This is a genomic window from Ruegeria profundi (assembly GCF_020171505.1).
GTDB classification, from domain to species: Bacteria; Pseudomonadota; Alphaproteobacteria; order Rhodobacterales; family Rhodobacteraceae; genus Ruegeria; species Ruegeria profundi.
Genome location: NZ_JAIUZS010000004.1, coordinates 57672 through 113075 on the forward strand (window position 1 = coordinate 57672; position 55404 = coordinate 113075).

General features: G+C 57.7%; 63 protein-coding genes and 1 tRNA gene (2 of these 64 running past the window's edge). 18 read left to right on the forward strand and 46 right to left on the reverse strand.

Features of this window, described 5'->3' with window-relative positions; genetic code table 11:
- Together LCM21_RS10570 and LCM21_RS10575 are read left to right on the forward strand one after the other, a co-directional pair.
- Nucleotides 1–2397, forward strand: the 3' portion of a protein-coding gene (locus LCM21_RS10570) for a CoA transferase (RefSeq protein ID WP_224890587.1). Its footprint begins 84 nt before the window's first position; the window shows 2397 of its 2481 coding nt (coding positions 85–2481); the start codon falls outside the window, past its left edge; its stop codon occupies nt 2395–2397.
- A gap of 4 nt (nt 2398–2401) precedes the next feature.
- Nucleotides 2402–4045 carry a N,N-dimethylformamidase beta subunit family domain-containing protein gene (locus LCM21_RS10575; RefSeq protein WP_224890588.1) on the forward strand — a complete coding sequence of 548 codons (1644 nt, stop codon included), beginning with the start codon at nt 2402–2404 and terminating at the stop codon, nt 4043–4045.
- 644 nt (nt 4046–4689) lie between these two features.
- Here LCM21_RS10575 and LCM21_RS10580 read toward each other — a convergent pair.
- Nucleotides 4690–5304, reverse strand: coding sequence for a class I SAM-dependent methyltransferase (locus LCM21_RS10580; protein WP_224890589.1), 615 nt, complete (start codon nt 5302–5304; stop codon nt 4690–4692).
- Between the two features lie 140 nt (nt 5305–5444).
- Nucleotides 5445–5861: a MerR family transcriptional regulator gene (locus LCM21_RS10585; RefSeq protein WP_224890590.1), complete on the reverse strand. Its 417-nt coding sequence runs from the start codon at nt 5859–5861 to the stop codon at nt 5445–5447.
- 73 nt (nt 5862–5934) lie between these two features.
- Here LCM21_RS10585 and LCM21_RS10590 point away from each other — a divergent pair, with 73 nt between their 5' ends.
- From LCM21_RS10590 to LCM21_RS10600, 3 genes are all read left to right on the forward strand, one after another.
- The gene (locus tag LCM21_RS10590) at nt 5935–6564 is read left to right on the forward strand and encodes a cation efflux transmembrane domain-containing protein (protein WP_224890591.1); all 630 of its coding nucleotides are present in this window, start codon (nt 5935–5937) and stop codon (nt 6562–6564) included.
- Nucleotides 6565–6642: 78 nt separating this feature from the next.
- Entirely contained in the window at nt 6643–7110 is a 468-nt protein-coding gene (locus LCM21_RS10595; protein ID WP_224890592.1) for a DUF411 domain-containing protein, read from the forward strand.
- 37 nt (nt 7111–7147) lie between these two features.
- Nucleotides 7148–7693 carry a c-type cytochrome gene (locus LCM21_RS10600; protein ID WP_224890593.1) on the forward strand — a complete coding sequence of 182 codons (546 nt, stop codon included), beginning with the start codon at nt 7148–7150 and terminating at the stop codon, nt 7691–7693.
- 169 nt (nt 7694–7862) lie between these two features.
- Here LCM21_RS10600 and LCM21_RS10605 read toward each other — a convergent pair whose 3' ends face one another.
- From LCM21_RS10605 to LCM21_RS10620, 4 genes are all read right to left on the reverse strand, one after another.
- Nucleotides 7863–8081 carry a GDCCVxC domain-containing (seleno)protein gene (locus LCM21_RS10605; RefSeq protein ID WP_224890594.1) on the reverse strand — a complete coding sequence of 73 codons (219 nt, stop codon included), beginning with the start codon at nt 8079–8081 and terminating at the stop codon, nt 7863–7865.
- A gap of 3 nt (nt 8082–8084) precedes the next feature.
- The gene (locus tag LCM21_RS10610) at nt 8085–8333 is read right to left on the reverse strand and encodes a hypothetical protein (RefSeq protein WP_224890595.1); all 249 of its coding nucleotides are present in this window, start codon (nt 8331–8333) and stop codon (nt 8085–8087) included.
- 64 nt (nt 8334–8397) lie between these two features.
- A complete protein-coding gene (locus LCM21_RS10615; protein ID WP_224890596.1) occupies nt 8398–9105 on the reverse strand; it encodes an IS6 family transposase in 708 nt (235 codons plus the stop codon).
- 9 nt (nt 9106–9114) lie between these two features.
- On the reverse strand, nt 9115–9288 hold the full coding sequence (locus LCM21_RS10620) for a hypothetical protein (protein ID WP_224890597.1): 174 nt from the start codon (nt 9286–9288) through the stop codon (nt 9115–9117).
- Nucleotides 9289–9297: 9 nt separating this feature from the next.
- Between LCM21_RS10620 and LCM21_RS10625 the strand changes: the two genes are divergently transcribed.
- Nucleotides 9298–9543, forward strand: coding sequence for a hypothetical protein (locus LCM21_RS10625; protein WP_224890598.1), 246 nt, complete (start codon nt 9298–9300; stop codon nt 9541–9543).
- 375 nt (nt 9544–9918) lie between these two features.
- On the opposite strand, the gene LCM21_RS10630 is transcribed toward LCM21_RS10625, so the two are convergent.
- Nucleotides 9919–10008: transfer RNA gene (locus LCM21_RS10630), tRNA-Ser, on the reverse strand.
- 202 nt (nt 10009–10210) lie between these two features.
- Here LCM21_RS10630 and LCM21_RS20780 point away from each other — a divergent pair.
- From LCM21_RS20780 to LCM21_RS10675, 8 genes are all read left to right on the forward strand, one after another.
- Nucleotides 10211–11413 carry an SPOR domain-containing protein gene (locus LCM21_RS20780; protein WP_319003913.1) on the forward strand — a complete coding sequence of 401 codons (1203 nt, stop codon included), beginning with the start codon at nt 10211–10213 and terminating at the stop codon, nt 11411–11413.
- Between the two features lie 16 nt (nt 11414–11429).
- Entirely contained in the window at nt 11430–12596 is a 1167-nt protein-coding gene (locus LCM21_RS10645) for a D-alanyl-D-alanine carboxypeptidase family protein (protein WP_224890599.1), read from the forward strand.
- Nucleotides 12593–13216 (forward strand): dTMP kinase, encoded by a 624-nt coding sequence (tmk, locus tag LCM21_RS10650; RefSeq protein WP_224890600.1) that lies wholly within the window; start codon nt 12593–12595, stop codon nt 13214–13216. The genes LCM21_RS10645 and tmk overlap by 4 nt, the downstream gene beginning before the upstream one ends.
- An 11-nt stretch (nt 13217–13227) precedes the next feature.
- A complete protein-coding gene (locus tag LCM21_RS10655; protein ID WP_224890601.1) occupies nt 13228–14349 on the forward strand; it encodes a DNA polymerase III subunit delta' in 1122 nt (373 codons plus the stop codon).
- Nucleotides 14346–15152 carry a TatD family hydrolase gene (locus LCM21_RS10660; RefSeq protein WP_224890602.1) on the forward strand — a complete coding sequence of 269 codons (807 nt, stop codon included), beginning with the start codon at nt 14346–14348 and terminating at the stop codon, nt 15150–15152. The genes LCM21_RS10655 and LCM21_RS10660 overlap by 4 nt, the downstream gene beginning before the upstream one ends.
- Complete coding sequence (locus tag LCM21_RS10665; protein WP_224890603.1) at nt 15149–15946, forward strand: MBL fold metallo-hydrolase; 798 nt, start codon at nt 15149–15151, stop codon at nt 15944–15946. Before LCM21_RS10660 ends, LCM21_RS10665 begins: the two co-directional genes overlap by 4 nt.
- A 42-nt stretch (nt 15947–15988) precedes the next feature.
- Nucleotides 15989–16921, forward strand: a complete 933-nt coding sequence (locus tag LCM21_RS10670; protein ID WP_224890604.1) for an AEC family transporter — start codon at nt 15989–15991, stop codon at nt 16919–16921.
- Between the two features lie 71 nt (nt 16922–16992).
- A complete protein-coding gene (locus tag LCM21_RS10675; RefSeq protein ID WP_224890605.1) occupies nt 16993–17700 on the forward strand; it encodes a CbiX/SirB N-terminal domain-containing protein in 708 nt (235 codons plus the stop codon).
- Between the two features lie 12 nt (nt 17701–17712).
- Here the strand turns inward: LCM21_RS10675 and LCM21_RS10680 are convergent, their stop codons facing one another.
- The 5 genes from LCM21_RS10680 to LCM21_RS10700 form a co-directional block, all read right to left on the reverse strand.
- The gene (locus tag LCM21_RS10680) at nt 17713–18738 is read right to left on the reverse strand and encodes a GGDEF domain-containing protein (protein ID WP_224890606.1); all 1026 of its coding nucleotides are present in this window, start codon (nt 18736–18738) and stop codon (nt 17713–17715) included.
- Entirely contained in the window at nt 18735–19322 is a 588-nt protein-coding gene (locus LCM21_RS10685) for a heme NO-binding domain-containing protein (RefSeq protein ID WP_068335488.1), read from the reverse strand. Before LCM21_RS10685 ends, LCM21_RS10680 begins: the two co-directional genes overlap by 4 nt.
- A 121-nt stretch (nt 19323–19443) precedes the next feature.
- Nucleotides 19444–21003, reverse strand: a complete 1560-nt coding sequence (locus LCM21_RS10690; RefSeq protein WP_068335491.1) for a trimethylamine methyltransferase family protein — start codon at nt 21001–21003, stop codon at nt 19444–19446.
- A gap of 119 nt (nt 21004–21122) precedes the next feature.
- Nucleotides 21123–21815, reverse strand: coding sequence for an HAD family hydrolase (locus LCM21_RS10695; RefSeq protein ID WP_224890607.1), 693 nt, complete (start codon nt 21813–21815; stop codon nt 21123–21125).
- 22 nt (nt 21816–21837) lie between these two features.
- The gene (locus LCM21_RS10700) at nt 21838–22122 is read right to left on the reverse strand and encodes a DUF3572 domain-containing protein (protein WP_224890608.1); all 285 of its coding nucleotides are present in this window, start codon (nt 22120–22122) and stop codon (nt 21838–21840) included.
- Nucleotides 22123–22209: 87 nt separating this feature from the next.
- Between LCM21_RS10700 and LCM21_RS10705 the strand changes: the two genes are divergently transcribed.
- A complete protein-coding gene (locus tag LCM21_RS10705; protein ID WP_224890609.1) occupies nt 22210–23610 on the forward strand; it encodes a diguanylate cyclase in 1401 nt (466 codons plus the stop codon).
- A gap of 5 nt (nt 23611–23615) precedes the next feature.
- Here LCM21_RS10705 and LCM21_RS10710 read toward each other — a convergent pair whose 3' ends face one another.
- Genes LCM21_RS10710 through LCM21_RS10725 form a run of 4 tightly spaced genes read right to left on the reverse strand, consistent with a single transcriptional unit; the run spans nt 23616 to nt 25517 of the window.
- On the reverse strand, nt 23616–24089 hold the full coding sequence (locus LCM21_RS10710) for a periplasmic heavy metal sensor (protein ID WP_224890610.1): 474 nt from the start codon (nt 24087–24089) through the stop codon (nt 23616–23618).
- On the reverse strand, nt 24086–24439 hold the full coding sequence (locus LCM21_RS10715; protein WP_224890611.1) for a hypothetical protein: 354 nt from the start codon (nt 24437–24439) through the stop codon (nt 24086–24088). Before LCM21_RS10715 ends, LCM21_RS10710 begins: the two co-directional genes overlap by 4 nt.
- On the reverse strand, nt 24432–25043 hold the full coding sequence (locus LCM21_RS10720) for an RNA polymerase sigma factor (protein WP_224890612.1): 612 nt from the start codon (nt 25041–25043) through the stop codon (nt 24432–24434). Before LCM21_RS10720 ends, LCM21_RS10715 begins: the two co-directional genes overlap by 8 nt.
- A gap of 6 nt (nt 25044–25049) precedes the next feature.
- On the reverse strand, nt 25050–25517 hold the full coding sequence (locus LCM21_RS10725; protein ID WP_224890613.1) for an EF-hand domain-containing protein: 468 nt from the start codon (nt 25515–25517) through the stop codon (nt 25050–25052).
- A gap of 199 nt (nt 25518–25716) precedes the next feature.
- On the opposite strand from LCM21_RS10725, the gene LCM21_RS10730 reads away from it, so the two are divergent.
- Nucleotides 25717–26115: a DUF983 domain-containing protein gene (locus tag LCM21_RS10730; RefSeq protein ID WP_224890614.1), complete on the forward strand. Its 399-nt coding sequence runs from the start codon at nt 25717–25719 to the stop codon at nt 26113–26115.
- Nucleotides 26116–26140: 25 nt separating this feature from the next.
- Entirely contained in the window at nt 26141–26842 is a 702-nt protein-coding gene (locus LCM21_RS10735) for an NUDIX hydrolase (protein ID WP_224890615.1), read from the forward strand.
- A 3-nt stretch (nt 26843–26845) separates the two neighbouring features.
- On the opposite strand, the gene LCM21_RS10740 is transcribed toward LCM21_RS10735, so the two are convergent.
- The 30 genes from LCM21_RS10740 to LCM21_RS10880 all read right to left on the reverse strand — a co-directional run bounded on the left by LCM21_RS10740 (nt 26846) and on the right by LCM21_RS10880 (nt 54798).
- Nucleotides 26846–28513: a ribonuclease J gene (locus tag LCM21_RS10740; RefSeq protein WP_224890616.1), complete on the reverse strand. Its 1668-nt coding sequence runs from the start codon at nt 28511–28513 to the stop codon at nt 26846–26848.
- Nucleotides 28510–29289, reverse strand: a complete 780-nt coding sequence (locus tag LCM21_RS10745; protein WP_224890617.1) for a type III pantothenate kinase — start codon at nt 29287–29289, stop codon at nt 28510–28512. Before LCM21_RS10745 ends, LCM21_RS10740 begins: the two co-directional genes overlap by 4 nt.
- 11 nt (nt 29290–29300) lie before the next feature.
- The gene (locus LCM21_RS10750; RefSeq protein WP_224890618.1) at nt 29301–30050 is read right to left on the reverse strand and encodes a biotin--[acetyl-CoA-carboxylase] ligase; all 750 of its coding nucleotides are present in this window, start codon (nt 30048–30050) and stop codon (nt 29301–29303) included.
- 54 nt (nt 30051–30104) lie between these two features.
- Nucleotides 30105–31547 carry an NADH-quinone oxidoreductase subunit NuoN gene (gene nuoN, locus LCM21_RS10755; protein WP_224890619.1) on the reverse strand — a complete coding sequence of 481 codons (1443 nt, stop codon included), beginning with the start codon at nt 31545–31547 and terminating at the stop codon, nt 30105–30107.
- A 14-nt stretch (nt 31548–31561) separates the two neighbouring features.
- A complete protein-coding gene (locus tag LCM21_RS10760; RefSeq protein WP_224890620.1) occupies nt 31562–33106 on the reverse strand; it encodes an NADH-quinone oxidoreductase subunit M in 1545 nt (514 codons plus the stop codon).
- Nucleotides 33106–35247 carry an NADH-quinone oxidoreductase subunit L gene (gene nuoL, locus LCM21_RS10765; RefSeq protein ID WP_224890621.1) on the reverse strand — a complete coding sequence of 714 codons (2142 nt, stop codon included), beginning with the start codon at nt 35245–35247 and terminating at the stop codon, nt 33106–33108. The genes LCM21_RS10760 and nuoL overlap by 1 nt, the downstream gene beginning before the upstream one ends.
- Nucleotides 35248–35253: 6 nt before the next feature.
- A complete protein-coding gene (nuoK, locus tag LCM21_RS10770) occupies nt 35254–35559 on the reverse strand; it encodes an NADH-quinone oxidoreductase subunit NuoK (protein ID WP_068335527.1) in 306 nt (101 codons plus the stop codon).
- 4 nt (nt 35560–35563) lie between these two features.
- On the reverse strand, nt 35564–36166 hold the full coding sequence (locus LCM21_RS10775; RefSeq protein WP_224890622.1) for an NADH-quinone oxidoreductase subunit J: 603 nt from the start codon (nt 36164–36166) through the stop codon (nt 35564–35566).
- A complete protein-coding gene (locus LCM21_RS10780) occupies nt 36163–36573 on the reverse strand; it encodes a carboxymuconolactone decarboxylase family protein (protein ID WP_068335534.1) in 411 nt (136 codons plus the stop codon). Before LCM21_RS10780 ends, LCM21_RS10775 begins: the two co-directional genes overlap by 4 nt.
- On the reverse strand, nt 36570–37064 hold the full coding sequence (gene nuoI / locus LCM21_RS10785) for an NADH-quinone oxidoreductase subunit NuoI (protein ID WP_039524264.1): 495 nt from the start codon (nt 37062–37064) through the stop codon (nt 36570–36572). The genes LCM21_RS10780 and nuoI overlap by 4 nt, the downstream gene beginning before the upstream one ends.
- 2 nt (nt 37065–37066) lie before the next feature.
- The gene (gene nuoH, locus LCM21_RS10790; protein WP_068335537.1) at nt 37067–38104 is read right to left on the reverse strand and encodes an NADH-quinone oxidoreductase subunit NuoH; all 1038 of its coding nucleotides are present in this window, start codon (nt 38102–38104) and stop codon (nt 37067–37069) included.
- A gap of 195 nt (nt 38105–38299) precedes the next feature.
- Nucleotides 38300–40321 carry an NADH-quinone oxidoreductase subunit NuoG gene (gene nuoG, locus LCM21_RS10795; protein ID WP_224890623.1) on the reverse strand — a complete coding sequence of 674 codons (2022 nt, stop codon included), beginning with the start codon at nt 40319–40321 and terminating at the stop codon, nt 38300–38302.
- A 3-nt stretch (nt 40322–40324) separates the two neighbouring features.
- Complete coding sequence (locus LCM21_RS10800) at nt 40325–40792, reverse strand: DUF5333 domain-containing protein (RefSeq protein WP_319003914.1); 468 nt, start codon at nt 40790–40792, stop codon at nt 40325–40327.
- A 35-nt stretch (nt 40793–40827) separates the two neighbouring features.
- Nucleotides 40828–41205 (reverse strand): hypothetical protein, encoded by a 378-nt coding sequence (locus LCM21_RS10805; protein ID WP_224890624.1) that lies wholly within the window; start codon nt 41203–41205, stop codon nt 40828–40830.
- 23 nt (nt 41206–41228) lie between these two features.
- Nucleotides 41229–41645, reverse strand: a complete 417-nt coding sequence (locus LCM21_RS10810; RefSeq protein ID WP_224890625.1) for an MAPEG family protein — start codon at nt 41643–41645, stop codon at nt 41229–41231.
- 4 nt (nt 41646–41649) lie between these two features.
- Nucleotides 41650–42948 (reverse strand): NADH-quinone oxidoreductase subunit NuoF, encoded by a 1299-nt coding sequence (gene nuoF / locus LCM21_RS10815; protein WP_068335546.1) that lies wholly within the window; start codon nt 42946–42948, stop codon nt 41650–41652.
- Nucleotides 42949–42954: 6 nt separating this feature from the next.
- Nucleotides 42955–43182 (reverse strand): DUF5337 domain-containing protein, encoded by a 228-nt coding sequence (locus LCM21_RS10820; RefSeq protein ID WP_068335548.1) that lies wholly within the window; start codon nt 43180–43182, stop codon nt 42955–42957.
- 29 nt (nt 43183–43211) lie between these two features.
- Nucleotides 43212–44372 carry an NADH-quinone oxidoreductase subunit E gene (locus LCM21_RS10825; RefSeq protein WP_224890626.1) on the reverse strand — a complete coding sequence of 387 codons (1161 nt, stop codon included), beginning with the start codon at nt 44370–44372 and terminating at the stop codon, nt 43212–43214.
- Entirely contained in the window at nt 44372–45595 is a 1224-nt protein-coding gene (locus tag LCM21_RS10830; RefSeq protein ID WP_170375130.1) for an NADH-quinone oxidoreductase subunit D, read from the reverse strand. Before LCM21_RS10830 ends, LCM21_RS10825 begins: the two co-directional genes overlap by 1 nt.
- Nucleotides 45595–45720, reverse strand: a complete 126-nt coding sequence (locus LCM21_RS20720; RefSeq protein WP_263618976.1) for a hypothetical protein — start codon at nt 45718–45720, stop codon at nt 45595–45597. Before LCM21_RS20720 ends, LCM21_RS10830 begins: the two co-directional genes overlap by 1 nt.
- A 1-nt stretch (nt 45721) precedes the next feature.
- Complete coding sequence (locus LCM21_RS10835) at nt 45722–45898, reverse strand: hypothetical protein (RefSeq protein WP_224890627.1); 177 nt, start codon at nt 45896–45898, stop codon at nt 45722–45724.
- 2 nt (nt 45899–45900) lie between these two features.
- Entirely contained in the window at nt 45901–46503 is a 603-nt protein-coding gene (locus LCM21_RS10840; RefSeq protein ID WP_224890628.1) for an NADH-quinone oxidoreductase subunit C, read from the reverse strand.
- 11 nt (nt 46504–46514) lie between these two features.
- Nucleotides 46515–47048, reverse strand: a complete 534-nt coding sequence (locus LCM21_RS10845) for a NuoB/complex I 20 kDa subunit family protein (RefSeq protein WP_068335556.1) — start codon at nt 47046–47048, stop codon at nt 46515–46517.
- A complete protein-coding gene (locus LCM21_RS10850; protein ID WP_068335558.1) occupies nt 47039–47404 on the reverse strand; it encodes an NADH-quinone oxidoreductase subunit A in 366 nt (121 codons plus the stop codon). The genes LCM21_RS10845 and LCM21_RS10850 overlap by 10 nt, the downstream gene beginning before the upstream one ends.
- A 187-nt stretch (nt 47405–47591) precedes the next feature.
- A complete protein-coding gene (locus LCM21_RS10855; protein WP_224890629.1) occupies nt 47592–48380 on the reverse strand; it encodes a crotonase/enoyl-CoA hydratase family protein in 789 nt (262 codons plus the stop codon).
- A 9-nt stretch (nt 48381–48389) separates the two neighbouring features.
- Nucleotides 48390–49244 carry a hydroxymethylglutaryl-CoA lyase gene (locus tag LCM21_RS10860; RefSeq protein ID WP_224890630.1) on the reverse strand — a complete coding sequence of 285 codons (855 nt, stop codon included), beginning with the start codon at nt 49242–49244 and terminating at the stop codon, nt 48390–48392.
- A 63-nt stretch (nt 49245–49307) separates the two neighbouring features.
- Nucleotides 49308–51236, reverse strand: coding sequence for an acetyl/propionyl/methylcrotonyl-CoA carboxylase subunit alpha (locus LCM21_RS10865; RefSeq protein ID WP_224890631.1), 1929 nt, complete (start codon nt 51234–51236; stop codon nt 49308–49310).
- A 3-nt stretch (nt 51237–51239) separates the two neighbouring features.
- On the reverse strand, nt 51240–51659 hold the full coding sequence (locus tag LCM21_RS10870) for an ASCH domain-containing protein (RefSeq protein WP_068335565.1): 420 nt from the start codon (nt 51657–51659) through the stop codon (nt 51240–51242).
- A 5-nt stretch (nt 51660–51664) separates the two neighbouring features.
- Nucleotides 51665–53269, reverse strand: a complete 1605-nt coding sequence (locus LCM21_RS10875; RefSeq protein WP_224890632.1) for a carboxyl transferase domain-containing protein — start codon at nt 53267–53269, stop codon at nt 51665–51667.
- Nucleotides 53270–53271: 2 nt separating this feature from the next.
- Nucleotides 53272–54798, reverse strand: a complete 1527-nt coding sequence (locus tag LCM21_RS10880; protein ID WP_224890633.1) for an AMP-binding protein — start codon at nt 54796–54798, stop codon at nt 53272–53274.
- Nucleotides 54799–54931: 133 nt separating this feature from the next.
- Between LCM21_RS10880 and LCM21_RS10885 the strand changes: the two genes are divergently transcribed.
- A protein-coding gene (locus tag LCM21_RS10885) for an OmpW/AlkL family protein (protein ID WP_224890634.1) crosses the window boundary here: on the forward strand, nt 54932–55404 show its 5' portion. The gene runs 133 nt beyond the window's last position; only the first 473 of its 606 coding nucleotides appear in the window; the start codon lies at nt 54932–54934; its stop codon lies beyond the right edge, outside the window.

Here is a 55404-nt window from a genome sequence, read left to right on the forward strand (position 1 = left end):
GATCTCGGGGCCGAGGTGATCCGCATCGATCCGCCAGGTGGCCCTAAGTGGAAGGACCCCGCTTTCGACATGTTATCGCGCGGCAAGCGTGCGCTGACTCTTGATCTCAAGACAGCCGACGGGTGCGATACGGCGCTAGATCTGGTTCGCCGCGCTGACGTGGTGATCGAGAACTTTCGCCCCGGCGTTATGGAGCGGCTGGGGCTTGGGCCGGGGGCTCTCAGGCAGGTGAACGCCGACATCGTCTCGCTTTCGCTGCCCGGCTTTGCGTCAACCGATCCCGAGCTCGCCGGGTTGGCAGCCTGGGAAGCGGTGATCGCGGCGCGCACTGGGCAATTTACCGACATGGGGTTGAACCGTCGGTTGATGGGGATCAATCCTTCCTTTACCCCGCTGGGGTTGGCCTCGGCCTATGGTGCCGCATTCGGCGCGATGTCGGTCCTGTTCGCGTTGGCCGCGCGGCCCCGGATGGGAGGTGACCACATCGAAGTGCCGCTTGCGTCTGCCCTACTGGAGGGGCTGGTTTACAATTGCGAGCAGATCGAGGATTACCCTGACCGCTACAAATCTCCGCGTGAGTTGGAGTTGGAGCGGCGCGCAAGCCAAGGTCTGCCCAACAACCTGAGCTTTGCCGAGCTGTCCGAATTTCTTGATCCGTTCTACCGCACCTATAGCTGTGCCGATGGACGCGGGTTTTACATCGTATCCTGCTCAATTGTGAACCATCCCCAAAGGGTGTTGGAGGTTCTCGGTCTTGGCGATCTGTTGAAAGAACTGCCGGATTTCGATGTCTATGTTGATCAGGCGGATTGGCCCGCGGAATGGGCTTTGCGCAGCTATCCGGTGGGGGCGGGCGATCGCAGGCGACTAGCTGATGCGATGAAAGCAGCCTTCCTGACCCGTCCCGCGCATGAATGGGAAGAGCTGTTTGGCGCGGCTAAGGCTCCGGCTACAGCACAACGCAGCACAGCGGAATGGCTGTCCGACCCCCATGCGTTGGCCTCGGGGCTGGTGGTCGAACTTGACGATCCCCGCCACGGGCGGATGCGGCAGATGGGCAACGTCGCTTGGCTGGCCGACGATCCAGGCGCAATGGATAAAACCGCTGGGCCACAGCGGGACGATTTTCGGGATGTGCTGAGCGGCGTTCTTGCAGAGCCGCCGCGAATGCCCATGGGCGGCGAAAGCAAAGGCCGCTGGCTTGACGGGCTAAAGGTGCTGGATCTGACCAATGTCATTGCCGGACCGACCATCGGGTCTACACTGGTGCGGTTCGGGGCGCGGGTTACTCTGGTACAGCCGGTACGGCCTTCGGTCGATCCATGGAATGCAGTGGTGTTTGGGCTGCATGCGCAGCGAGGCAAGGAAAGCGTGCTTTTCAATCTGCGCTCGGAACAGGGTCAAGAGGTACTGTGGCGAATGGTGGCCGAGGCCGATGTGATCACCATGAACGGCACCGACCAACAACGCGATGCACTGGGCCTGAACGAAGCGCGACTGAAGGAAATCAACCCGCGTCTCATTCTGGTGCAGCTTGATGCGTGGGGCGGACCGCGTCGGGGACCGAAATCGGATCACCTTGGCTATGACGACCTCGCGCAAGCCGCGACAGGTGTGATGACCCGCTTTGGTGGCGGCCCTGAGACACCCGAGGAACACGCTCATTTCGGTACGATCGACGCGCTGACCGGGCATTGTGCTTGTGTGGCTCTGGGAGCGGCGCTGGAACGGTTAAGGGTGACCGGCAAAGGTGGTGTTGCCCGCGCCTCACTGGCCGCTGCAGGTGAAATGATTCAGGCACAATTCATGTATGATTTCGAGGGGCGCCCAGCGTTCGACGAGCCTTCAGGACGCGAGGTGCGAGGTTGGGGGCCGTTCTATCGCTGTTATGCCGCCGCCGATGGCTGGATGTTCTTTGCTGCCCCGACGGAGCGGAAAGCGGCCCTGAGCCAGGTGCCGGATGTGGCCGACCTCGTCGGAAAGGATGACACCGAATTGGAAGCCGCCCTTGCCGAGCGGTTTGCGCAAAAACCGGTGGCCGACTGGATGCATGCCTTTGACGGCGGCTCGGTAGGTATCACGCCTCTTGGTTCCCTCCATGACACGCGCGACGCAGGCCTGCAGTTCGAAAGCGACGGCAGGATCGACATATCCAAGGCGACTTTCCGCGCGGTGCGCCATGATCAGCACCCGATGGGAAGGTGGGTCGACCTTGTCGCGCCCAATGCGGTGCGGCCCGAGAAAGCCGGGATCACGATCCCCGGACCTGCTCCGAAATACGGGCAGGACACGCGCGAAATCCTCGCACGGCTAGGCTATACTAACGAGGAAATCGGGCACATGATCGAAAGCAGCGCAGCTGCCGAAAGCTGGTCGGACAAGTATTTGCCGGAGTAGACATATGACACAGGACCACCCCGGACCAGCGACCACGCCGCGCACCCGTGCAAAGGCGCGGCATATCCTTGATAACTACTATATCGGCCCGGCGCGCGACGAGGCAGTTCTGGAAATTTGGGGCTACACCCCCGAATTGAGCTATTCCCCCGGGGACCGCGTTGCACTCCACGTGTCCACCACTGCATCGGACTGGGAGCTTGAGATCGGCCGCGACGGGCAGTTCTATGAGCCACTACTGACCAAGAGCGGCCTGCCGGGGTTGCATCATCCAACGCCCAAAGATTGCTCGGTCAGGGGCTGTGACTGGCCCGAGGCCTGTGCCTTCACCATCCCCGATGATTGGGCACCCGGCGGTTATCTGGTCACTTTTCGCGCCCGGAAGGGCGATGATGTGGTTGAAGAACACCATGTCATTCTAATCAGAACCGCACCCGATGCCGCACCGCCGCCCTTTGTGTTGGTTTGTGCAACGGGCACCTGGCTGGCCTACAACTGCTGGGGCGGGTCCAATCACTACGAAGGCATCACCGGACCGAATGGAGATGCCTTTTCTCCCATCGTTTCGACACAACGGCCATGGACGCGGGGATTTTGCAAACTGCCCGAAGGTGCCCCCCGCGCCCTTCGGGAGACGCCAGCCAGACCTGGCAAGATGGTGCGCTACCCTTACATGGAGTGGGCCTACGCCTATGGCTATTCCAAGAAATACGCCTCGGCGGGCTGGGCAAGCTATGAACGCCATTTCGCCCGTTGGGCCGAGGCCGAGGGCTATGCATTCGACGTGATCACACAGCACGATCTGCACCGCGACCCTGATCTTCTGAACCGCTATGCCTGTGCCGTTTTCGTTGGCCATGATGAATACTGGAGCGCCGAGATGCGCGATGCCGTCGATGCCTATGTCGAAACGGGTGGCCATGTCGCGCGGTTTGCCGGGAATTTCCTGTGGCAGACCCGGATCGAGGACGAAGGTCGCACACAGGTTTGCTACAAATACATCGCAGATCAGGACCCTTTTATGGGGACTGATCAAGAGCACCTTGTCTCGGGGGCCTTCGAGGTGAACCCAGTGAACCGTCCCGGCGCCTTCACCTTCGGTGTCAACGCCCTGCGCGGCGTCTATGCCGGACTTGGCAACTGTGTTGGCGGCGGTTCGGGCGGCTTTACGATTTACCGGTCCGATCATTGGGCCTTTGACGGCGCCGGGCTTGGCTATGGCGACGTGCTGGGCGCGCGATCGCGGATTTTCGGTTACGAGGTTGACGGGCTGGACTATCGCTTCGAAGATGGGTTGCCCTTTCCGACCTGCACGGATGGTGCAGTGCCCGAGATCGACATTCTCGCCATGGGGCTCGCCACCAATATCGAGGCAGATCACGGTATCTGGGGTGAAATGCTTTATATCGGGTCAGCGGACGCGGTGTTCAAAGCACAGGTGCTCTTCGGAGAGGTCACGGATGAAACTCTGGATGCTTGCAAGCGAGGCAACGGAATGATCATCTCCTGGCAGCGTGGCAAAGGCGAGATATTCACCGCTGCGACCTGCGAATGGGTCGCGGGCCTGATCCGGCAGGACGACCAAGTCGAACAGATCACACGCAACGTCTTGAACAGGTTTGGCAAATCGAGGGGGCGCTCACGGTAGCTTCTGCGTCTTACTTGAAGCGGACTTCTGTTCATACCGCAGCATCGGTCGCTTCGGGTTCGACCCAATCATCAGAGTCTTTTGATCAGATGACTGGTAAGATGCGGTTAGCAGACGCTACGGGCGAAATTTTGAATGTTCCGACCATGAACGGCTGCTTCGCGCAGGAGCGGACGGTGACGAAAAATGCGGCTATGTCCGAGTCGCGGACAATGCCGCCATTTGACCAACGTCCGCTTCAAGGAATGGGATTCCGTAGGGGGCTCCAAGAAACCGTGAAAACCCCAATAAAATATGGGGTAGGGTGTACCACGATAGGTCGAATGCGGTTTAATGGGATCAATGGGTTAGCAAGATGGTGTACCACCGGGGGCGGTGTCCGTTATGGTGGCGCTTGCCGTTTCTCGCTTCAGAAAGCGTCTACTGACACGATGCGGGACCTTGCAAACACTGTGCCAATGGTAGCTATCGGGCCGCCTAGTGATATCAAGATAAGGATGCAATCTATGTTCCAAAGGCTTGTGCAAGCCCAGATTTCTTTTCATCGGTTGCCCCCAGACCGCCGACTGACGCGTCCGTAAACAGTTGATATTTGGCGCATCCGCCTATGCGGTGGTGCTCCTGAATGCGCCAGTGCTGGCCACCTATTCTTGCTTTCGAAATAGACTGTATTGAAACGATTGTGGTCGGCCCCAGGGTGTATGGTGGATATGAAAACGATGGGTCACAAGGTCGAAGCTTGAGCCTAGTTCGTCGGACAAGCTTTCTGGACTATACCGCCTAACATCAAGGCCACTGCATTTCTCAGGGCCGTCCAACGCGAACGTTGCAATTACTGCGTGCCCTTCAGTGCCCAAACTTCTCGACAGCCGTTTTAAGTAAGATTCCCGGTCAACCGGATCGACAAGAAAGTGGAAAACTGCTCGGTCGTGCCAAAAGTCGAAAGTTCTAGAGGTTTCCCATCTGGTAACATCGGCCGCGATCCACCTAACTATCTCGCCGCGCTCGCCCAGCCGACCCTGCGCCTTCACGAGGGCGCTCCGTGACAAGTCCAGGGCCGTTATATCGCGAAGCCCAAAGGCCAGTAGGCGATCTACGACGCGCGAGGTTCCGGCCCCTATGTCGATCACCGATGATTGCGGCGTCAGACCTGCTCCCTTCATCAATTCCAGTGAAATTGAAGGATCATCCTGATGCCAGCTAAGGTCATCCTCCGACTTTTGGCTGTAGATCGTGTTCCAGTGCAGTTGCTTGTCCATGCCAGCTCTCGGTATCCCGCTTCAAATCCTAACCAGGACTAGAGCGGCTGTGCGCTCACTTGAAATATCCTCTCCGACAAGACCTTCCGGTCAAAAGCGGTCGTTTTCGCCAGTGACGGAAACGTATGATGTTGGGCCGATCAGTGCTCGCGGTGGCAGAGTTTGTGATCAGCAAGGGAAGCGAGCACGTAGCAGTTTTCTGATACGGCTTTACCGTCACAGCCTTTCGAAATCCGAACCAGCTCTTGCTCAAGTGCCCGTAGCCGTTTGATCTTGGCCCTCACATTAGAAAGCTGCGAGACCGCAATATCTGTCGCGGCCTGACACGACCGATCCGGGTGATCCTGAAGTTCGATCAGCTCCGAAATCGCTTCAATCGAGAAGCCAAGATCACGTGCGTGCTTGATGAAACCCAGGCGCTCCAAACCCGCCGCGTCGTAGCGGCGCTGATTGCCCGGAGTGCGTTCGGGTGCGGCAAGCAAACCCATCTCTTCATAATACCGGATGGTCGGAACCTTGACCTTGGTACGCTTTGAAAGCTCCCCGATCGAAAACATGAAAAAGACCTCTTGAACCTCTAGTCGCTAGAGACATTACATTGCCTGTAACAAAACACAAAGTGGAGCCATTATGGCGAGTTGTTGCGGGCAAGATGCCAAGTTTGACGGCATGTCGGATGCCTATAAACGGCGGCTCTGGATCGTCATCGCGCTGAACGCGACAATGTTCGTGGTCGAAATGGCCGCCGGTCATCTGGCGAAGTCGCAGGCGCTTCAAGCCGACGCCCTCGACTTTCTTGGCGACGCGCTGACTTATGGAATTTCGCTTGCTGTGATTGGGGCATCCGTTCGCGCCCGCACGAACGCCGCCCTCGCCAAAGGAATCTCTCTCTTACTCGTGGGGCTTTGGGTCTTTGGATCGACTCTCTACCGCGTGTTCTATGTCGGGGTGCCGGAAGCCGAGATCATGGGCATTATCGGCTTTCTTGCATTGATGACCAACGTCACGAGCGTTCTTTTGCTCGTCAGCTACAAGGACGGAGACGCCAACGTGCGTTCAGTGTGGCTGTGTTCCCGCAACGATGCGATCGGCAACGTTGCGGTCATGATCGCGGCCTTGGGGGTCTGGGGTACGGCAAGCGGTTGGCCAGACCTGATCGTTGCTGCAATCATGGCCACATTGTTCCTTTCCTCAGCCTTCCAGATCGTGCGTCAAGCGCTCGCGGAACGCCGTGAGGTCGTTGAACATCAACATGCTTGATTTGGATCGTGGCATCCGGGATCGAAAGATGAAAACAAAGGTTAAACCGAGCCTAGCACGGAACAAAGGAAGCTCCTCATGCACCTGACGCGCCGCCAGATTATCACTTCAGCCGCGGGCTTTGCCGCGACCATGCCGATCGCCTCTTATGCGCTAAGCACGCCCACCATCCATGTTCTCAAAGACCCGAATTGCGGCTGTTGCGGCGTATGGGTCGATATCCTTCGGCGGGAAGGCTTTCACGTTACTGAAGAGCGGAGCCTTGGGACGGTTCTTATCGGCCACAAATTGGACAACGGCATCCCTGAAGCAATGATTTCCTGCCACACCGGCGAAATCTACGGTTACATGATTGAGGGGCATGTGCCGGTGGCTGACATCCGCCGCCTGTTGGAAGAACGCCCGGACGCCGTCGGTCTTGCAGTTCCCGGGATGCCCTACGGCTCGCCTGGGATGGGACCGGAAGATGAGCGTGAGGCTTATGACGTATTCTTGATCCATCGGGATGGCAGCACCGAGGTGTTCACGAGTTATGAGGCCGCCTGACCTAACGTTGACCAACCGCAATATCTAGGAGGTGAAGATGACTTTGGGTAGATTACGCATTCTTGCACTGGGTGTCCTATTCGGCATCGTCGCTGCGTCGGCTGGCGCACAGCAGCAACGCGGAGATTGGTGGGGTCATGGTCCGATGGGTCCTGGTCACATGTGGTCCGAACGCATGCCAGGCTGGGGATGGGGCAACATGGGTCCGGGCCAGCAACAACGGATGCAGAGACACTGGACATACATGAACGAAGGCGTGCCCGCTTCCTATCGGGGGGCGCGGAGCGCCGTTCGTGCAACACCTGAGATTATCGCGGACGGCCAGTCGCTCTATTCGGAGAATTGCGCAAGCTGTCATGGAGCTGAGGGCCTGGGAGATGGCGAAGCCGGGCGTTCACTAGTCCCATCGCCAGCCCTCTTACGGTGGTTCGTCCAAATGCCAATGTCGGGAGACGAGTACCTCCTTTGGTCAATTTCCGAGGGAGGCGAACGTTTCGGAACGGACATGCCAGACTTCAAGGAAGCACTAAGCGAAGAAGACATCTGGAAGATCATCGCTTATATGCGCGCAGGGTTCCCCTGATCCGGTACGTGGTGGGCCCCCAACTGAGCTTTGACAAGTAATTCTTCGTAAGAGTCGCCGTGTCACAAACGATCGTTTCTAACAACCGTTGGATGAGCGGGCCGTCGCGTTGTTTCGGCTACCAACCGCAACGCAAAAGTTTGCTCGGCGGACTTAGCGGTCATTGGGCCTAGGAGCAGCAACCATCACCGAGTTGTATAGGAGGGCATGGAACGGTCGCATAAGAGCAGTAAACGCAACAGTCATCTTCAAGTGGCTTCAGCACTGTCTTGCAGGACTTACACTCATAGAACCACTGACAAGCGTCGGTCGGCATGGTTTCCGTTTCCGCGTGTCCACAATTCGGGCAAGTGATGGTGCTTGCCAGCACTGCTGTCTGATCATCCATTGGTCACATCTGCATTATTAGGAAGTCGTTGATGCGCGCTTCGTTTGCCACAACAACCCAAGCCAAAAGTGTCAAAGCGGTTGTTCCTCCAAGCCACCACTTGAGCCGCATCATCGAACCGCGCCGATACGAGACTACCCAAGCCGCCAAGACCACAAACGACGAAAGAGCGATAACATAGTAGCTAGCGGCAGCGATCTTGCCGAACACAGCTATCCAGCTTCCTCCCAATCCCAGCAGCATCATTGTCATGGGCAACACGCGGTGCTGTCAGACGAATTCGAACCAGTCTCAGTTTGCCGCGGAAACCGCGAACCTATCCGGAACAAAGTTGACGCCACTCGCTAAGAGCGGCGGCGCGGGTCAGCTTGAAGGTGTCTCGGCTGGCTAGCGATCTTTCCTGGTTGAAGTGGTTGAAGACGGAGGAGTGAACGGCTACGAATTTCTGTAAACTTCGCATTCTACGAAAGCGCTGCATTGCCCTTTCTCGTCGTCGGAATGGCAGGTGCGAGTTCTCGACTCTGTTGTTGAGCCAACGTCCACATGATTGGAGATGATCGCAACCCAAGTCGCGCAAAGCCGCTTTGTATGAAACGAACCGATCGGTGACCAGCACCTCAGGCTGACCATGCCTCTTCATCAATTTTCTCAGCATTTTCAATGCAGCGCGTTTGTTTCGTCGCTTCGTGACAACGCTCTCAAGCACCTCGCCTTCGTGATCGACGGCCCGCCAAAGATAGTACCGCTCACCGTTGATCTTCACGAAAACCTCGTCGACATGCCATTGCCATGGCGAGAATGCACGCAGCTGCTGCACACGCCGCCGACGGATCTCAGATGCAAACATCGGGCCAAACCGGTTCCACCAGAACCGGATGGTCTCGTGGCTGACGTCGATGCCTCGCTCGTGCAGAAGGTCCTCGACATTGCGGAGTGACAACGGGAAACGCACATAGAGCATCACTGCCAGGCGGATGATCTCGGGGCTGGTTTTGAAGTACTTGAATGGAGAGCGTTTGGTCATGGCCAGAGGCTACGCAAGCCCCCTGCCCGCCTCAAGCCAAGTTCCTCTGACAAAACCCTCGGGATCGTTGCTGACCACCTGCACCCGGATCTCACACACATCTCCGCATCCTTCAATCTGCGCCGCCGCGGCGTCGAGGCCAAGGTCATCGCCGGAGACATGGCGCCCCAACCCGATCCTCATCTCCGGTCCATGCTGATCCGCGCCCATGGCTGGGCCCGGGATCTGAAAGCTGGGGTTCAACTGATGGAGATTGCGCGTCAGGAAGGCGTCCCCGGCGCCTTCATCCGCACCCGCGCCCAACTCGCCTTTCTCTCACCGAAGATCCAGGCCGCGATTCTCGACGGCACCCAGCCGCCCGAACTCACACTCAAGCGTCTGGTCAGCGTAACCCACCCACTTGATTGGGCTGAACAGGAACGCCACTTCGGCTTCTGACACCTTCACGTCAAGCCTCCCTGATACACGGTTCGCCCTCCCTGATCCGGCGGAACAATTCCCTGTTCGCGCGAGAGAATTCCCTGTTCCAATATTTAGGGAATTTGCAACATAAGCCACTGAAAAACATCCAGTTTTGACATATGAAATACGGAATACCAGACCCGTTCTACGAAAATTCCCTGTTTATTGCCGGCTATCAGGGAAATTCAGCCCAAAGCGACCCCGCAAAAATGCGCCACTGAGACCAGGGCCTGAATTGTGCTCAGAGTGTACGGTCTGCTCCGTCTCTGATTGACAGCGCACGCGCCAACGCGCGGGAATTGCGGCACAATTCCGGACCAGAAAACACAACTGAAGTGAGACGGGTATGGGTGGCGGGGAGACAGGGATTCGAACCCTGGGGACGCTCTCACGCCCAACGGTTTTCAAGACCGCCGCATTCGACCACTCTGCCACCTCCCCGCGTGCTGCTGGGTCTTAAGGCCAACTGAAAACGGTGGCAAGAGCAAATAGGGAATTCTTGCCGAAGCATGTATCGCGGTCTTTCCATGACACCCCGCTCGCGTTATGGTTTCCGTGAGGACCGTAACAGACCGGCATAACAGAACCGGCAAATAGCGGCGGGGCTCCGGATACGAGACCCCTTCAGGCAAGGGATGACAAAATGAAGCGAGCGACTGAGATACGCGCAAATCCGCGATCGTTGGCGGTATTTGCCGTTGCGTTGGCAGTTCTGACCGCATGCGATGAGCTGCCATCGATTGAAGAGGCTTCGGCAGACGCAACGGATGAAGATACGCAGACCGATGGAACCATCGAACTTTTCCCCGAGTTTTCTGACAGGTCTGGGGATACGATCGAGGCGCCGGACGTTTTCAACGTGGCAGAAGCCGGATTGTGGGATGGTCGTCCTTCCCTTGGTGGCATCTGGGTTGCGCATCCGGACGTGACCCAACCTGAACGCGTCGTGATAAAGAACACCACCAACAATAAATCCGTAAACGGGGCTTTGTTCCGGAGGGAAAGAAATCTGCCTGGCCCCGCCTTACAACTTTCTTCTGCCGCGGCGGAAGAGTTGGGTATTCTGGCTGGTGCCCCAACCAAGATTGAGGTTGTCGCACTAAGGCGTAAACCTGTCGAAGAAGTACCCGAGCCGGAAGAAACCGAAGTCGCCGAGCAGCAGCCGATTGCCGACGAGGCCGAAGCGCAAAATGAAGATGTTGAAACGGCCGAGGCGAAAGAAGAGAAACCGGCCAAACGGAAATGGTGGCAAAGGAAACAAACCGTAGCTGCTGGCGCGGCGGCAGGGGCTGTTGCTGCCGGGGCGACGGCCGAGGTTACCGAAGAAACTACCGAGGCGGCGGCAGAGGCTACAGCGTCGACAATTGAGGCCGCAGAAGAGGTGGTTGAAGCCACAGCCCAAGAAACTTCGTCCGCGAACTTGTCGGACCCCGAAGTCACGCCACCACAGGAAAAACCGGCCAAACAGAAATGGTGGCAAAGGAAAAAACCAGACGAGATCACCGAAACTCCGCTGGACCCGATTGCAGGCGCAGCAGCTGCGATTGATACGGCAGAGCCGACCTCTGCCAGTGCAACGTCGGCAGCAACTCAGAACACGTCGCCACGGTCACTGACAAAGCCATTCGTGCAAGTTGGGACCTTTAATGTCGAAGCCAACGCCCAAAGCGCGGCCCAGAAAATTGAACGGAACGGAATTTCTGCCGATGTTCGGCAGTTAAAGTCCGGCGACAAGACGGTCTGGCGCGTGCTGGTCGGTCCGGCGTCGTCCCGTGCTGAACGAAATGCGCTGCAGAGTGATGTCAGGGACCTTGGCTTTACCGATGCATACTCCGTCAAAAACTGAAACAAAGGAGGCTCCAGTGTTGTCCTCACTGCGATCATCTGTTTTGACCCTCGGGCTGGCCCTGTGTGCCCTGCCCGCCTATGCCTTTGATACAACAGCTCGTGCAGCCTACGTAATGGACCAGACTACCGGTACGGTTTTGTTGTCGAAAGAAGCTGACCAGCCGCTGCCTCCTGCGTCGATGTCCAAGTTGATGACGCTTTACGTAGCGTTTGAGGCGCTGCGCGATGGTCGGCTGACGCTTAACGAAACGCTGCCGGTATCCGAACACGCGATGAGCTATGGTGGCTCGACGATGTTCCTGAATACGCAGGATCGCGTCACAGTCGAAGATCTTTTGCGTGGTATCATTGTCTTGTCGGGCAACGATGCCTGCGTCGTGATCGCCGAAGCGCTCAGCCCTGACGGAACCGAAGCCGGGTTTGCCCGCTACATGACTCAGCGCGCCCAGCAAATGGGTATGGACAATTCGAACTTTGCCAATTCGAACGGCTGGCCTGCCGCCGGGCATATGATGTCGGTCCACGACCTTGCCGTTCTGGCGGACCGGCTGATATCGGACTTCCCGGAATACTATCCTCTGTTCGCAGAGGAAGAGTTTGAATTCGATGGTCGCGCGCCTTCAAACAAACGCAACCGAAACCCGTTGTTGCGACTTGGGATCGGGGCTGACGGCCTGAAAACCGGCCATACGCAAGAGGCTGGCTATGGCCTTGTCGGTTCTGCCAAGCAGGGGGATCGCAGGGTAATCTTTGTGCTCACCGGTCTGGACAGCACCCGCGTACGGGCAGAGGAGGCTGAGGCCGTGGTTAACTGGTCGTTTCGAAATTTTGTCGAGAGGACAGTTGCCAACGCCGACACGCCAATAGCCGAAGCCAAGATCTGGATGGGTGCCCAAAAGACGGTGGGTTTGGTACCGGAAGAAGACCTTTCGCTGTTGTTCCCGGTTCTAGGCGACAAGAGCATCGAGGCCGAAGTGGTCTATGATGGCCCTGTCAATGCCCCAGTGGAAAAGGGTCAGAAACTGGCTGAACTTGTGATCAACCCCGAAGGATTGCCAGAAATCCGACGTCCACTGGTGGCTGCGGAAAGCGTTCCGGCCGGAGGGTTCGTGGTGCGCATGATGACGGTGGGTGGTATCGTTCTGTCCGACGTGATCGGCAATCCTCTGGACGCATTGTGACAAAATCCGGGTTGTTTCTGACCTTCGAAGGCATCGATGGATCAGGTAAGTCCTCGCAGGCAAGTATGCTTGCAGATCGCCTGCGCGACATGGGCCACGAGGTTGTTTTGACGCGCGAACCTGGCGGATCGGCGGGGGCAGAGGAAATCCGGCGTCTGGTTCTGGAGGGCGACCCTGATCGCTGGTCGGCCGAGACCGAATTGTTGCTGTTTACAGCGGCACGGCGCGATCATCTTGAGCGCACCATCGAACCAGCGCTTGCTGCGGGCAAAGTGGTGATTTGTGACCGTTTTGCCGACAGCACGCGTATGTATCAGGGCATGTCGCGTGGGAATCTGCGCGCTCTGGTGGACCAGTTGCATGCCCTGATGATACGGCGCGAACCCGACCTCACGATTTTGATCGACATGGACCCTCAAACCGGATTGGCACGTGCCAAGGGGCGACAGGGCACGGAAGAACGGTTCGAGGACTTCGGGCTCGACTTGCAACAAAAGATGCGGGATGGGTTTCTGGCGCTGGCAGATGAGTTCCCAGACCGTTTTCGGGTGATTGACGGCAACCGGGACATGGACAGTGTTGCACAGGATGTGACAGATATCGTTCTGAAAGCTTTTTGACAGAACTATAGATGAGCGACGATATCCCAACCCCGGATCAGGCTCCCGGAGCCCCCCACCCGCGTGAAACCCAGCACCTGTTTGGGCAGTCTGCGGCAGAAAGAGCCTTTCTGGATGCTTACACCTCGGATCGATTGCACCATGGCTGGCTGTTGACTGGCCCGCACGGTGTGGGCAAAGCCACATTGGCTTGGCGTATCGCGCGGTTTCTGCTTGCCACGCCTCCGGTTGAGGATGACGGGCTGTTTGGTGCGCCACCGCCGCCCGAGACGCTTGAGATCGATGCAGACCACCCTGTTGCACACCGTATCCAGGCAGGTGCTGAACCGGGCCTTGCGGCTATCACACGTTCTTTGAATGATCAGGGGCGGCTGCGGAACGAAATCGTGGTCGACGACATTCGCAAGCTTGGCAAGTTCTTTGGCCTGTCCTCGGCAGATGGCGGCCGGCGCGTTGTCATCGTTGACGCAGCGGATGAGATGAATGTCAGCGCGGCCAATGCCCTGCTGAAAATGCTCGAAGAACCCCCAGCGCGCACGACATTGCTGCTGGTCTCACACCAGCCATCCCGCCTGTTGCCGACCATCCGCTCACGCTGCCGAACATTGCGGCTTTCCCCGCTCGGGTCCGAAGACATGCAGGCGGCCCTAAAACAGACCGGTGCGGAATTGCCTGCCCAAACCGAACACCTTGCCGCTCTTGCTGCAGGGTCCGTGGGGGATGCGGTACGGTTGATAAACTTGGGCGGCCTGCAGATTTACGCTGAATTGATTGGTATTCTGGGCACCCTCCCCCGCATGGATCGCCAGCGCGCGCTTGCCTTGGCCGAAGCCGCCGCCCAGCGCGGGGCCGCTGACCGGTTCGAGCTGTTGCTATCGCTGATCGACGTGGCGCTGTCCCGTCTTGCCCTGACGGGGGCGACCGGCGCCCCTCCGTCACCGGAAGCTGCGCCAAATGAGGCGGAAACGCTTGCACGATTGTCCAGTTCCCCACAGCAAGCCCGGCAATGGGCCGAGGTCGCAGCGACAATCACTGCCCGCGCACGTCACGGTCAGGCAGTCAACCTTGACCCCGCCGCCCTGGTCCTAGATACGGTGTTCAAGATACAGGAAACCGCCGGTCAGAGCAGATGAGCGACACTCCCCAAATTACCGACAGCCATTGCCATCTGGACTTCCCGGATTTTGAGGGGCAGTTGGACCAGATTATCGCCAATGCCGCCGAGGCTGGTGTTACACGCATGGTTACGATCTGCACCCGCCTACGCAACGAACCAAGCGTGCGCGCAATTGCCGAGGCGCACGCGCCCGTCTTTTACGCTGCGGGCACGCACCCGATGAGCGCGGCGGATGAGCCAATGGCAACGGTCGACGACCTTGTTGCCCTGTCCCAACACCCAAAGTTTGTGGGCATCGGTGAGACCGGGCTGGACTATCACTACACGGCCGAAAGCGCTGATCTGCAAAAGCAATCCCTGCGCATCCATATTGAGGCCGCCCAGCGCACGGGCCTGCCGCTCATCATCCACGCCCGCGCGGCGGACGAGGACATGGCGCGCATCTTGACTGAGGAATACCGCAACGCGCCCTACACTTGTGTAATGCATTGCTTCTCATCTTCGGCGGAACTGGCCAAAGCAGCGCTGGATCTGGGATTTTACTTGTCGATGTCCGGTATTGCGGCCTTTCCCAAAAGCCAGGGACTGCGCGATATCTTTGCCATGGCCCCGGTTGACCGGGTTCTGGTGGAAACCGACGCCCCCTATCTGGCCCCGCCGCCCTATCGCGGAAAGCGAAACGAACCGGCTTATACCGCGCATACCGCCCGCAAAGGGGCCGAGGTGTTCGGCATGGATTACGCCGACTTCGCCGCCCAAACGCAGTTCAATTTCGACCGGCTGTTTACGAAAGCAGCAGCGTACAAGGCGGCTGCATGACCGAATTGCGCTGCACCATTCTCGGCTGTGGCTCATCCGGCGGTGTACCGCGCCTGGGCGGGCAATGGGGTGATTGTAACCCGAACAACCCCCGCAACATCCGCCAGCGCTGTTCAATGCTGGTGGAACGCGACGGGCCCGAAGGTACGACTTCGGTTCTAATCGACACCTCGCCGGATATGCGCAGCCAGTTGCTTAGCTCCGGTACCGGGCGGCTTGACGGTGTTGTCTACACGCATTCGCATGCCGACCACGTCCACGGTATCGACGACCTGCGGATGATCGTGTTCAACATGCGCGAACGGGTGCCGGTATGGGCCGATGGCGATACTCAGAACGCGTTGCTGGGACGGTTCGGGTACGCGTTTATCCAGCCTGAAGGCTCCCCCTATCCGCCTATTCTGGACCTGAAGTCCATCGACGGCCCGTTCGAGATCAACGGCCCCGGGGGACAGATTCCCTTTCACCCTTTTAAGGTCAATCACGGCTCGATTGACTCGCTGGGGTTCCGTCTTGGAAAGCTGGTCTATCTGCCGGATGTGGCCGAGATCTATGACGAAGCTTGGCCACTGCTGTCGGGGCTGGATTGCCTGATCATCGACGCCCTGCGCCGCTCACCCCACCCCACGCATGCGCATCTGGAAAAGACACTTGGGTGGATTGAGCAACTCAAACCCAAACGCGCCGTGTTGACCAATATGCATATCGATCTTGACTATGCCACGGTCGATGCTGAAACCGCCGATTACATCACCCCCGCCTATGATGGCATGGTGATCCACCAGACATTGTAATGCGCTGCGGGCGCGGCCCGCAAAATCATCAAGGGTGGCAAGATGCTGCAAAGCCTGATCGAAGTCATCCTGCCGGTTTTTCTTGTGATCGGCGCCGGCTACATCGCAACGTATTTCGGGTATTTCAAGGAAATCCACATCGACGGGATAATGAAGTTCACCCAAGGCTTCGCGATTCCGTGTCTACTATTTCTGGCGATCTCGCATCTGGACCTCAGCGCCAGTTTTGATCCTCGCTTGCTGGGCAGTTTTTACTCGGCCGCTGCGCTGTGCTTTACCGCCGGACTATTCGGGGCGCGCCTGATTTTTCGTCGCGATTGGGAAGATTGCGTCGCCATCGGCTTTTGCTGCCTGTTTTCTAACTCGGTCCTACTGGGTCTGCCGATTACCGAGCGCGCCTACGGACCCGAGAATCTGGACGGCAATTATGCAATCATCGCCTTCCATGCCCCGTTTTGCTATGGCGTCGGTATAACGGTCATGGAAATCATCCGGAACCGCGGCAATGGCGGCACGCGGATGGTTCGGTCGGTCCTGTCCGCGATGTTCCGCAACGCTTTGATCTTAGGGATCGCACTTGGGTTCATCGTCAATCTTTCGGGGATCGGTGTACCTGTGGTTCTGGACGACGCGCTTGGGCTCATAACCCGGGCAGCCCTGCCCGGTGCTTTGTTCGCCTTGGGGGGTGTTCTGGTCAAATACAAGCCCGAAGGCGATCTGCGCACAATTGCCTATGTCTGTGCGATCTCACTGATGCTGCATCCAAGCCTCATGTGGGCCTTCGGGAAAACGACGGGTCTGCCGCAAGACCTGTTCCGCTCGGGCGTTTTGAATGCCGCGATGGCACCGGGATTTAACGCCTATATCTTTGCCAGCCTGTATGGCCGGGCCAAACGGGTTGCTGCGTCGTCGGTTTTGATCGGAACGGGGGTTTCTATCCTTACGGTCTGGTTCTGGCTGACACTTTTGGGGTGAGACAGACCAGTTTGGATTGACTTCAGAGTGTCAAGAAACACCTATCGGGAAAGCACACAGGACCGTTTCAAATGCCCAACGCCATTATAGTCGCCCATGGTCAACCCTCAGACCCGGACCCAGCCGAGCATGCGTTAGCGGCCTATGCCGCCGAGGTAGACGCCCTTTGCGACGGTGTGGCTGTTACGTCGGCGACACTTGCAGCGCCCGGAGCGTTCGAGCAACGCGTATCCGAACTGCCCGATGACACGGTGATCTATCCGCTGTTCATGGCGAAAGGATGGTTTGTCACCAGCGCGCTGCCCAAACGGCTTGCCGGTCGCGACCTGCGCATTCTTGATCCACTGGGTGTTGATCCCGACCTGCCTGATTTGGTTGCAGACGCGTTGCAGGAAAAGTTGCACGAAAACCAATGGAACGCTCAGGACACGGATTTGGTTCTGGCGGCACATGGCTCTGGCCGCAGCCGCAACCCTTCTGCTGTTGCGCGGGCATTTGCCGACGATCTGGGTCGCAAGCTTACCTTCAGGTCGATCCGGCCCGGCTTTGTCGAGGAACCTCCATCCATTGCCACAGCCGCTACTGGTCTGCCCCCCCAATCCTTGTGTTTGCCGTTTTTTGCATGCAGGGGCGGTCATGTACTTGAAGACGTCCCGCAAGAACTGGCGGCAGCGGATTTCAAAGGTCAAGTCATGCCGGTTGTTGGCGAGTTGCCCCGGATCAAGCGCCACATCGGCTTTAGGTTGTCCCGTGTGTTCGAAGGTTTACGAAACCCTTGACGTAAGTCTGGCTCACAATTGCGAAGCAACACCGTGTTCCGCGTTGCCGTTCTGACGCCCAGCGACCACTGAATACAAACAGTGCCGGGACCTGCCCGTTCTTTTCGCTTCATACAGCGCCAAATCCGCGGCATTCAAAATCTCGGCCGCTGTCGGAGGCTTTAGCTGACTGGACAAAGCAATACCGATGCTTGCTGAAATATGGCACGTGTTCCCCTCGAACAAAAACGGCGCCTGCAACCGGTCGATCAGGCGCGTCGCAATCGCCGAGAGAATATCTTCATCCGATAGTCCAGGAAAGATAATGACAAACTCATCCCCACCGATACGCGCCACCGTATCCCCGTTGCGGGTTTCTTCAACCATGATCCGGGCGGCTTGTTGCAACACGTGGTCCCCTGCGGCGTGCCCAAACTGATCATTGACGGATTTGAAAAAATCCAGGTCCAGATGCATCAAGGCAAAGGGTAAGTGTCCTGTTATCAGTTGCCCAAGCGTTCCATCCATAGCGCGCCGGTTTTTTAACCCTGTCAACATGTCGGTAACGGCCTGCTCCTCGGCCGCCAGCATTGCGCCTTGAAGCCGCAGGTTCAACGATCGCGACGCCTCCATCGCGGCAGATTTGGCCTCAACCAGATACAGCAGTTCGATCGCCAGATCGGTACCGGAAAAGTCGGCGCTGGTCAGGGCATAATCGCGCACCGCATCCAGGATCGAGATTCCGAAGGACAGATTGATAACTGCACCCTTTCCATCCGGAAGTGGGGCGATCAGCCCCTTTAGTGCGGTACGCGGCGTTTCACGCATCTTTAGATGCAGCTTTGCTCCAGCAGATGCCAAAAGAGTTGACAGGCTTGCAACATCACGCGGGCGGATAAGTTCGAAGACCTCCAGAAACTCTCTCCCCGCCATTGGTTGGTCGGGCCGCAGCTTTTGCAAGGTAGGTCCTACACGGCTAATCTGACCGTCCGCCCCCACCAAAACAAACATTGGACACAGCGTTTCGAGCAGGGCTGCAAGGTCGTCAGTACCCATCATGACTTGCGGCCCCCCAGCTCAAATTGGCGCCCTTCAGCAAATGCACTTTCAATAAGAACAACTGAAATAACATCGACCTCCTGTTCTTGGTCGGCGTGGGACAGCATGACCAAAGCTCCGTAATCGTCTGCCATGGCCCGAAGGATTCCGACCATTACACTGGAGTACCCGGCCAAACCTGGATGGCAGAACAACTGATATTCTGCTGGACTCACCTCAACCAATTCCAGCGCGGGCAGGTGAAGGTCAGAGACAGCCAGCCGGGCCCGGTCGGATAAATCGTCAAGCGAATGCAGGAATTCCACATATGTGACGCCGCCAAACCGCAGCAGACGCCGCAATCCCTCCATATTTGGGTGAGAGACCAGATAAGTTCCCAAATCCTCAAGTATTTCGGAACGTGGGCGCCTTAGATCGGCACACAGGTAATCCAACACCCGTTGGGTCATATCGTCGTCGTATACAAGCATGGCTTCGAACTCGACAAAGCCAAGCTCGGCCGCCTCGGTCACGCGCAACCAGCATGAATACCCATATGTCGCGCACACAAAAGACTGCACCGCACGATTGATCAGACCATGCATCAGTTGCCCCAGAATAATTTCTTCCTCATTCTGGGCTCAGAGTTCTTAACAAATACACAACACGCGCCATCAGATACAGAAAATCTGAATGAGATTCGCAGCTGAAGCCTTTGGCTTTCAACTAGAAATCTGTCGGTGCTCCACCTTCGGCCTTGCGTCTGGCCACGAAATCAGCCAGCTCCTCGCGGATGGCCTCATCCATGGCAGGCGGATCGAAACTGGTAATGATTTCCTTAAACATGTGATGCGCGCGTTCCGCTGTCCAGATACCGCCAGCGACGTTCCAACCCTCATAGTTTTTCCAGTCACTGAGGAAAGGTTGGTAGAACGCCGTGGTGTAACGATCCTGCGTGTGCTGAATACCAAAGAAATGCCCATCGTTTCCAACTGAACGAATGGCATCAAGCGCGATTTCGTCTGGCCCGGTTGCTGTGATTTCTGGCTGCATATAGCGTTGAATTTGCTGCAGAACTTCACAATCCATGATGAATTTCTCTGGGCTTGCGATTAGACCACCCTCAAGCCAGCCCGCCGCGTGATACACCATGTTCGTCCTTGACTGAACGGCTGCCCACAAGGAATTCGACGTCTCCCACACTGCTTGGCCGTCGGGCACGTTGGCTGCACACACACCAGAAGATCGCATCGGCAGCCCGTAATACCGTGCCATCTGCCCTGTCATCTGGGTCGAGCGCATGTATTCCGGTGTACCAAACGCCGGTGCCCCTGATTTCATATCGACATTCGACGTGAACGTGCCGATTACGCAAGGAATTCCGGGGCGTACATATTGGAACAACGCAATCGCGCACAGCGCCTCGGCCAGCGATTGCGCAACAGCTCCGGCCATAGTAACTGGCGCCATCGCGCCTGCCAACGTGAACGGAGTGACCACAATCGCCTGTCCGCGTCGCGCCAACCGCAAGCACCCGTCGATCATCGGTTGGTCATGTTTCAACGGCGAGGTAGAGTTGATGTTGGTGTACATCCGCGGTGTCGCCTCGAACTCTTCGTGGGTTAAACCACCTGCGATGCGGACCATCTCCATGACGTCTTCGACGCGTTCCTTACCAAGCGAATAGGCATGCATGGCTTTGTCGGTCAACGTCAGCTTGTCATAGAGAACATCCAGGTGTCGCACGCTTGCGTGAATGTCGACCGGCTCGACCGGATAGCCGCCTGCAAAGTGTATGCAGTTGAAATACTGAGTAAGTTTCAACAGGTTGCGGCACATCTCCCGGTTTCCGGGGACCTTGGTGCCAATCTCCATGTCCCAGTAATTCGGCGGAGAAGAAACGTTGCCGAACACCATGTTCTTGCCGCCAATTTCAATCGTGCGATCCACATTGCGCGGCGTGATCGTAAAGCTTGACGGGGCCTTCCGCACCATCTCCATGACGAAGTCTCGACCCATACGGACATTGTCGCCCTGGACAGTACAGCCCGCTTCCCGAAGAATTCCCTTCGCTTCTTCGTTGTAGAATTCGATCCCGATCTCTTCGAGGATACGCATCGCACCTTCATGAATCGCGTCGATTCCGTCCTGGTCCAGCGGCTCTGTCGGTCTGTCGATATTAACCGGAGGGTTCCACGGCATCTGGTCAATCACTGCACTGCCCCTGCGCTCAGCAGCTCCGGCGCGTCCGCCTCCACGACGTCTGCGAGTTTTTGTATCAGCCATGTTATCCTCCGGAGCTTGCGTTTTTACATGCAATCCCCGAAGCAGGCGTCTGGCCGCTCTGTCTGCGACAGACTATGTCGGTTTCTTATCCTGAAGCGGCGAAATTAACGCGATTGCGATCAGATTCGTGCCAGCCAGTCGGGTATGTGGCCGATATCAGGCAAAACTACGTCCGCCCAAGGGGCCAACACCTCGGCCGGCGCCATTCCGGTCAGAACAGCGACTGTGGTCATCCCCGCCGCGCGCCCTGCTTGCAGATCATGCAAGCTGTCGCCGACCATGGCGACGCGCTCGGGGGTCACGTCAACATGCGCGGAAAACGCAAGCAACTGCCCGGGGCCGGGCTTGTATCCGTGCCCGCTGTCATATCCTGCAACAAAGTCGAAAAAGTCGCGAATGCCCACCGACTCCAGATGCCGCAACGCAGGCATTTCACCATCATTGGTCGCCACACCCAGTTTCAAACCGGCCTGCCGGAGGTCCTTAAAAAAAGGAACCAACGGGACAGCTTGCGCCTGCGGCGCCGAGGCCGATTCGACGTTCAGCACATCAATGAGGTCTGACAGCGGCATATTGGGCAAATGCGGGGCCAGAACCTCGGCGATTTCATCAATTGTTCCCGCGATCACAACGCTATCCTTGGCATAGGACACCTGTTCCAAATCAAAGCCGATAGCCCGCCCAAGCTGGGCCGCGCGTCCGTGATCCCCCTGCGCAAGGCGCAGCACCATATTCCGCCCGAACGCACCCCAAGTGTCCGCGAAGTCAAACAGGGTTCCGTCCTTGTCGAAAAGGATCGCGTCAATGGGCATTATTTGCTCCTGCAAGGCATTTTCAGGTCCAGTGGATCTCGGCACCACCCGACAAAACGGTACGCGCCTGACCGGGCAGGTCATACGACACGGAATTCGCGTCACAGAAAGAAATCACCCACGAATCGTCAAGCATGAGAAACTCAAGCACTGATCCCAGAAACTCGGGCTCGGACGCCCTGTCTCGCAAGTCTTGCGCCGATGCGCCGGTTGAACCAAGGAAAACCGGCAGCAACTCATCATTGCCGACCAGCCAACCGAGGACATTTAGCGCCAGTGTTTCAGCGGATTGGGCAGATATTGACATAAAGTGGCCAGAGATCAGGTGTTGGAAAGGGTTTGTTAACCAGACTCATAAACACTTTGGCAACGCATGCAATCAATGGTGACTGATATGTCCGTGCAGGGAACAATCCTTGTCCTAGACGGGACCTCAACCAATCGCATCATGCTGAAGGTTCAGCTGACTGCGGCGTGGTATCACGTGGTACAAGGTGAAAAGCTACAGGGCCTTGCAGGGCTATTGCGGCGCACCAAGCCGGATCTGGTGCTGACATCTCAGACCCTGCCGGATGGTTCGGCTGCGGATGTGAAAAAGCTGGTGCTGGCGGACCCTGATCTGGTGGATGTTCCGGTGGTTGCCATCGCTCCGCAAAATGACAAGGCCGCACGGCTAAAGGCGCTGTCAGACGGGTTGGATGACGTTTTGGTGCATCCGTTCAAGGATACGTTTCTGTTGGCACGGGTGCGCAGCCTGTTGCGCGCACGGGCCGAGACGCAAGAACTACAGGTAGAAAACAGCTCGCACCCGATCGGTTTTGCAGAATCCAGTGCTGCGTTCATTTCACCCGCGAAAACGGCCCGCGTGGCCATTCTGACACAAAGGCCGCGCACCAGCGCCCTTTGGCAGAATGCCCTGTCGAAACGGACACGATACAGTCTGTCAGCACATACTACATCGAACCTTCAGGCTGTTTTGTCGGGTCCCGTGCCGGATGCCATTGTGTTCGAAGTCAGCGCGGGCCCGTCGGGCCTTAAACTGCTGGCCGATCTGAAATCGCGTAGCACCACACGGCACACGGTTCTGGTCGGAGTTCTTGAGGAAGAAAATGCACATCTGGCATCAGACGCGCTTGACCGGGGTGCTGATGTGATTTGCATGGGCCCCTTCTGCGCGGATGAAACGGTGTTGCGGCTAGAAAGCCAGATCGCGCGCAAGGCCCGGCTGGACCAGATGCGCGCCTCGTTAAAGCAGGGCTTGGTCGAGTCCTGGGTTGATCCGCTAACCGGTTTGCACAACCGTCGGTATGCCATGCGCGCAATTGATCAGATCGCGCGCAAGGCCGCACGGTCCGGCAAGGGCTTTGCCATAATGCTGGCCGATCTTGATCACTTCAAGACAATCAACGACAAGTTCGGCCATACAGAAGGAGACATGGTGCTGGCCGAAGCTGCGACACGAATGCAGCAAACGCTGGGCTCAGCAGGGTTCATTGCACGGATAGGTGGCGAGGAATTCATGATAGGCTTGTCCAACACCACCCAGGCAAAGGCGCTGGATCTGGCAGGAAACCTGTGTGCCTGCATCCGGGAAAAGCCGTTTGATCTTCCGGACTCTGCTGCCCCGATCCCGGTTACGATCAGTATTGGGTTGATCGCGGCCCAACCCAACGTGTCGACATACTCGCATCAGTCTCAACGGCTGAATGGATTGATCAAATCGGCCGACACAGCGCTTTACGCTGCCAAGTCAGCGGGGCGAAATCAGGTCCGGGTACTGCCAAGCGCGGCCTAACTCAATCACTCCGATGGTTTGCGCCGATGCGTTTTACGTTTGATCACCTTTTGCAACCTGTCTGCATACGCCTTTCGTTCTGTGCCGGTCATGGCAGTTATGCGCTCTAACCATTCTTCCTGAAGGGCAGTTTGCAATTCGGCCATGGCCTGCGCCTGTTGATCGAGCAATGTATTTAGAGGTACTGGATCAAAGGGTTCGGCACGCAGAGCTGTCTGAAGCGCCGTAAAACCCTGAGACCGCATTTTCGCGCCTTGGATATGCCGTTCATACAGTTCGCCGCGCAAAGCTTTGCGTTCCTCTTTTGGCAAGGCCCGGTACAGCGCTGGTCCAAAGCCGGGGGGCGCCTTGCCGTGGCTATCCCCTTTGAAACGGTAGGCAGTGCCCAAAGCGACCCCGACGACCAATAGATTCAGCGCCAGCGAAACAAATAGCAGGATCGTCACCCACCGCCTTTTGGGCTTGGATTGATCGCTCATTCGGCGTCCTCCAGAAATGTTGCATCCAGCCCGAGGTCAGCGACCACAAAGCTGTTTTCCTGCGGATAGATGATCGCAGCCGGATCGGGCAAGAAATCAGGCGCGGACCAGCCGATCCAGACGCCAACCGCACTGGCCGCGACCAGACCGCCCATGCTCTGCCAGCCGCCAATCCCGTCCAGCATGCGTACCCAGACCGAACGCCGGGACGACGACGCAGGTTTCAGACGGTCAAGGCGTACCGTCTCGGCATCCGTCACGATGCGCACGGCCAGATCATCGGGCAGATCAGGTCGGGTTTGCCGCGCCTTGGCTAACAATTGATCAAGGTCCATCTCGTCTTCAGCCATCTTCGTACCCCAGTTCATCCTGCCGTCCGGCCAGTATTGCCGCCAAAGCGCGTTTTCCGCGCGCAGTCAGACTTTCCACCGCTTCTGTTGAAATGCCCATGATCCCAGCGATTTCGGGATTGGGCAGTTCTTCGATATGCCGCAAGATAACCGCTTGCCTCTGGCGGTCTGGCAATTGTGACAACGCCACCTGCAAAGCATCTTTACGTGCTGCCTCCTGGAGTCTTTCAACAGCGCTTGGGTCTTCATCCTCGGGTTCGGGGACATCGTCCAGACGGTCAGGCCGCTTCCTGCGCTGCATATCTACACATAGGTTCAAAGTGACACGGTAAAGCCATGTGGTCACTTTGGCCTGTCCACCCACCCAGTTTGGTGCCATTCTCCAAAGCCGCATCATGGCATCCTGCGTAACGTCTTCAGCCTCGGCCCGGTTGCCCAACATCCGCATCGCAACCGAGAAACACCGTGGCCCCAACCGATCGGTCAGCACACGCGCGGCCACCGCATCACCGTCTGCAAATTGCCGCAACAACGCGTCGTCCGAAGTGTCCGCAGCGCCGTCGGCGCCACGAACAGCCTGTGGTGCGGAGGTCAGATCCTCCATCCTTCATCAGCTATCGTCAGCGTCTGCGTTGCCGCCTTTGCGGTGCTTCCGGCCCATCCGCGCTTTTGCATCGGCAAATTCCTGCTCTGAGATCGTCCCGCTGTTATCCGCGTCGATACGGTCAAACATCTTGCCAGCGCGGCGCGGCTTGGGCAACTCGTCCTGACTCAGAAAACCATCCTGATTGGCGTCATGCCTTTCAAACATCTTTGCCACACGATCATTGGCGCGTTGCTGAGCTGACGCCTGCGCCTCATCAATGCTCAACTGCCCGTCGCCATTAGTGTCAGACTGAGAGAATCGCTGCACGCGATGGGCTTCCATTTCTTCCAGCGTCAGTTGGCCGTCGCCGTTGGCATCCAATTCCTGAAAGTTCACAGGTTCACGAATAGTTGATCCGGCTGCCAAAAGCGATGTGCCGGTAACGGCAACAGCCGCGATCAGAATGGCCGGAATGAATTTGGCGCTGTTCATGTCGTTTTCCCTTTGTTTTGCGGCCCTTTGCCGCCGCCTACAAAAGTCTAAACGCACCGTTGCACCGGTTCCGTCGAAATTTGTTCGAAAATTTTGTTGAAGCGTTGCCGCGGCTTCGCGTCACAAAGCGACGCACCCCCCTTTTCTGTGAGGCAAAACCAGAGCAGTATCGCGCGCAAGTGAAAGCGCGAGTTTCAAAATGACAGACCAGACGATCGAAACCACGACCGAGAATGACCGCCCGACGTGGCCCGCACTTGTCAACGGCTTCCGGGGCCGTTGCCCGAAATGCGGCAAAGGCAAGGTTCTGCGGGGCTATTTGAAGGTTCAGGACAACTGCGGCCATTGCGGACAGGAGTTGTTTCACCACAGGGCGGATGACGGCCCGGCTTATTTGACCATTCTGGTCGTTGGTCACCTGCTGGCGCCCGCTTTGCACGTCACATACGTTGAATTTCGCCCGCAACCGCTGACCATGTTCTTGATCTTTGCGATCGGCTGTACGGCACTGTCGCTGTTTTTGCTGCCCCGTCTGAAAGGCGCCGTCGTTGCCTATCAATGGGCACGCCGCATGCACGGTTTCGAAAAAGAGCAATGACCTTGTTCACGAGATCGCACAGCGCATGACAGAGGATAAATCCGCGATACGGGATGCGGCAACGGTCATAGTTCTGCGCGATCGACTGACGAACCCCTCGATACTAATGGGACAGCGCGGCGCGAAAGCTGTTTTCATGCCCAACAAGTTTGTGTTTCCCGGTGGCGCGGTCGACACCGCAGACAGCTCTGTCCCGTTGGTCGCCCCCCTGCCCGCACTATGCAGCGAAAGGCTGGACGAACGATCCGCGCCCGGTTTGCAGAACGCTTTGGCCGCAGCGGCGATCCGCGAATTGTGGGAGGAAACCGGATTGGTTCTTGGTGAGCGTGGCGATTGGCAAGGATCAGTTCCTGCGGATTGGCAGGAATTTGCGCGCATGGGTTTCCGACCAACGGCCAGTGACCTTCAGTTCGTATTCCGCGCCGTGACTCCGCCGGGTCGCCCCCGCCGTTTCGATGCGCGTTTTTTCCTTGTCGACGCCAACGCAATCCAAGGGGACCCTGACGATTTCAGCCGCGCTTCGGATGAGCTGTCCCACCTGCAATGGGTTCCATTGAACCGGGCGCGCGAATTGGACCTGCCGTTTATAACTGAGGTCGTTCTGGCCGAAGTGGCGGCCCGGGTTACAAACCCCGAGCCGCCCTCGAACGTTCCGCTCTTCCTGCATACCGAGGAACAAAGCCTGTTCCTACAGCTTAAAGGGCATCCGATGCCGGACGCAGACTAAGCGTCACTTCATTCGGCTGATGACGGTGGTCACTTCGGGCTTTTTACCGATTTCGGCCCTGGCAGTTTGACGCACGATGCGACGCATGGCTTCTTCCAGCTTGTCGTCGTCACGCAGAGTCTTGGCATCCGCGCGCATGAGGAACTGGTTCAAGTCTTCCTCCAATACCTCAACCAGGGCGGCGCGCGACGTACCGGTTTCGGGCAGACCCATGGTGTCACACCACGGTTCACCCAGCGGTTCATCCTCTTCATCCAGAATAACAGTCACCGTCACATGCCCATTCAAGGCCATGCGGATTCTGTCGCGTACCACCCCGTCCAGCGCACCGATCTTAACTGTGCCGTCCAGATAGGTGCGACCGGTTTCGACGTAATCAACCACCTTGGGCGCATTGCCTGTAAGGTCAACCATCGTTCCGTTGATCGCCAAAACACCCGTTCGCCCGCCGGCCTCGACCAGCTTGGTGTGTTCGCGCAAGTGGCGATGTTCCCCATGCATCGGGATCACCACCTGCGGGTCTATCAGCGCGTGCACTTTCTCAAGATCAGGTCGGTTCGCATGGCCAGAGACGTGATACAGACCCGAGCTGTCATCGACCACATCGACGCCCTTTTCGCTGAGTTGGTTGATGATAAAGATCACCCCCCGCTCATTTCCCGGAATGGTCTTGGACGAAAACAAAAACAGATCGCCCTCTTTCAACTCTAACCCACGATACTTGCCCCGCGCCAATTGCGCACTGGCGGCACGGCGTTCGCCCTGGCTGCCGGTCACGATCAGCATCAGGTTCTGGCGCGGTACGTCCACGGCCTCTTCCGCGCTGATGACTTTGGGGAAATCCGAAAGTATGCCCGTCTCTGTCGCCGCCTCGATCATTCGCCGCATGGCGCGACCCAACAAAACGACCGAGCGCCCTGCCCGCTGGCCCGCTTCGGCCAGCGTTTTCACACGCGCAACGTTAGAGGCAAAAGTTGTTGCCACAACCATGCCCTCGGCGCTTTCGACCAGTTTTGTAATTTCCGGACCAACTTCCGCTTCCGAGCGGCCATCATGCGGGGAGAACACGTTGGTGCTGTCACAGATCAGCGCCTTAACGCCGGTTTTTGCAACGCTGGCCCAAAGCTCGGGGTCGAACGGTTCACCCACCACAGGGTTCGCATCCAGCTTAAAATCCCCCGAATGCACAACCCGGCCCGCGGGCGTGTCAATCACCAGGGCCGCGCTTTCGGGAATCGAGTGCGACACGGGCAGGAAGCCAACAGTAAACGGTCCAACCGTAACGTTCTCGGGCCAGGCTGAAACCGTATGCACCGCGTCTTCCGGGTGTCCGTACTCTTCCATCTTGCGCCGCGCGATATTCGCGGTAAAGGCGCGTGCGTAAATCGGCGCACCGAGCGCCTCGTAACAATGCGCCACGGCCCCGACGTGATCCTCATGCGCGTGAGTTACGAACACGGCTTCAAGCCGATCAGCCCTCTCGCGCAACCATGATATGTCGGCATAGATCAGGTCGACGCCCGGTGTTGTGTCCATATCCGGGAAGGTCACACCAAGGTCCACAAGGATCAGACGTTCCTGTCCTGGCTGTCCATAGCCATAGACATACGCGTTCATGCCAATTTCGCCAGCACCACCCAGCGGCAGATAGATCAGTCGTTCACTGCTCATGTCGAGCCATTTTCCTTGTTGTAGCGATGGATCACGGTCAGCCCGTGCATCGTCAGATCGTCTTCGATTGCGTCAAACCCGACATCCGCCTGATCGAACAAAGGCGCAAGCCCACCGGTGCCGACGACCTTCATCGGCATTCCGTATTCCGCCTTGATCCGGGCAATCAGCCCCTCGATCAAACCGGAATAGCCCCAATACACGCCGGATTGGATACAGCCAACCGTATTTGTGCCAATGACTTTTTCGGGTCGGGTAATGTCAATATGAGGCAGCGCCGCCGCCCCTTGGTGCAATGCCTCAAGGCTAAGGTTCACGCCCGGTGCGATGATGCCACCGACATAAGCCCCGTCCGACGCCACCACGTCGAAATTCGTCGCCGTTCCGAAATCGACCACAACCACGTCCCCGCCATGACGGTCAAACGCGCCCACGGCGTTGGCAAGGCGGTCCGGGCCGGGGATCGTTCCCTCGTCCACACGCGGTGAGACAGGTAGAAGGCATTCCGGTTTACCAACAACAAGCGGTCGGCAGCCAAAAAAACGGTCCGCAAAGATACGCAGGTTGAACACCACGCGCGGCACAGTTGATGCAATCACTACGTCGCTTATTTTCGCATCAATCCCGTAATGTTTCACCAGCGTCGAATACCAAGTGAAATATGCGTCCGCCGTGCGAGAATGATGGGTCGAAGTTCGCAGCGTGCATAGGAATTTCTCGCCGTCCCAGATCGAGAAAACGGTGTTTGTATTGCCGCAATCAATTGCCAGAAGCATCTAGGCCCCCTTCAGAAAAACACGTCCGCCGCAGGAATGCTGACGCGGCCTTTGGCGGTCTTTAAGACAAGGTTGCCGTCGGAGTCCACGGTTTCAAATGTTCCAACTGTGTTGGATGTGGACGTGCGGGCGGTAATCACCTCTCCGATCCTTGCAGCCCGGGACAGCCAGGCTGTTCGGATCGGCTCGAACCCAAGGGTCGCAAACTGTGTTTCATATTGCGCGTAGGCCACCGCTAATTCGGTCAGAAAATCCTCGGGCGAAACTGCCGCACCTGTCTCAGACAGCAGCGATACCGGGCGCACCGCATTCTGTTCAACGACATTGGTCGTCGGCGCTTCGGTCAGGTTCACGCCAATTCCGATTGCCAAATGCGATACCGCACCGCCCTGCCCAGTGCTTTCCAGCAAAATACCTGCAAGTTTGCCGCCGTTCAGCAACACGTCATTCGGCCATTTCAAAGACAGCCCCGCAGCGCGTCCTGTAACTGCGATACAGGCATCAAACACCGCAAGTGCCGCAACGAAGCTGCGCAACGCTGCCTGCCCCGGATTACCCTGCGGCCGCATCAACAACGTGGCGGCTAGGTTTCCCTTGGGATTGACCCACGCCCGACCGCGCCGTCCGCGCGCAGCGGTTTGGTGACGTGCCATGATCCACACCGGGCCGGACGCCGTTGGCGCAAGCCGCGCGGCCTCGTTTAAGGTGCTGTCGACTTCTTGCACGACATGCAGGCCGTATCCCTGTGGCCAGCCTGTCATGGCAAAAAGGCCCGGTCTATCGACCGAGCCCCCTGCGACTGGAAGTCCAACAGGTCAGTTGACAAGCGTTGCCGCCGCAGCTGCTGCTGCGCCTTCGATACCGAATTGGTAGAAAACACCAACCAGCATCAGTGCAGCCGACCCCATCAATGCCACCCAAAGAACCGGAGTCGCGCGCGTCTCTATTGGGTCTTCGTTTTCGGCACCGAAGTACATGTAAAAGACGATACGCAAATAGTAGAACGCACCAATCACCGACGCGATTGCCGAAACGATCACCAAACCGGTCAGACCCGCGCTGACGCCAGCTTGCCAAACGCCAAACTTGGCGAAGAAGCCCAGCATCGGCGGCACGCCGGCCAGGCTGAACATCAGAATCAGCACAGCTAAGGCTTTGCCCGGATCACGTTTAGCGTATTGCCGCAATGCGTCGATATCCGTGACGGGCTTGCCGTCCCGCTCCATCATCAGGATGAAGGCAAAAGTACCGATGTTCATGGTTACATAAATCGCCAGATACATCAGCATCGCCTTGACGCCCAACTCTGTCCCTGCGGCCAGACCAATCAGAGCATACCCCATATGAGCGATGGACGAGAAAGCCATCAGTCGTTTGATGTCCCGCTGACCGATGGCAGCAACGGCTCCCAACAGCATCGATAGTACCGAAAGCAGCACGATGATCTGCTGCCAATCCGCGATCACCCCACCAAAGGCGTCATGCAATAAGCGCGCAAACAGCGCCATGGCGGCGACCTTAGGCGCGGTGGCAAAAAAGGCGGTGATCGGCGTAGGCGAGCCTTGGTAGACGTCTGGCGTCCACATATGGAACGGAACAGCCGAAACTTTGAAGGCTAGTCCAGACATCAGGAACACCAGACCGAACAACAGACCGACCGAGATCTCGCCGTGCTGAACTGTCTGGATGATGCCCGAGAACAGAGTGGTTCCGGTAAATCCGTAAACCAGCGACGCGCCATACAACAGAAGACCCGAGCTGAGAGCCCCAAGCACGAAGTACTTCAATCCAGCCTCGGTCGATTTCAAGCTGTCCCTGCGCAAAGCGGCCACGACGTAGAGGGACAGTGACTGAAGCTCCAGCCCCATATACAGCGACATCAGGTCGCCCGCGCTGACCATCATCATCATACCCACGGCAGCCAAAGCCACCAGCAGCGGGTATTCGAACCGCAGCATATCGCGACGCGCCATATAGTCTTGGCTCATCACCAAAACCGCAGCGGCGGACAGCAGGATCGCGACCTTTGCAAAGCGCGAGAATCCGTCATCCACGAACATGCCGTTGAACGCCACATTTGTGCCGTCGCCATTTGTTGCAATCCAGAAAGACAAGAGCGCCATCACCCCGGCCGTTGTCCAGACCAAAACCGGCGCCAGAGCGTCTTTCGTCGTATAGACGGCCCCGATCAGAGCAGCCATCGCGTATACGGCCAGAATGATCTCTGGCAGGATTATTGTCAGATCAGCTTGGATCATTTCTCCAAAGCTCCCTACTGCGAGGCGGCCGTCTGGGTCGCGGCCTCAGCCGCGGCCAGAGCCGTATCATAGTTTGAAATAAGGGCGGCGGTCGAGTTGCCTATCACATCGGTCACCAGCGACGGGTAAACGCCCAGAAGGATCGTCATCACGATCAGCGGCGCAAAGATCAGCCGCTCGCGCGAGCTCATGTCTGTCATCGCCTTGAGGCTTTCCTTGATCAAGTCGCCAAACACGACTCGACGGTAGAGCCACAGCGCATAGGCTGCCGAGAAAATAACACCTGTTGCGGCCACGGCCGTGACCCAAGTGTTCACCTGGAAGGTGCCCATCAGGGTCAGGAATTCCCCGATGAACCCAGATGTGCCCGGCAACCCAACATTGGCCATAGTGAACAGCATGAAGACCAGCGCATAGGCAGGCATCCGAATGACCAGTCCGCCATAAGCCTCAATATCGCGCGTGTGCATCCGGTCATAGATTACGCCCACACACAGGAAGAGTGCCGCCGAAATGAACCCGTGGCTCAGCATCTGGAAGATCGCACCGTCAATGCCTTGCTGATTTGCCGCAAAAATGCCCATGGTGACAAAGCCCATATGTGCGACCGAGGAATATGCGATCAGCTTTTTCATATCCTCCTGCACCAGCGCAACCAGTGAGGTGTAGACAACCGCAATCGCCGACATCCACAGCACCAGATCAGTCATCACAGCCGACCCTACCGGGAACATGGGCAAGCTGAACCTAAGAAAGCCATAGCCGCCCATCTTCAACAGGATTGCCGCCAGAACAACAGAACCCGCAGTCGGCGCTTGCACGTGGGCATCTGGCAACCAGGTGTGTACCGGCCACATTGGCATTTTCACTGCAAACGAGGCGAAGAAGGCCAAGAACATCAGCGTCTGCATGCCGCCGACGATGTAGATGCCCAGAACGCTGAACCCCTCAGACGAGAACTGATGGTTCATCAGCGCCTCAATATCCGTGGTGCCCGCATCAGCATACATTGCCACCATCGCCACAAGCATCAGCACCGAACCGAGGAAAGTGTACAGGAAGAACTTGAAGCTGGCATAGATGCGTTCTTTGCCGCCCCAGATGCCGATGATCAGGAACATCGGGATCAGCCCTGCCTCAAAGAACAGGTAGAACAGCACCAGATCCAACGCCATAAACACGCCCAGCATCAGCGTTTCCAGCAGCAGGAAGGCGATCATGTATTCCTTGACGCGGTCGGTCACGTTCCAACTGGCCAAAATGGTCAGCGGCATGATGAAGGTCGTCAGCAAAACGAACAGCACGCTGATGCCGTCCACGCCCATCTTGTATTTCAAGCCCAGCAACCACTCGCCTTCTTCCACCATCTGAAAGCCGGTGTTTGAGGGGTCGAAACTGGTGTAGATCCCGATTGAAACAAGGAAGGTTACTGTGGTCGCCACAAGAGCCACCCACTTCGCGTTGCGCTGCGCGGCCGCGTCATCACCGTGCAGGAACAGGGCCAGAATGCCGGCCGCCACAGCGGGGATGAAGGTGACGATGGAGAGGATATTATCCATTATTGTGCGCCTCCGCCAATCGACATCCAGGTGACAAGGGCTGCGATGCCCAGAACCATCCAGAAGGCGTAAGTAAAGATGTAACCCGTCTGCGCCTTACCTGCGAGGCGGGTGAAGAACGGAACAACACCCATTGCGACACCGTTCAGGAAACCGTCGATGGTATTGCCATCACCGCGTTTCCACAGGAACCGGCCAATCGCCACGGTTGGTTTGACGAAGATCGCATTGTAGATTTCGTCGAAGTACCACTTGTTCAGCAGGAACAGGTACAAAGGACGCTGGTTCTGCGCCAAACGGCCCGGCAGTGACGGATTGACGATGTAGAACCAGTAAGCCATGGCAAAGCCGAGGACCATCGCCACAAACGGCGAGACCTTGACCCATTTCGGAGCCGCGTGCGCATCGTCCAGAACATGGTTGTCTGGTGCCATGTAAAGCGCGCCTTCACCCGGTTCGCCGACAAACGCGTAGTGGTGATCGCCATGCGCGTCTTTCTCACCATGGCCCTCATCTGCATGGGCATCGCCATGAGCTTCATCCGCGTGAGCTTCATCGCCATGCGTGCCCGACTCCGCGTGATCGCCAGCCTCAGCATGCTCTGACGCCTCTGCCACCGGAATGCCGTAGAACTTGCCCACCTTGTCAGCATGGCCAAAGAAATTGCCATACCAGATCATTCCGGCGAATACCGCCCCAAGGGACAGCACACCCAGTGGCACAAGCATGACCATCGGGCTTTCATGCGCGTGCTCATGCGTATGCTTGTCGCCACGAGGTTCGCCATAGAACGTCAGGAAAATCAAACGCCAGCTATAGAAGGATGTGAACGCTGCAGCGACGACCAGCAACCAGAAGCCATAGGCCGACCCGCCTGCATAGGCGCTTTCGATGATGGCGTCCTTGGACAGGAACCCAGCGAAACCGATCGTCGTCAGCGGAATACCTACACCCGTGATCGCCAGCGTACCGATCATCATCGCCCAGAAGGTATATGGGATTTTTTTCCGCAGCCCGCCATACTCGGTCATTTCCTGTTCGTGGTGCATGGCATGAATAACCGAGCCCGCGCCGAGGAACAGCAACGCTTTGAAGAAGGCGTGCGTGAACAGATGGAACATCGCGGCGGAGTACATCCCGACCCCAGCGGCCACGAACATATAGCCAAGCTGCGAACAGGTCGAATACGCGATGACACGCTTGATGTCGGTTTGCACCAACCCAACGGTCGCGGCAAAAAAGGCTGTGCTTGCGCCCAGTACGGTGACAAACCCTGTCGCACCCGGCGCAAACTCCATCAGTGGTGACATCCGGCACACAAGGAACACACCCGCCGTTACCATGGTCGCAGCGTGGATCAGCGCAGACACAGGCGTCGGGCCCTCCATCGCATCCGGCAACCACGTGTGCAGGATCAGCTGTGCAGACTTACCCATCGCACCGATGAACAGCAGGACGCAGATCACTTCGATGGCGTTCCACTCAGACCACAAGAAGGTAAGCTGAGTTTCCGCCAACTGCGGCGCCGAGGCAAATATGTCTGAGAAATTGATGCTGTCCGTGAGGAAGAACAGCGCGAAAATCCCCAAGGCAAAACCAAAGTCACCCACCCGGTTGACGATGAACGCTTTCATCGCAGCGGCATTTGCGCTCGGCTTGCGATAGTAGAATCCGATCAGCAGATAAGACGCGACACCCACGCCTTCCCAGCCAAAGAACATCTGCACCAGATTGTCGGCGGTCACCAGCATCAACATCGCAAAGGTGAAGAAGGAAAGGTAAGCGAAGAAACGCGGCTTATAGCTTTCGCCCTCACGCCATTGCGGATCGTGATCCATGTACCCGAAGGAATAGAGGTGCACGAGCGCCGAAACGGTCGTTACCACGATCAGCATGATCGCAGTCAGTCGATCCAGACGAATGGCCCAGCTTGTCGAAAGCGAGCCGCTCTCGATCCAGCGCATGATTTCGATCTGTTGGGTGACGCCGTCGAAGGTGAAAAACACGATCCACGACAGCAAACAAGCCAGGAACAACAGGCCGGTGGCGGTCCACATGGCGGCTTTCTCGCCAATGAATTTCCAGCCGAACCCGCATATCAGCGCACCCACCAGCGGGGCAAAGAGGATGGTCGTTTCCATTGTCTCTTACCCCTTCATCATATTGGCGTCTTCAACCGCGATCGAGCCACGGTTGCGGAAGAAGCAAACCAGAATGGCCAGCCCGATCGCCGCCTCGGCCGCTGCAACAGTCAGGACGAACAGCGTAAACACCTGCCCAACCAGATCGCCGAGGAAGCTGGAAAACGCCACGAGGTTGATATTCACCGCCAGCAGCATCAACTCGATGCTCATCAGCAGGATGATGACGTTCTTGCGGTTCAGGAAGAGACCGAAGATGCCGATGACGAACAGCGTCGCCGCGACCGTAAGATAGTGTTCAAGTCCGATCATCGTCTCACAGCCCCTGCCCCGGTTTCACGTCCTTCAACTCCATCGCCTTGGCCGGGTCGCGCATCATCTGGCCGACGATGTCCTGACGCTTGATGTCCTGACGGTGGCGCAGCGTCAGAACGATGGCGCCGATCATTGCGACCAGCAGGATCAGGCCCGCCAGTTGGAACAGAAGGAAATATTGATCATAAAGAATGACGCCGAGCGCCTCGGTGTTGTGACGGTCTGCCGGGACTGGTTGCGCGAGGTTACCAGCCGCGCCCTGTGCGCTGTCCCAGGCACCAAAGGCCATGACGAACTGCATCAGGATAACCAGACCAATCAGCAGGGCCAGCGGCATATAGCGCGCCATCTCGGCCTTCAGCTCGGCAAAGTCCACGTCCAGCATCATCACCACAAACAGGAATAGCACCGCGACCGCGCCCACGTACACGATGATCAGCAGCATCGCCACGAATTCAGCCCCAAGCAGCACGAACAGCCCTGCCGAGGACAGGAAGGACAGGATCAGCCACAGAACCGAATGCACCGGTTGGCGGCTGATCACCGTGAACAGCCCTCCGGTGATGGCGCCGATGGCAAAAAGGTAGAAGGCAAAGACGGTCATTGATCCTCATCCTCGTTGTCTCCCATGACCTCCTGCGCCAGATCCAGCGCTCGGGTCATGGCCGGGATGCCGGCAAAGACCGACATCTGACCGATCGTTTCCACGATCTCTTGTTTTCTGGCCCCGGCCTCAAGCGCGTGGCGGACAGTCTGGCGCACGGCGGTATCGGCCTGCGCGCCCTGACAGGTCAGCCCCGCCAGCGTCAGAAGCAGACGGGTCTTAGCATCCAACCCGTCCTTGTTGACGGCATTGCCAAACATCATCTCCATGACCTCTTTAGGCATGGTCGGCCACAGCGCCTCGAACCCCTTGGGCGAGAAATTCTCCATCGCCGGGTTCATCGCTTTGGCCATGTCCTGAGCTTGCTTCATCATCAGCTCGAACGGATTTGTCGGGCTGTCACTCATCGGTAAGGTGCGTCCATTTCCAGATTCCGGGCAATTTCAGCTTCCCAACGTTCACCGTTATCGAGCAGTTTTTCCTTGTCGTAAAACAGCTCTTCGCGGGTCTCGGTCGCGAATTCAAAATTCGGGCCTTCGACGATGGCATCGACCGGGCAGGCCTCTTGGCAGAAACCGCAATAGATGCACTTTGTCATGTCGATGTCGTAGCGCGTAGTGCGGCGGCTGCCGTCTTCGCGCGGTTCCGCGTCAATGGTGATCGCCTGCGCGGGGCAAATCGCCTCGCACAGCTTGCACGCGATGCACCGTTCCTCACCATTTGGGTAACGACGCAGGGCGTGTTCACCACGAAAACGCGGCGACAGTGGCCCCTTCTCATGCGGGTAGTTTACGGTGGCCTTTGGGGCAAAGAAGTATTTCAACCCCAGTTTCATACCTACCCAGAAGTCCTGCAGCAGGAAATATTTCGCGGCGCGGGTATAGTCGATTTGAGTCATAATCAGCCTCCTACGCTCCAGCGGGCGAATGCGCCCCAGAACCAGTCAAATCTTGCCGCAAAGGCCACAAAGACCACCCAGACCAGCGAGAACGGCAGGAAGACTTTCCAGCCCAACCGCATCAACTGGTCATAGCGGTAGCGCGGCGTGATCGCCTTGACCATTGCGAACAGGAAGAAGAAGAACGCCATCTTCGCAACCATCCACAGCGCGCCATCCGGCAGACCCGGAATGGGCGACAGCCATCCGCCAAAGAACAGCAGCGTGGTAAGAGCACACATCAGGAAGATGGCGATGTATTCACCTGCCATGAACAGCAGGAAGGGCGTGGCCGAGTATTCGACCTGATACCCGGCAACCAATTCCGATTCCGCCTCGGGCAGGTCGAAGGGTGGACGGTTGGTCTCGGCCAGCGCAGAAATAAAGAACAGGAAGACCATCGGGAAATGTGGCAGCCAATACCAGCTGAAGAACCCAAACGACCCGTCTTGAGCGCGGACGATGTCGCCAAAGTTCATTGAGCCAGTGGAAATGATGACACCGATGATAATCAGGCCGATCGAAACTTCGTATGAAATCATCTGTGCCGCCGAGCGCAGAGAACCCAGGAAAGGGTACTTTGAGTTCGACGCCCAACCGCCCATAATCACGCCATAAACCTCAAGCGAGGAAACGGCGAAAACATAGAGAATGGCAACGTTGATATCAGAAAGAACCCAGGTATCGTTAAACGGGATCACTGCCCACGCGATCATCGCCAGCACAAAGCTTGTCAGTGGTGCAAGCATAAAGACGGTACGGTCGGCACCGGCCGGGATAACGACCTCTTTGACCACGTATTTCAACGCATCCGCAACTGTTTGCAGCAAGCCATACACGCCGACCACGTTTGGACCGCGCCGCATCTGGACCGCTGCCCAAATCTTGCGGTCGCCATACACGAGGAACAATAGCGAAATCATCACAAATGCAACAACGGCAAGCACTTGTGCCAGAATGATAAAGGCTATTCCGCCTGGGGTGTTAAAGAAATCAGCCATTGGTCCTCACACCGTGGGTATTCCGTTTTCCGCAAACGATGCTTAGGCCATGTGCCTGCGCAAATTGCGGCTGTGTCGGCGCGTTGGTGTAAACAGCATCCGCCGCCCCAGCGCCACCCTTTTTATTGCGTTTCACACGCATTTCTTGGCCCAGCGTATCGCAGGCCCGCTTCAAGGATATGAAACAAGACTGGATCATTCCGCCGCGATCTTTTCGGACTTGCGGGCCTGTGCCTGTGCCGACAGTTCGGCCATCAATTGCGAGGCCCGAGCAATCGGGTTGGTCAGGTAAAAGTCACCTATCGCATTTCGGAAGCTTGCCTTGCCCAGCGGACCTGCTGCCAGCTGTTCCACCTTGTTTTCGATGACCTCGTCAATTCGCGCCAAATGCGGCACCGCTTCGATCAACGCAGTGCGAAGCTGCGCCAGTGAGTCATAGGGCAGTTTTGCACCCAGCTCTGCCGAAAGGGCACGCAGGATCGCCCAATTCTCCTTGGCCTCACCCGGTGCGAACCCAGCACGCGCAGCCAATTGCGGACGACCCTCTGTGTTTACGAACAGGCCGTTTTCTTCGGTGTAGGCTGCGCCCGGAAGGATCACATCAGCGCGATGGGCTCCGCGATCACCGTGGCTGCCCTGATAGATGACAAATGCGCCTTCCCCGATCTCGATCTCATCGGCGCCGAGGTTATAGATCACATCTGCCGCGCTGATGGCTTCCATGCCGCCTTCGTTTGTTGCGTCAACATCCATCGCGCCAACCCGAGACGCTGCTGTATGCAACACGATCAGGCCACTTTCAGTATTGGCGGCAATGGTTTGTGCCGCAGCCAGGACAGCGGCCCCGTCCGCTTCTTTCAAGGCGCCCTGACCAATAATCACCAATGAGGCTTTGCCCTTGATCTCATCATCACCGCCCATGTCGACGACTTTTTGTAAGGCCACGCGGTCATCACCCATGTGCTGATACTCATACGTCAGATCAACCGCCGGCCCGACCACAGCAACCTCTGCCCCATGTGCCCATGCCTTGCGGATGCGGGCGTTGAGTACCGGAGCTTCGTCTCGTGGGTTGGTCCCGATCAGCAATATCCGCTCGGCCGTATCGATATCTTCGATCGCAGCAGTTCCGGCGTAAGCCGCCCGGTTTCCAGCCGGCAGCCGGGCACCGTCGGTTCGACACTCGACAATTCCACCCTGCCCTTCGATCATCTGTTTCAAGGCAAACGCGGCCTCGACCGGTACCAGATCACCCACAAGTCCTGCAGGTTTTTCGGCCCCTTTCAGCGCCTCGGCAGCTTTGTTCAACGCTTCGGGCCACGAGGCCGGACGCAGTTTGCCGTTTTCGCGCACATAGGGCTTGTCCAAGCGCTGACGACGCAGGCCGTCCCACACAAACCGCGTCTTGTCGCTGATCCATTCCTCATTCACGCCATCATGGTTACGCGGCAGAAAGCGCATGACTTCGCGCCCCTTGGTATCAACGCGAATGTTTGAACCCAGAGCGTCCATCACATCGATGCTCTCTGTTTTGGTCAGCTCCCACGGACGTGCAGTGAACGCATAGGGCTTGGACGTCAGCGCCCCAACCGGGCAGAGGTCGATGATATTGCCTTGCAGGTTCGAGTCAAGCGTCTGGTTCAGATACGAGGTGATCTCAGCATCCTCACCGCGCCCTGTCTGTCCCATCTGCGTGATCCCGGCCACCTCGGTCGTAAAGCGCACGCAGCGGGTGCAACTGATGCAGCGGGTCATCGCGGTGCCCACCAACGGCCCCAGATCCAGATCGTCTACCGCGCGCTTCGCCTCTTTGAATCGCGATCCGGACAAACCATAAGCCATCGCCTGATCCTGCAGGTCGCATTCGCCGCCCTGGTCACAAATCGGGCAATCCAGCGGGTGGTTGATGAGCAGGAACTCCATCACCCCTTCGCGGGCCTTCTTCACCATCGGTGAATTGGTTTTTACCACTGGCGGCTGACCTTCCGGTCCCGGGCGCAAGTCGCGTACCTGCATCGCGCAGGATGCTGCGGGTTTCGGCGGTCCGCCCACAACTTCGACAAGGCACATACGGCAGTTTCCGGCAATGGAAAGACGCTCGTGATAGCAAAAGCGCGGGACCTCAATCCCGGCTTCTTCGCAAGCCTGAATCAGGGTCATCGCACCATCGACTTCGATTTCCTGCCCGTCGATATTTACTTTGCGGAGGTCAGACATGATCTAGTTCGCCCTCAAATACACGCCAACAGCGCTGTTTCTTTCGATTTCCTTCTGCCCCAATGCGCAGAAAGAGTTCTGATCTTTGTAACTCACGCCATTCTGGGCCAAATATGCCTCGCCCTTGGCGCGCATTCTGTCCTTTTCGGCGTCGGATTCTACATATGCCCGGATTTCATCGTCCGAGTAGCCGAGGTTATTTGCCTTGGACTTCAGCCCCCACATCACGCCAATCGCCTTCAGGCGTCGACCACTGATCGAGGGGCAGTATTCTGAGATCTCGTTCGCAATAGCGATATAGTAAAGCTCGTCGTCAATCTCTTTTACGTCGCGCAGCGGCGGTTTCGCTTCTGCTACCGTTGGCAGCGCCAGTACAGACAACATTGCAAGCAGTTTCACACCAGACATGACCAGTCCTTTCGTCTTGGGAAACCCAAGACGGCCTGCCGCCGAGGTGCTATGCAATAACATCCCCCGCGTCATGGCGTGATATGCGCAAGCACGCCTCATGGTCGTTGGCATGCCCCTGCAAAGGTCAGCTTGTCGTCAACAATGCTGAGCGCCTGCGGATCGGTATCCGGGCCAACCTTCCAAAGAATTTGGGACGTTCCGAAGTTGTAAATACAGAATTTTGTTCCTTCGAACCTTCCCGCTTCGCGTGCACCTTCCAGCGACGCCGACACACCGTTGACGACCACTGTGAATTCTGTCGGCGTTGCTTTCTTGTCGACCGGTTTCGCCTTGGCCCGAAAATAGTGGCCGTCAAAAAAAACCCGATCGCTGGAAGACGAAATCCCAACCCCGCTGCAAGCCGCGACAAAAGATATGGCGGCCAACGCACCCAGCATCGTGAACCGCCCCGGAAGGAGATGTTGGGCCTTCATCTGAATATTCCCCGAGTTTACCATCAGAACGCAGCCACCAACGCCATTACACCCATCGCCACCATGCAAGCCCACGCGATCACATAAGTGACCGAGCGCAAGCCAGTATTTGGTTTACCGATGCCCCGAATATGGACCACCAACATCGCCAAGCGCGCGACCAACGCGATCGAGGCCAGCAGATTCACCCAGAACGGGCTGACTCCCATCAGAATGGCCGCGACCGTGACCGCAACATACGCGGGTAGGGTCTCGGTCCCATTCAGATAAGCCCGGTTCAAACGATAAGCACTATCGGAATAGTCCTGCGCTGGGGCTGCACCGGGTGCCAAACCCTTGGACTGCTTGGCCAAGGCTGAAAAAGGCGACAGCACCAAGATAATCAGGGAAAATATGACAACCGATGCGACAGCATGGCCATATTCTGCAAACAGGTCCATCAGGTTACTCCGCTGCCATCGCGCCCATGCGGCCCGATTTCTGAGCCTTGATGCGGTCTTCGATCTCTTCGCGGAAGTTGCGGATCAGACCCTGGATCGGCCAGGCGGCCGCATCACCCAGCGCACAGATCGTGTGGCCTTCGACCTGCTTGGTCACATCAAAAAGCATGTCGATTTCTTCCAACTCGGCCTCGCCACGCACAAGGCGGTCCATGACACGCATCATCCAGCCTGTGCCTTCGCGACACGGCGTACACTGACCGCAGCTTTCATGCTTGTAGAATTTCGACAGACGCCAGATCGCCTTGATGATATCGGTGGACTTGTCCATCACGATTACCGCAGCCGTACCCAGACCCGAGCCCAAATCGTTGCGCAAGTAATCAAAATCCATGATCGCATCGCGCATGTTTTCACCGCGCACACATGGCACGGACGAGCCGCCCGGGATCACCGCCAGCAGATTGTCCCAACCGCCGCGAATGCCGCCGCAATGGGTCTCGATCAGTTCTTCGAACGAGATCGACATCGCCTCTTCGACGACACAGGGGTTATTCACGTGGCCCGAAATCGCAAACAGTTTGGTGCCCGCATTGTTCTGACGGCCAAAACCCGCAAACCAGTCAGCACCACGGCGTAGGATCGTGGGAACAACGGCGATGGACTCCACATTATTCACCGTCGTCGGACACCCATAAAGGCCCGCTCCCGCCGGGAACGGAGGCTTCATCCGCGGCATTCCCTTCTTGCCCTCAAGGCTTTCGATCAGAGCGGTTTCCTCACCGCAAATGTACGCCCCTGCCCCGTGATGCAGAAACAGGTCAAAGTCCCAGCCCGAGCCGGCTGCGTTCTTGCCAAGCAAGCCCGCGTCATACGCTTCATCAATCGCAGCCTGCAGCGCCTCACGCTCACGAATATACTCGCCGCGCAGGTAGATATAGCAGGTATGCGCATTCATCGCGAAAGAGGCGATCAGGCAGCCTTCGATCAGCGTGTGCGGATCGTGGCGCATGATCTCGCGGTCCTTGCAGGTTCCGGGTTCGGATTCATCTGCGTTCACAACCAGATACGCCGGACGTCCATCGCTTTCTTTGGGCATGAAGGACCACTTCAGTCCCGTCGGGAAACCCGCGCCGCCCCGTCCACGAAGCCCTGAATCCTTCATCGTCTGGATGATCCAGTCGCGGCCCTTTTCCATCAGGCCAGCAGTGCCATCCCAATGCCCCCGGGCTTGCGCACCCTTCAAAGTACGCTCATGCATCCCGTAGATGTTGGTAAAGATCCGGTCCTGATCCTTCAGCATCGCTAGTTACCTTTGGCTATCCTGACGCATCCGCCAGAGTTGAAAAATGTTGACACCCGCGTAGATGAAACCCGCCAGAGCAGCGAAGTCAAAAAGCAGGGCATGTCGCGTCGTCAATTCCAGTGCGGGTCCGACAAAAAGGTTCATGGCAAGCCAAAACAGCATAGTCGCGGCAATGACTATACCAATATGACGGCCCTTGCGGGCTATGGCCTGTTCTTTGTCCTTGTCCATCTTACCCTGATGCCCCGACCGGGCACCGTTTATTCGTCGTCGTAAGTGCCATCTTCCTTGGCGCGTTTGGCGAATTCGGTTTCCTCACCCGCCGCCAGTTTCCCGGCCTGCTCAATCCAGCCATCGCGTTCAATCCGCCCTTTGAACTGCAACCGTTCATCCACCCAAGCCACATGCTCGGGTGTCCACGCCGCGATCTGGTCGAAATGATAAATACCCAACTCGTTCAGCGTCTGTTCAAGTTTGGGCCCGACGCCTTTCAGCAGTTTCAGATTGTCCGCCTTGCCGTCACGCGCCGTGCTGAGCGTTTCTGGTTGGGCTTCTTGAACCTTTGTGCTGTCTGCCTTGGCCGCAGCACCGTCCGGCGAAGCCGGTTCAGCCTCGGCCGATTTCTTAGTAGCACTTTGCTGCGCCGCAGTCTTTCCAGTCTCAGGCGCTTTAGGCGGTTTGGGCGCGGCCTTACTCGCGGTGGCTTTGCCATCTTTGCCCAACCAAGGCGTCAGGATCGGTACTTCGGTACCGTCGATCCGCTTGACCGTGTCGCCCAGATCATTGGCGAGTTCAACACTCGCGTTGTACTGAGGCTTGCCCGCCTCATATTCGGCCAAGCTGCTGAGCCCCTTCAAAGGTTCCGACGCATATCGCCCGTTTTGAGGCCCCGGCACCGGAACTTTTCCAGCAACAAGATCATCCAGAATTTTTCCAAAACTCTCGGCGGTCAGGTCTTCGTAATAGTCCTTGCCGATTTGCGCCATCGGCGCGTTGGTGCAAGACCCCAGGCACTCCACCTCTTCCCAGCTCAGCTTACCATCCGCAGACAGCTCGTGCGGTTTGGCAGCGATTTTTTCCTTACAAACCGCGATCAGGTCTTCGGCGCCACAGATCATGCAGGAGGTCGTACCGCAAACCTGAATATGCGCCACAGAACCAATGGGTTGCAGCTGAAACATAAAGTAAAAAGATGCGACTTCAAGCACACGGATATAGGCCATATCCAGCATGTCTGCGACAGATTCGATAGCCGGGCGGCTCAGCCAGCCCTCCTGCTCTTGCGCGCGCCAGAGCAATGGAATAACCGCGCTGGCCTGACGGCCCTCGGGGTATTTAGTGATCTGCGCTTCGGCCCATTGCTGGTTGGCAGCGGTGAAGGCAAAGCTTTCAGGTTGTTCTGGGTGAAGACGGCGGAGCATTAGCGGTCAATCTCTCCAAATACGACATCCATGGTGCCGATGATGGCGGCCACGTCGGCCAGTTGGTGGCCCTTTGCAACATGGTCCATAGCTTGCAGGTGCAGGAAACCAGGCGCGCGCAGTTTGGCGCGGTAGGGTTTGTTGGTGCCGTCGGCGACCAGATAGACGCCAAACTCGCCCTTGGGGGCTTCGACAGCGGCATAAACCTCGCCCGCGGGGACGTGGAAGCCCTCGGTGTATAGTTTGAAGTGATGGATCAAACTTTCCATCGAGGTCTTCATGTCCGAGCGTTTCGGCGGAGTGATCTTGCCGCGCGCCAGAACATCGCCGGGGCACTCGCGGATTTTGGCGATGGCCTGACGGATGATCAGCAGCGACTGGCGCATCTCTTCCATGCGGCAGAGATAACGGTCATAGCAGTCGCCGTTCTTGCCAACAGGTATCTGGAATTCGAACTCATCATAACATTCATAGGGCTGCGCGCGTCGCAAATCCCAGGCCAAACCCGATCCACGCACCATCACGCCCGAGAAGCCGTATTTCTGAATGTCATCCTCGGTCACGACACCGATATCCGCATTGCGCTGTTTGAAGATGCGGTTTTCGGTCAGCAGACCGTCGATGTCATCCAGAACGGCAGGGAACTCATGGCTCCACGCCTCGATATCGTCGAGCAATTCCGGCGGCAGGTCCTGATGAACACCGCCGGGGCGGAAATAGGCGGCGTGCAAGCGGGCGCCACAAGCACGTTCATAGAAAACCATAAGCTTTTCACGCTCTTCAAAGCCCCAAAGCGGCGGGGTGAGTGCGCCCACGTCCATCGCCTGCGTAGTCACGTTCAGCAGGTGGTTCAGAATACGCCCGATTTCGGAATAAAGCACCCGGATCAGCGACCCCCGGCGCGGCACTTCCACACCAGTCAGCTTTTCAATGGCCAGACACCAGGCATGTTCCTGATTCATCGGCGCCACGTAATCCAGCCGGTCGAAATATGGCAGGTTCTGCAGATAGGTCCGGCTTTCCATCAGCTTTTCGGTGCCTCGGTGAAGCAGGCCGATATGTGGATCGCAGCGTTCAACGATCTCGCCGTCGAGCTCAAGCACAAGGCGCAAAACCCCATGCGCTGCAGGGTGTTGCGGGCCGAAGTTTATGTTGAAGTTGCGGATCTTCTGTTCTCCGCTCAGCGCGTCCGTGCTGCCGTCATCGTATCTTGAGCCGTCCATCAACGCCCCCGTTTTTTCTTTTTCGCTTCAGCCCGAACCCGGACCTTCTCAGCTTCGGCCGCTTTCACTGCGGCCCCTGCCAGCAGCACGCCCAACGCGCCCAATGCGATCAGTTCACCTATCATGTCAGTGGCGCTCCATCTCTTGCAACTTCAAGGCCATGATCCATAAAAGGATAAGCACGACCGGAGAGATGATGCATGCGAACGCCCAGTTCTTGTTGATCCCGAAATGCGGCAACAGCTTGGTCATCGGTACGACCGTCGCCACCACCAACACAATCCAGATCAGGAACTCAAACATGACTACGACTCCTGTTTTTCATCTCCAGGCAAAATGTAATTCGCACCCTCCCAAGGGCTCATGAAATCGAACTGACGATACTCCTGAACCAGACTGACAGGTTCATAGACAACCCGCTTTTGTGCCTCATCATACCGCACCTCGGTATATCCGGTGGTCGGGAAATCCTTGCGCAACGGATAGCCGCGGAAGCCATAGTCGGTCAGGATACGCCGCAGGTCGGGATGCCCTGAGAACAGGATGCCAAACATATCAAACACCTCACGCTCGAACCAGTTGGCCGAAGGGTGAATGTCAGTGATTGAAGGCACCATATCTTCTTCGCGGATCGAAACCCGCAGGCGAATACGCTGGTTTTGATACATCGACAGGAAATGGTAAACCACGTCGAACCGCTTGGGCCGTTCGGGGTAGTCCACACCGGTGATATCCACCAGCGTCGAGAATTTGCAGCTTTGGTCGGTTTTCAAAAACTCGACAAACTCCACAAGGCTTGACGGGGCCACATCGACGTTCAGCTCACCATGGGTCACATCCCAGGACAGAACGCAATCCGTCCGCTTCACCTCTAGCTGCGTGCCAAGTTCTTTGAGTGCTTCGCTCATCTGCCCTCTCCTCAGCGTACGATTGTGCCGGTGCGGCGGATTTTGCGTTGCAGCTGCATCAGGCCGTACAACAGCGCCTCAGCCGTTGGAGGGCAGCCGGGGACATAAATATCAACCGGAACGATGCGGTCACAGCCACGCACCACAGAGTACGAGTAGTGATAGTAACCACCCCCATTGGCGCAGGATCCCATTGAGATCACGTAACGCGGCTCAGGCATCTGATCATAGACCTTGCGCAGCGCTGGGGCCATCTTGTTGGTCAGCGTCCCCGCAACGATCATCACATCAGACTGGCGCGGGGAAGCGCGCGGTGCAATTCCGAACCGCTCAGCATCATACCGTGGCATCGAAGTGTGCATCATCTCGACCGCGCAACAGGCCAAACCGAATGTCATCCAATGGAGCGATCCGGTACGGGCCCAGTTGATGATGTCCTCGGACGATGTCAGCAGGAACCCTTTGTCCTGCAACTCGGCATTCAAGGCTTCGGTGGCGACCTCCTTGTCGACACCGGCAGTGTTTGCACCTGTCATCACTCCCATTCCAAGGCCCCCTTCTTCCATTCATAGGCAAAGCCGATGGTCAGAACGCCCAGGAACACCATCATTGACCAGAAACCCACATCGCTAATGTCCCGGAACCCAACGGCCCAGGGGAACAGAAAGGCGATTTCCAGATCAAAAATAATGAAGAGAATCGACACCAGATAGAATCGGACGTCGAACTTCATCCGCGCGTCGTCGAATGCGTTAAAGCCGCATTCATATGCACTGACCTTTTCAGGGTCGGGGTTACGTACAGCCAGAACCACAGCCGCCAGAATCAGGACGATCCCAAGGCCCACAGCAACGGCCAGAAACACCAGAATCGGGAGGTACTCCCGTAGCAGGTCTTCCACGAATAGCTCCTTTCCTGCGCAACCCAAACCGGGGGCGCCGTCAATTGGCGTGTTGACTGGCCATTCTCTATCCGCGCAGGATCAGGGGGTCAACCGAGCACAAACGCGCAGTGGCCTAATAACTCAGTTGTTTCCAGCAATAAAAAAGCTACATTTTTTATCCGAATTTAAACGCTGTTCTCGCGCGCTAGCCTTCATTGTTCCAAGAAGGCTTTCGTTTTTCAAAAAAAGCACTGATACCTTCGTGCGCTTCGGTGGTCTCCCACCGCTCGACCAGCGCCCGGATGGTCTGATCGATCACCAAATTGTCAATTGTCGGTCCCAGCGATCGCACCAGTGATTTGGCCGATGCCACCGCACCCGGAGCGCAAGAGAGATAGGGTAAGACTTCTTTTTCAACAGCCGCGCTCAGATCAGCGTAAGGCACCGCTTTGGCCAGCAAGCCAAGCTCAACGGCTTCGGCGGCGTCAAACAGCCGCGCTGACATAAAAACGCGCCGCGCGCGGGCTTCGCCCATACGGGCGATAACATAAGGGCCGATGGTGGCGGGAATCAGTCCTAGCCGCGTTTCGGTCAGACCCATTTTCAAGCCGATCGCGCCAATTGCCACGTCACAAACCGCGGCCAGCCCGACGCCACCACCAAACGCGTTGCCCTGCACGGCACCGATCAGGGGCCGGGACATGGTATTCAGTGCTTGCAACATCTCGGCCAGTTTGCGCGCCTCGGAAAACCGGGTTTCTGGATCAGCGGCCATCTGATCCCGCATCCAACCCAAATCACCGCCCGCGCAGAAGCTCTTGCCCGCTCCGGTCAGTACCACGGCACGCACCGCGTCGTCTTCACCCAATTGCCGAGCGGCCTGCGTCAACTCAGATATCATTTGCGCCGACATTGCGTTGTGCTTCTCGGCTCGGTTCAGGGTCAGGGTTGCTATCCCGCGTGCATCGGTCGAAAGCGAAATCGTTTCAAACATGGCTGTCCCTCACTCTGACCGCATGGCGCGGGCCATTTGCGCTGCCTCTTCTACAATTCCCAGATCAAGCCCGGTCTCATAACCCAGCCGCTCCAAATGCGCGACCACGGCCTCGGTCGCGACATTTCCGGCAGCTCCGGGCGCGTATGGGCACCCGCCCAACCCCCCGACAGCCGTATCAAAGCTACGAACGCCCAGCGCCAGTGCCGCGTCAATGTTGTCGATCGCGCGCCCGTTCGTGTCATGGAAATGCCCTGCAAGCCGGGTCACGGGAACACGCTCGCGCACGGCCAGCAACATATGAGCGATAGTATCCGGCGTGCCCTGCCCGATCGTGTCACCCAACGACACCTCGTAGCAGCCCAGCGCAAACAGGTGATCCGCGACCTCTGCCACCTTTTCCGGCGGTGTCGGGCCATCATACGGGCAGTCCGTCACGCAAGACACGTAACCCCGCACCGGCAGATCAATATGTCGCGCGGCCTCAAGGATAGGGGTGAACCGCTCAATCGACTCGGCAATCGTGGCGTTGATATTGGCTTTGGAAAACCCCTCGGACGCCGACGCAAATACCGCGATTTCATCTGCCTTGGCTGCAAGCGCATCCTCGTACCCGCGCATATTTGGGGTCAGCGCGGCGTAACGCACTCCGTCCGCCCGAGTGATCTTGGCCAAAACTTCGGCACTGCCCGCCATTTGCGGCACCCATTTAGGCGAGACGAAACTAGCCACTTCAATCCGGTTGAAGCCCGCACGGCTGAGGCAATTGATCAGGGCTACCTTTTCAGAAACCGCGATCTCGCGTTTTTCGTTCTGCAGACCATCGCGTGGACCTACCTCAAAAATATCGACTCGCTCGCCCATGGCTGCGCTCCTCCCAGCTTTGATCACCTCCGACAGTGCCACCCTAGGCGGCAGGCGTCGAAATCACTCTTCTTCCAGCCTGATCAACGCGGCACCGGCTTCAACCTGCCCGCCATTCTCGACCAATACCTCAGCCACTATTCCATCTCGGGCTGCCAGCAACGAATGCTCCATCTTCATGGCTTCGAGGACGGCCAGCCGATCCCCTTCGTTTACCGCCTGCCCAACCGAGGCAAACACGGCTTTCACCAGACCCGGCATGGGTGCCTCGATCACGTTGGTATCCCCCGCAGCAGTGGCATCACGGTCCAGCGGATCGACGATATCAAAGGCCTGTCCGTAGGCATCGAACACAGTGACCTGAGGCCCCGAAACCGAAACGCGCGGCATTGGCGCGCCGCCGATCAGCCAACCACCAGTGCTGCGTTCGGCGACAACGGTCTGCTCGCCAATCTGCCACATCTGACGATCGGGGCTTTCGACCTGAACATCCAGATCAATCACCTCGGGCGCCAAGAGCTGAACCGCCCGATGCAGCGGTGCCCACAGCGAGAACCCGGTTTCGTTGGTCGTCTCAACCAGACCGAGCGCGGTCATCGCGGCAGCCACACAGGTCGTGGCCGACACCGGCTCCTGCTGTGTCAGCGCCTCAAGATCACGCCCAATCAACCCTGTATCCACGTCACCGGCGGCGAAACCGTTGTGCCGCGTAAGCGCGCCAAGAAAAGCAAGGTTTGTGACAGTACCTGCTACCTCAGTCTGCTGCAGGGTCCGGTGCAATTGCTCGAGCGCAACCTCTCGCGTAGGGCCGTGGACGATGACCTTGGCGATCATCGGGTCATACCACGGGCTGATCGTGTCCCCCGCGCGCACCCCACTGTCGGCGCGACAGGCGGGTGGGAAGTGCAGATGCGTCAGAGTGCCCGTTGCAGGCAGAAAGCCCTTTGGCACGTCTTCGGCATAAAGCCGTGCCTCGAAAGCATGGCCCGAGATTGACAGGTCTTCCTGCCGTTTCGGCAAAGCCTCGCCTGACGCTACCCGCAACTGCCATTCGACTAGGTCAATACCCGTGATCGCTTCGGTCACCGGATGCTCTACTTGCAGGCGGGTATTCATCTCCATGAACCAGAAGCGATCCGGGCGCAGCCCGTCCGACGCATCCACGATGAACTCGACCGTTCCCGCACCTTTGTAGCCGATGGCTTCGGCCGCACGCACACCGGCCTGACCCATCGCCTCGCGCATCTCGGGCGTCATTCCGGGGGCCGGAGCCTCTTCGATCACTTTCTGATGGCGGCGTTGTAGCGAACAATCGCGTTCGAATAGATGCACCGCATGGGTGCCATCGCCAAAAACCTGCACTTCAATATGGCGCGGTTTGGCGACGAATTTTTCGACCAACACATCGTCATTGCCGAATGCGGTGCGCGCCTCACCACCGGCGCTATCCAGCGCGGCGGCGAAATCTTGGGGTCGCTCTACCAGGCGCATGCCTTTTCCACCGCCACCGGCGACGGCCTTGATCAGCACCGGATACCCAATGGTGTCGGCAGCCCCGGCCAGATGCTCGGGGTCCTGATTGTCACCGTGATAGCCCGGAACAACCGGAACGCCGGCCTGCTCCATCAGCACTTTGGCCGCGTCCTTTAGACCCATTTTGCGAATGGCATCCGCCGAAGGTCCGATGAACACCAGCCCAGCGGCCTCGACCGCATCGACGAATTTGGGATTTTCGGACAGGAAACCATACCCGGGATGTATCGCCTGCGCCCCTCTCTTTAGTGCGGCCTGAATAATCACGTCACCCTTCAGGTAACTCTCGGCCGGGGCCGCACCGCCAATGTGCACAGCCTCATCCGCCATCTGAACGTGCTTGGCCGTCGCATCCGCATCCGAGTAGACGGCCACGCAGGACACGCCCATGGATTGCGCCGTTTCCATGACCCGACAGGCAATCTCGCCCCGGTTGGCAATCAGGATTTTGTTGAACATCTTCTACCCCTCAACCGCCAGATCTTCTACAAGCCGGAACCGCTCGCACACCAGTTCCATCTCAGGTTCAAATCCACCGTTACGCTCAAAGTAACGCTGATGATCCCGGCGCCATCCTTCAAGGGTTTCGTTCTCACCCTCAGCCAAGGCGAAGTCTTCCGTCACATCGCAGTATCGACAGATCGATACCTCGACCGTTTCGATGACTAATGCCGGGCGACCGTCCCATTCCAAAGCAATATCCTGGCGTCCGACAACCGGCATATCGGGGCTGCCGTCGGGATAATCCCGACGCGCGCCACAGGTTGCTGTTTTCCGACCGGAGCGCACCAGTGCCAGCAACTCAGCGCTCAATTCCGCGCTATCACCGAATTTAAAGGTTTGCGCACCGGGATAGCGGGTCAATACGTCATTCAATGCCATGACAATCACATCCTGAACACGCCGAAACGTGTTTCCTCAATCGGGGCGTTCAAAGCAGCGCTGAGGGACAGGGCCAGCACATCGCGGCTTTTGCGCGGGTCGATGATGCCGTCATCCCACAACCGCGCCGAGGCATAGAGCGGATGGGACTGCTCTTCGAACATCTCAAGCGTCGGGCGCTTGAATTCAGCTTCTTCCTCGGGCGACCAAGTGCCGCCCTGCCGCTCGATCCCGTCACGCTTGACCGTGGCCAGAACACCCGCCGCCTGCTCTCCGCCCATCACGGAAATCCGTGAATTCGGCCAAGTCCACAGGAACCGCGGCTGATAGGCCCGGCCCGCCATGCCATAGTTTCCGGCCCCAAAAGAGCCTCCGACAAGCATCGTGATCTTCGGCACTGAGGTCGTCGCCACAGCAGTTACCATCTTGGCCCCATGCCGCGCGATGCCTTCGTTCTCATATTTCCGTCCGACCATAAAACCCGTGATGTTTTGCAGAAACACCAGCGGGATGCGACGCTGCGAGCAAAGCTCGACAAAATGTGCGCCCTTCTGCGCGGCCTCAGAAAACAGCACGCCGTTGTTGGCAATGATCCCGACCGGGCAGCCTTTGACATGGGCGAACCCGGTCACCAGCGTTTCCCCGAACCGAGGTTTGAACTCATCAAAGCGCGATCCATCGACCAGACGGGCGATCACCTCGCGAATATCATACGGCGTGCGCAAGTCTGCGGGGACAACGCCAAGGAGCTCCTCGGGGTCATAGGCCGGGTCTTCGGCGCTGGCCCAATCCACGGTCTGCGGCTTGTGCAGGTTCAGCGAACCAACTGCCCTCCGGGCCAGGGCCAGCGCATGTGCGTCATCCTCGGCCAGATAGTCCGCAACACCGGACAAACGGGTATGCACGTCGCCGCCGCCCAAATCCTCAGCCGTGACAACCTCGCCGGTTGCGGCCTTGACCAGAGGCGGCCCGGCCAGAAAAATCGTGCCCTGCTCTTTCACAATGATGGTCACGTCCGACATCGCAGGCACATACGCCCCGCCAGCCGTACAAGACCCCATCACCACAGCGATCTGAGGGATGCCCTTCGCGCTCATCCGCGCTTGGTTGTAGAAGATGCGGCCAAAGTGATCGCGGTCGGGAAAGACCTCATCCTGATTGGGCAGGTTCGCGCCGCCGCTGTCGACCAGATAGATGCAGGGCAGATGGTTTTCCTCAGCGATCTCCTGCGCGCGGAGGTGCTTCTTGACGGTCATCGGATAGTAGGTGCCGCCCTTCACGGTGGCGTCGTTGCACACCACCATAACCTCGCGCCCCTGAACCCGGCCAATGCCCGCAACGACCCCAGCGCTTGGCGCGGCATCGCCGTACATCCCATGCGCCGCCGTCGCGCCGATCTCCAAAAACGGAGACCCCGGATCAAGCAGGTTCGCCACCCGGCGACGCGGCAACATCTTGCCCCGCGATTCATGCCGCGCGCGGGATTTCTCCCCCCCGCCCATGCGGGCTGCTTCGGCAGCGGCAGAGATGTGCGCCAGCGCCTCCAGATGCGCCGCGCGATTTGCCTTGAAGCCGTCAGAGGCAAGCATGACTTTGGATGTGAGTTTCATTTCTATACCCTCAATTCCGCTCTCGCCCGCGCCTTTAATTCCTTGCGGATGACCTTACCCGTCACCGTCATCGGCAACTCCTTTAAGAATGCCACTTCTCGTGGATATGAATAATGCGCCAGGCGTTCTTTGACCCAATCCTGTAACTCATGCTCCGCAGCCTCAGCCTCTGGTTTCAAAACCACATAGGCTTTCACGATCTCGGTGCGCAGCGGGTCGGGCTTACCGACCACGCCGACGGTCGCCACTGCCGGATGGGTCAGCAGGCAATCCTCGATCTCGGCCGGGCCGATGCGATATCCGGCAGAGGTGATCACATCATCGTCGCGGCCCACGAAGCGCAGGTAGTCGCCCTCCCAAATGCCGCGGTCGCCGGTGATCAGCCAGTCGCCGCGGAACTTTTCAGCGGTGGCTTCAGGCCTGTTCCAGTATTCCAGCAGCATCGAGGCCGAGCCGCGCCGGATCGCTACGTCTCCCTCTTCGCTCGTCGGGTTGCCTTCCTTGTCAACAACCGCAACCTCATGCCCCGGCACGGGCTTGCCGATACAACCGGGTCGCACCGGGAAATCCACGGCGCAGGATGAAACGACCATATTGCATTCAGTCTGACCGTAGAATTCGTTGATCGTAAGCCCAAACGCCTTCTGCCCCCAGGCCAGCATCTCAGCCCCTAGTGGCTCCCCACCCGAAGCGACCGAGCGCAGACCGGGAATCGACTGGTCCGCTGCTTTCAGCATCCGAAGGGCGGTCGGTGGAAAGAACACGTTCCGCACGCCCCCACGCGCAATCACGTCAGCGCAGGCTTCGGGGGTGAATTTCTCAAGCCGCGCGGCGACCACCGGAATGCCCAGCGCCAAACCGGGCATCAACACGTCGAACAGCCCGCCAATCCAGGCCCAGTCGGCGGGTGTCCATAGGCAGTCGCCTTCCCGCAAATGATTGTGGCTGATCGAAACACCGGGCAAGTGGCCGGTCAGAACCCGATGGCCGTGCAGCGCGCCTTTAGGGCTGCCCGTGGTGCCAGAGGTATAAATTAGAACCGCAGGATCTTCGGGACCGGTATCCGCGAAGGGCAGCGGATCATCCGACGGCGCGATCTGGTCAACGACGACAGGTCGGGCCAGATCGCCTACCAACGCCGCCCCTTCGGTATCCGTCAACACAAGCGTGGCACCCGAATCCCCGATCCGCGACGCCAAGGCATCACACTTAAACAATTTGAACAACGGAACTGAGATCGCGCCGATCTTCCAGATTGCAAGATGTGCTGCCGCACACCAAGGAGATTGACTAAGAAGAACACCAACCCTGTCACCAGGCTGAACCTGCGTTTTCAGGTCATGCGCTATTCCGTCCGCCATGCGCTGCAATGCGCCATAAGTGATGGCCTCACAACCACCGCCGGTCAGATCGATGATCGCAACACGATCCTCGGGCTGAGAAAAACACTGCCGCGCCATGTTCAGCCTGTCGGGGATTAACCAGCCCCCATCTTTTTGCATCCCCGGTATGCAATCAGCGGGAGGCATTTTGAAAATCCTTTATTTCCAATGCATTACAATCAAGCGCGGTTCGAAGGGGTACGCCCACTTGATGTAGATCAGAGTTTACCCGACCGCACCTGTGCAAAACACACCCATCAACATATTCAAGGGCCATAAAATGACCAAAAAACTCGTTGCTTTGACGCTCTCCACCGCGCTTGTTGCGCTCGCCGCCCCCACCTTCGCCCAGAATCAAGGTGACTGGACCGTTGGTGTCGGTGTTGGCTACCTTGATCCCAAATCCGACAACGGCACATTGGCTGGATTCGACGCCGAAGTGGATGCAGACACCAGCGCGATCTTTACTGTCGAGTACTTCGTCCGCGATAATCTGGGTGTCGAACTGTTGGCCGCCACGCCTTTCAGCCATGAGGTCACTTTGGGCGGCAGCGTCGATGCCGGGTCGGTCAAGCATCTGCCCCCGACCTTGTCTCTGAATTATCATTTCCCGACGAACAGCGTATGGAAGCCCTACGTTGGCGCCGGCATCAACTACACCATCTTCTTTGACGAAAGTTCGCCCCTGGGTGATCTGGAGGTCGATGACTCGGTCGGTGTCGCGGTTCAGGCCGGTTTGGACTACATGGTCTC

Coding starts and splice junctions, on each gene's coding strand:
- LCM21_RS10575 (WP_224890588.1), top strand. CDS start 2,402: ATGACACAGGACCACCCCGGACCAGCGACCACGCCGCGCACCCGTGCA.
- LCM21_RS10580 (WP_224890589.1), bottom strand. CDS start 5,304: ATGGACAAGCAACTGCACTGGAACACGATCTACAGCCAAAAGTCGGAG.
- LCM21_RS10585 (WP_224890590.1), bottom strand. CDS start 5,861: ATGTTTTCGATCGGGGAGCTTTCAAAGCGTACCAAGGTCAAGGTTCCG.
- LCM21_RS10590 (WP_224890591.1), top strand. CDS start 5,935: ATGGCGAGTTGTTGCGGGCAAGATGCCAAGTTTGACGGCATGTCGGAT.
- LCM21_RS10595 (WP_224890592.1), top strand. CDS start 6,643: ATGCACCTGACGCGCCGCCAGATTATCACTTCAGCCGCGGGCTTTGCC.
- LCM21_RS10600 (WP_224890593.1), top strand. CDS start 7,148: ATGACTTTGGGTAGATTACGCATTCTTGCACTGGGTGTCCTATTCGGC.
- LCM21_RS10605 (WP_224890594.1), bottom strand. CDS start 8,081: ATGGATGATCAGACAGCAGTGCTGGCAAGCACCATCACTTGCCCGAAT.
- LCM21_RS10610 (WP_224890595.1), bottom strand. CDS start 8,333: ATGACAATGATGCTGCTGGGATTGGGAGGAAGCTGGATAGCTGTGTTC.
- LCM21_RS10615 (WP_224890596.1), bottom strand. CDS start 9,105: ATGACCAAACGCTCTCCATTCAAGTACTTCAAAACCAGCCCCGAGATC.
- LCM21_RS10620 (WP_224890597.1), bottom strand. CDS start 9,288: ATGAGGATCGGGTTGGGGCGCCATGTCTCCGGCGATGACCTTGGCCTC.
- LCM21_RS10625 (WP_224890598.1), top strand. CDS start 9,298: ATGCTGATCCGCGCCCATGGCTGGGCCCGGGATCTGAAAGCTGGGGTT.
- LCM21_RS20780 (WP_319003913.1), top strand. CDS start 10,211: ATGAAGCGAGCGACTGAGATACGCGCAAATCCGCGATCGTTGGCGGTA.
- LCM21_RS10655 (WP_224890601.1), top strand. CDS start 13,228: ATGAGCGACGATATCCCAACCCCGGATCAGGCTCCCGGAGCCCCCCAC.
- LCM21_RS10660 (WP_224890602.1), top strand. CDS start 14,346: ATGAGCGACACTCCCCAAATTACCGACAGCCATTGCCATCTGGACTTC.
- LCM21_RS10665 (WP_224890603.1), top strand. CDS start 15,149: ATGACCGAATTGCGCTGCACCATTCTCGGCTGTGGCTCATCCGGCGGT.
- LCM21_RS10670 (WP_224890604.1), top strand. CDS start 15,989: ATGCTGCAAAGCCTGATCGAAGTCATCCTGCCGGTTTTTCTTGTGATC.
- LCM21_RS10675 (WP_224890605.1), top strand. CDS start 16,993: ATGCCCAACGCCATTATAGTCGCCCATGGTCAACCCTCAGACCCGGAC.
- LCM21_RS10680 (WP_224890606.1), bottom strand. CDS start 18,738: ATGATGGGTACTGACGACCTTGCAGCCCTGCTCGAAACGCTGTGTCCA.
- LCM21_RS10685 (WP_068335488.1), bottom strand. CDS start 19,322: ATGCATGGTCTGATCAATCGTGCGGTGCAGTCTTTTGTGTGCGCGACA.
- LCM21_RS10690 (WP_068335491.1), bottom strand. CDS start 21,003: ATGGCTGATACAAAAACTCGCAGACGTCGTGGAGGCGGACGCGCCGGA.
- LCM21_RS10695 (WP_224890607.1), bottom strand. CDS start 21,815: ATGCCCATTGACGCGATCCTTTTCGACAAGGACGGAACCCTGTTTGAC.
- LCM21_RS10700 (WP_224890608.1), bottom strand. CDS start 22,122: ATGTCAATATCTGCCCAATCCGCTGAAACACTGGCGCTAAATGTCCTC.
- LCM21_RS10705 (WP_224890609.1), top strand. CDS start 22,210: ATGTCCGTGCAGGGAACAATCCTTGTCCTAGACGGGACCTCAACCAAT.
- LCM21_RS10710 (WP_224890610.1), bottom strand. CDS start 24,089: ATGAGCGATCAATCCAAGCCCAAAAGGCGGTGGGTGACGATCCTGCTA.
- LCM21_RS10715 (WP_224890611.1), bottom strand. CDS start 24,439: ATGGCTGAAGACGAGATGGACCTTGATCAATTGTTAGCCAAGGCGCGG.
- LCM21_RS10720 (WP_224890612.1), bottom strand. CDS start 25,043: ATGGAGGATCTGACCTCCGCACCACAGGCTGTTCGTGGCGCCGACGGC.
- LCM21_RS10725 (WP_224890613.1), bottom strand. CDS start 25,517: ATGAACAGCGCCAAATTCATTCCGGCCATTCTGATCGCGGCTGTTGCC.
- LCM21_RS10730 (WP_224890614.1), top strand. CDS start 25,717: ATGACAGACCAGACGATCGAAACCACGACCGAGAATGACCGCCCGACG.
- LCM21_RS10735 (WP_224890615.1), top strand. CDS start 26,141: ATGACAGAGGATAAATCCGCGATACGGGATGCGGCAACGGTCATAGTT.
- LCM21_RS10740 (WP_224890616.1), bottom strand. CDS start 28,513: ATGAGCAGTGAACGACTGATCTATCTGCCGCTGGGTGGTGCTGGCGAA.
- LCM21_RS10745 (WP_224890617.1), bottom strand. CDS start 29,289: ATGCTTCTGGCAATTGATTGCGGCAATACAAACACCGTTTTCTCGATC.
- LCM21_RS10750 (WP_224890618.1), bottom strand. CDS start 30,050: ATGACAGGCTGGCCACAGGGATACGGCCTGCATGTCGTGCAAGAAGTC.
- nuoN (WP_224890619.1), bottom strand. CDS start 31,547: ATGATCCAAGCTGATCTGACAATAATCCTGCCAGAGATCATTCTGGCC.
- LCM21_RS10760 (WP_224890620.1), bottom strand. CDS start 33,106: ATGGATAATATCCTCTCCATCGTCACCTTCATCCCCGCTGTGGCGGCC.
- nuoL (WP_224890621.1), bottom strand. CDS start 35,247: ATGGAAACGACCATCCTCTTTGCCCCGCTGGTGGGTGCGCTGATATGC.
- nuoK (WP_068335527.1), bottom strand. CDS start 35,559: ATGATCGGACTTGAACACTATCTTACGGTCGCGGCGACGCTGTTCGTC.
- LCM21_RS10775 (WP_224890622.1), bottom strand. CDS start 36,166: ATGACCGTCTTTGCCTTCTACCTTTTTGCCATCGGCGCCATCACCGGA.
- LCM21_RS10780 (WP_068335534.1), bottom strand. CDS start 36,573: ATGAGTGACAGCCCGACAAATCCGTTCGAGCTGATGATGAAGCAAGCT.
- nuoI (WP_039524264.1), bottom strand. CDS start 37,064: ATGACTCAAATCGACTATACCCGCGCCGCGAAATATTTCCTGCTGCAG.
- nuoH (WP_068335537.1), bottom strand. CDS start 38,104: ATGGCTGATTTCTTTAACACCCCAGGCGGAATAGCCTTTATCATTCTG.
- nuoG (WP_224890623.1), bottom strand. CDS start 40,321: ATGTCTGACCTCCGCAAAGTAAATATCGACGGGCAGGAAATCGAAGTC.
- LCM21_RS10800 (WP_319003914.1), bottom strand. CDS start 40,792: ATGTTATTGCATAGCACCTCGGCGGCAGGCCGTCTTGGGTTTCCCAAG.
- LCM21_RS10805 (WP_224890624.1), bottom strand. CDS start 41,205: ATGAAGGCCCAACATCTCCTTCCGGGGCGGTTCACGATGCTGGGTGCG.
- LCM21_RS10810 (WP_224890625.1), bottom strand. CDS start 41,645: ATGGACCTGTTTGCAGAATATGGCCATGCTGTCGCATCGGTTGTCATA.
- nuoF (WP_068335546.1), bottom strand. CDS start 42,948: ATGCTGAAGGATCAGGACCGGATCTTTACCAACATCTACGGGATGCAT.
- LCM21_RS10820 (WP_068335548.1), bottom strand. CDS start 43,182: ATGGACAAGGACAAAGAACAGGCCATAGCCCGCAAGGGCCGTCATATT.
- LCM21_RS10825 (WP_224890626.1), bottom strand. CDS start 44,372: ATGCTCCGCCGTCTTCACCCAGAACAACCTGAAAGCTTTGCCTTCACC.
- LCM21_RS10830 (WP_170375130.1), bottom strand. CDS start 45,595: ATGGACGGCTCAAGATACGATGACGGCAGCACGGACGCGCTGAGCGGA.
- LCM21_RS20720 (WP_263618976.1), bottom strand. CDS start 45,720: ATGATAGGTGAACTGATCGCATTGGGCGCGTTGGGCGTGCTGCTGGCA.
- LCM21_RS10835 (WP_224890627.1), bottom strand. CDS start 45,898: ATGTTTGAGTTCCTGATCTGGATTGTGTTGGTGGTGGCGACGGTCGTA.
- LCM21_RS10840 (WP_224890628.1), bottom strand. CDS start 46,503: ATGAGCGAAGCACTCAAAGAACTTGGCACGCAGCTAGAGGTGAAGCGG.
- LCM21_RS10845 (WP_068335556.1), bottom strand. CDS start 47,048: ATGGGAGTGATGACAGGTGCAAACACTGCCGGTGTCGACAAGGAGGTC.
- LCM21_RS10855 (WP_224890629.1), bottom strand. CDS start 48,380: ATGTTTGAAACGATTTCGCTTTCGACCGATGCACGCGGGATAGCAACC.
- LCM21_RS10860 (WP_224890630.1), bottom strand. CDS start 49,244: ATGGGCGAGCGAGTCGATATTTTTGAGGTAGGTCCACGCGATGGTCTG.
- LCM21_RS10865 (WP_224890631.1), bottom strand. CDS start 51,236: ATGTTCAACAAAATCCTGATTGCCAACCGGGGCGAGATTGCCTGTCGG.
- LCM21_RS10870 (WP_068335565.1), bottom strand. CDS start 51,659: ATGGCATTGAATGACGTATTGACCCGCTATCCCGGTGCGCAAACCTTT.
- LCM21_RS10875 (WP_224890632.1), bottom strand. CDS start 53,269: ATGAAACTCACATCCAAAGTCATGCTTGCCTCTGACGGCTTCAAGGCA.
- LCM21_RS10880 (WP_224890633.1), bottom strand. CDS start 54,798: ATGCCTCCCGCTGATTGCATACCGGGGATGCAAAAAGATGGGGGCTGG.